The following is a 41,574-nucleotide window of genomic DNA, read 5'->3' on the forward strand; positions in this document are numbered from 1 at the left end:
GCTGTATCCCTGTTCCTGCAATTCGATCAGCCGCACCACGCCCGACGGCACCACGACGGCTTCGCTCATCACCTCGACATCCTTGCCCATCTTTTTGCTCATGTTGCGCAGGGTATTGGCGCAGGCAGAGAATTTGAGGTGCTCGTGTTCCAACGACATTGCCGATATCCGATCCGCGACCGGGCTTCTGCCATCAAGAAACATCACCAAGCCGGGGCCATAGGCGACCACTTCGATTTCAACCGTATCCCCCTGAGTTTCATAGTATTTCGCAACGTTCTGAACGTTGTTTAGCGCCATGTTCAAAACCCGGGGGTCGCCGTCATCGACATGCACGGCCACTTTGTGAACCACACCTTCTGCCCAGACCCCCAACGGGGCACAGGCCAATGCGGCTGCGAGAACCAGTTTTTTCATGTGTTTCCTCCCTACATGAAGCTTCACTATACCCGAATATCTGCACAAATCATGATATTTTGTTTTGTTATCCACCCTGCCGGACCGGCGTTCAGGCGCAAACTGGGCGCTGGAACACCATCCGAGCTTGCGTTAAAGGGATCGTGAAACGCAGGAAGGGCATCGGTAAATGGCACGGCATCTGATCACCTCGGCAATCCCATATATCAACGGGATCAAGCATCTGGGCAATCTTGTGGGCAGCCAGCTGCCGGCGGATCTGTTTGCCCGCTACCAGCGCGCCCGCGGCAACGAAGTCATGTTCATCTGTGCCACTGACGAACATGGCACCCCGGCCGAACTGGCCGCCACCAAGGCCGGTCAGCCGGTGGCGGATTATTGCGCCGAAATGCATCTGGTACAGGCGCAGATCGCCGAAGGCTTCGGGTTGAGCTTCGATCATTTCGGCCGTTCGTCAAGCGAAGCGAACAAGATGCTGACCCAGCATTTCGCTGTAAAGCTTTACGAAAACGGCCTGATCGAAGAGCGCTCTGAGACCCAGATGTATTCGCCCACCGACGGGCGTTTTCTGCCTGATCGCTATATCGAAGGCACCTGTCCCAATTGCGGTTTTGAAAGTGCGCGGGGCGATCAATGCGATAACTGCACCAAGCAACTTGATCCCGTCGACCTGATCAAGCCGCATTCCACCATTTCCGGCGCCACCGACCTGGAAATGCGAGAAACCAAACACCTCTACCTACTGCAATCCAAGATGAAGGATCAGCTTGAGGACTGGATCGACACCCGCGAAGGATGGCCGATCCTGACCACCTCGATCGCCAAGAAATGGCTGACCGACGGCGACGGGTTGCAGGATCGCGGCATCACCCGCGATCTGAGCTGGGGCGTCCCGGCGCAATTCGACGGCGCACCATGGAACGGCATGGACGGCAAGGTCTTCTATGTCTGGTTCGACGCGCCGATCGAATATATCGCCTGCGCACAGGAATGGGTCGATGCGGACAAGGGCAACGATTGGGAACGCTGGTGGCGCACCGACAAGGGTGCCGAGGACGTGACCTATACCCAGTTCATGGGCAAGGATAACGTGCCGTTCCACACCCTGTCCTTCCCGGCCACCATTCTGGGTTCGAATGAGCCGTGGAAGCTGGTCGATTATATCAAGTCGTTCAATTATCTGAATTACGACGGCGGCCAGTTCTCTACTTCGCGCGGACGCGGCGTGTTCATGGATCAGGCCTTGGATATCCTGCCGGCGGATTACTGGCGCTGGTGGCTGCTTAGCCACGCGCCGGAAAGTTCGGACGCCGAATTCACCTGGGAAAATTTTCAGGTGTCGGTGAACAAGGATCTGGCCGACGTGCTGGGCAATTTCGTCAGCCGGATCACCAAGTTCTGCCGCTCGAAATTCGGCGAAGAAGTGCCGAAAGGCGGGGCTACTGCTGCGGAATCAGCAAAATCAACTGATTCACATGGCCATTGGCTGGTCTTTAGTATCGCCAAACTCCTCGCAGAGTATGAAGATCAAATGCAGCATATGGAGGTCAGGAAAGCGGCTCATACCCTTCGCACGATTTGGGCTACGGGAAATGAATACCTGCAACAATTTGCACCTTGGTCAGTATATAAAGAAGACCCTGCGGCAGCGGCAGAGATCATTAGGTTTTCTTTGAATTTGGCCCGTCTTTTCGCCGTGCTGTCGAAGCCTTTCATTCCAAGCACTTCAGAAAAAATACTTCGGGATTTGAACTGTCCCGACGCGGGCTGGCCCCGAGAGAACAACTCAGAAGAAAAATTGCGAGCGAATGCTGTAATTGAAGCTCTGTCCGCGCTGCCTGCCGGTCACAGCTTCACCGTGCCCGACGTGCTGTTTGCCAAGATCACCGACGAACAGCGCGAAGAGTGGCAGCAAAGGTTCGCCGGGGTGCGGGACTAGGTTCATCGCCTTGATCGCCTGACGCGGACGGAGGGTCGCGCCCTCCCTCGGGCGGGCGCATCAAACCTTTGTGGTCTGTAGTTTATCTTGAAGCCCCGAACGCCGCCTGAACGGTACGCCACATCGCCAATGCGCCCTCCCAAGGGGGAGGGAGGGCGCCGCCCGGCGGCGCATAGCGCCTTGTTCCGGGCCAAAACGGCAAAGACGGCACGTCATGCATCCCGCTTCAACAGAAACCGCTCTGGTGCCCTTGGCCCTGACGCGGAAACATGCAAACTCCCCCGGAAACGAGAGGGAGTTTTTTTCATGAACGGCGCAGAAAGCCTTGTCCAATCCTTGCTGGCGGCTGGAATCGATACCTGTTTTGCCAATCCCGGCACCAGCGAGATGCATTTCGTGTCCGCCCTGGATCGCCATCCCGGCATGCGCTGCGTGCTGGGCCTGTTCGAGGGCGTGGTGACCGGCGCCGCCGACGGCTATGGCCGGATGATGGACAAACCCGCCGTTACCCTGATGCATTGCGGGCCGGGTCTAAGCAACGGCATGGCCAACCTGCACAACGCGCGCCGCGCCAACACGCCGGTGCTGAACCTGATCGGGGATCAGGCGACCTCGATTGTGCATCTCGATCCGCCGTTGGCCGCCGACACCACCGCCTTGGCCAGCAGCCTGTCGGTCTGGACCCGCCGGTCGGTCGATCCTGCCCGCGTCGCCGCCGACGCGATGGAAGGTGTGCGCGCCAGCATGGAAGCCCCCGGCGTGGCCAGCCTGATCCTGCCTTCGGACACCGCCTGGACCGAAGGCGGCCAAATCGCCGCCTACCTGCCCCCCGCTCCCCCCACCGGCCCGACCGGGTTGGCGGTGGACCGCGCTGCGCAGATGCTGACGAATGGCAAAAAAACCGTGCTGTTGCTATCCAACCGGGCGCTGCGCGAAGCGCCTTTGAAAATTGCCGGGCGCATCGCGCACAAGACCGGCGCACGGCTGATGACCCTGTCGCAGATCCCCCGCCTGCAGGCCGGGCTGGGCCGGGTGCCGATTGAACGCATTCCCTATAACGTCGACCTGTCGATCAAGGCGCTGGAAGGCGTGGAACAGATCATCCAGATCGGCGCACGCGAACCGGTCAATTTCTTCGCCTATCCGGACAAGCCCAACGTGCCGATGTCCGAGGGCTGCACCTGCCACATGGTCACCCGCCCCGATCAGGATCACATGGCGGCGCTCGACGCGATTGCCGACGCCGTGAAGGCGACCGAAGAGGCCCCGCTGCCCGCCGCCCCCGATCACGGTCGGCTGAGCGGTGCGATCACCCCCGAATCCCTTGGGGCCGCGATCAACCAGAACCTGCCGGACAATGCGATCATCGTGGATGAAAGCGTCAGCTTCGGGCGGGCGCTGCTGCCATCCTTCACCACCGCGAAACCGCATGATTACCTGCACCTGAACGGCGGCGCGATCGGGCTGGGCATCCCAATGGCGACGGGGGCGGCCGTGGCCGCACCGGGCCGGCGCGTGGTGGCATTGCAGGCCGACGGATCGGCGCTTTATACCTTGCAGGGGTTGTGGACGCAGGCGCGCGAAGGGCTGGATGTGACCACCGTGATCCTGTCGAACCGGCGTTATGCGATCCTGCAAGGCGAAATGACTGCCGTGGGCGCCAATCTGGGCCCGGCAGCGCAGGAGCTGTTCAACCTCGACCGTCCCGCCACCGATTGGCAGGCCATCGCCAAAGGCTTCGGCATTCCGGCGACACAAGCGGCGGATATGGAAAGCTTCGTCACCCAGCTCAACCGCGCCAATGCGGGCGACGGACCTCGACTGATCGAATTGATGATCTGACAAAAGAAAACCCGCCGGACCGGCGGGTTTTTTTGTTTCGCTCTAAGCGGCTTGATCAGCTTTTCTTCACGAACTGGGTCAGGATCACGATGCGCTGACCTTCGACCCGGCCTTCGATATGACCCTCGTTATCGGCAACAAGGGAAATATTGCGCACCGGGGTGCCACGCTTGGCGGTAAAACCGGCACCCTTGACCGGCAGGTCCTTGATCAGGACCACGCTGTCGCCCTGCGAAAGCACCGCGCCGTTGCTGTCACGGTGGATGATTTCGGGTTCGGTGGAAAGACCGGCTTCGGCCCATTCCATCACTTCGGGTTCCAGATAGGCGATGTCCAGCAGATCGCGCGCCCAAGCGGCATCCAGATTGTGCAGCATCCGCCAAGCCAGAACCTGAACCGCAGGTTCGGTCGACCAGATCGCGTCATTCAGGCATTTCCAATGCGGCGCATCTTCGGCCCCGTTTTGCACCCCGTCGGCGCAAGTGGCGCAGAGCATCACGCTATCGTCACGCGGGGCAACCTGAACAGGTTGCGTTTCGGCAGCACCACAGAATGCGCATGCATCAGTCATCGGAATTTCCTTTCATTTGGGTTGCCTGCTTATCCGCCTTGATCCCGGTCTTGTCTAGATGCCCGCATCAGGCGGAAGGAACGCCGATTGTCGCGGCAACCGCGGCCTGCCAACGCGCATAACGCCGATCGCGTTCGGACGGTTTCATCTGCGGTTCGAACTGGTCGGCCCGCGCCCATGTCGCGGCAAAGCCGTCCTGATCGGGATAAATCCCGGCCCGCATCCCCGCCAACCACGCCGCACCCAGCGCGGTGGTTTCCAACACGCCCGGTCGATCGACCGGCGCACCCAGAATGTCGGCCAGAAATTGCATCGTCCAATCCGACGCCGCCATGCCGCCATCGACCCTGAGCGTGGTCTGGCCGGTTCCGCGCGCGGCAACCGGCCAATCGGCCTGCATCGCCTGCAACAAATCGCGGGTCTGGAAACCGACGCTTTCCAGCGCTGCACGGGCGAATTCGGCCGGGCCCGATCCGCGGGTCAGACCGAACACCGCCCCCCGGCAATCGGGTTGCCAATAGGGCGCACCAAGGCCGGTAAAGGCAGGCACGATCACCAAATCCTGCGCCGGATCGGCGGCTTCGGCCAGCGCCTGCGTCTGCGCCGCCTTGTCGATGATCCCCAAACCGTCACGCAGCCACTGCACCACCGCGCCCGCGATGAAGATTGACCCTTCCAGCGCATAGGTGGGTTTGCCGTCCAGTTGATAGGCAATCGTGGTCAACAGCCGGTTTTGCGACGGCACCGGCATATCGCCGGTATTGAGCAACGCAAAACAGCCGGTGCCATAGGTTGATTTCATCATCCCCGGCTGAAAACAGGCCTGACCGATGGTTGCGGCCTGCTGATCGCCGGCCACGCCCAGAATAGGAACCTCGGGGCCCAGAATATCGGTCACGCCGAAATCGGCGGCGCAATCGTGGACCTTTGGCAGCATCGACATCGGGATGTCGAGCAAGCCGCAAATCTCGACGCTCCAGTCGCCTTTGTGAATGTCGTAAAGCATCGTGCGGGCGGCGTTGGTGGCATCAGTCGCATGGATGCGGCCTTGGGTCAGGTTCCAGATCAGGAAACTGTCCACCGTGCCAAAGCGCAGCTTGCCTGCCTGCGCCCGGTCGCGGGCACCGTCGCAGTGATCCAATATCCATTTCACCTTGGTGGCAGAAAAATACGGGTCCAGCAGCAGGCCAGTGGTGGCGCGAACCAAGTCTTCATGCCCGCCATCGCGCAAAGCGGCACAGGTATCGGCGGTGCGGCGATCCTGCCAAACGATGGCATTATAAAGTGGCACACCGGTTTCCGCGTCCCAGACCAGCGTGGTTTCCCGCTGATTGGTGATACCGATCGCGGCTAAGTGTGCGGCATCGATCCCGGTCTGCGCCAACACTTCGCGGGCGGTCTGCACCGTGGTCGCCCACAGGTCCGCCGGATCATGTTCAACCCAGCCCGAAGCCGGAAAATGCTGGGGAAATTCCTGTTGCGCCACCTGCACCACGCGCAGATCCTGGTCGAACAGGATCGCGCGGCTTGACGTGGTGCCCTGATCAATCGCCAGAACATAGTTCATTTCATCCCTCCCCCTTTGGCCACAGAGTGACCAATCCGCGCATCAGTTGCCAGCCCTCACAACTGCGCTTCGATCCAATCCTCGACCGCTGCCACCTGCCGGTCGTCCAGCCGCAGCCCCAGTTTCGAACGCCGCCACAGGACATCCGCCGCCCCTTGCGCGAATTCGCGGGTCAGCATCCAGCGCAGTTCGGCTTCGGTCAGGGTGGCACCGAAATCGTGGCCCAGATCGGCGGCGCTTCGGGCATCGCCCAATATCTGCGCCGCTTCGGTGCCATAGGCGCGGAACAACCGTTCGGCCCATTTTTCGGTTAGGAACGGATAGCGGCGGATCAGCGCCGCCTTGTGTTCTGCCACCTGTGTCACCGGCAGGTCGCCCCCCGGCAGCGCCACGCCCGCGGTCCATCCCGTCTGCGACGCGCCCAGAACCGGGGCCAGTTTTTCCAGCGCATGTTCGGCTAGTTTGCGATAAGTGGTGATTTTGCCGCCAAAAACCGACAATAGCGGCGCGCCATCACGGTTCAGTTTCAGCACATAATCGCGCGTCGCCGATTGCGCCGTTCCGGCCCCATCATCGTAAAGCGGCCGCACCCCGGAATAGGTCCAGACGATATCGTCCGCCGTCAATTGCGTTTTGAGATAGCCATTGGCGAAATCCAGCAGGTACTCGGTTTCCGTTTCGCTGATCCGGGCCGGATCATCGGGATCGGCATGGTCGGCGTCGGTGGTGCCGATCAGGGTGAAATCCTGTTCATAGGGAATGGCAAAGATGATCCGCCCATCGTTGCCTTGCAAAAAATAGCATTTGTCATGATCAAACAGCCGGCGGGTGACGATATGACTGCCCCTAACCAGCCGGATCGTGGCCTGACTGTCGACATGGGCGATATCAGACAGGGTTTCGCTGACCCACGGCCCTGCGGCATTGACCAGCGCCCGCGCCGTCACCTCTTGCGGCCCGGTTTCGGTTTGCAGGCTGATCCGCCACAGATCGTTGTCGCGCCGGGCCGCGACGACCTTGGTCCGGGTCATGACCTGCGCCCCGCGTGCGACGGCATCGCGGGCATTCAGCACCACCAACCGCGCATCATCGACCCAGCAATCGGAATATTCATAAGCCTTGGTGAACCGGTCCTGAAGCCCCTGCCCGACCGGATCGGTTGTCAAGTCCACCGCGCTGGTGCCCGGCAATATCTTGCGCCCGCCAAGATGATCATACAGCAACAGCCCGAACCGGATCATCCAGTTCGGCCGCCGCCCCTTCATCCACGGCATGATAAGCGACAGCAACCGCGACGCCGGGGTTTCGCCGTCAAACCGCATGTCTTTGTGCAACGGCAACACGAAGCGCATCGGCCAACTGATATGCGGCATCGCCTGCAACAGCACTTCGCGTTCGATCAACGCTTCGCGGACCAGCCGCAATTCGAAATATTCCAGATAGCGCAGCCCGCCATGAAACAGCTTGGTCGAGGACGACGACGTCGCCTGTGCCAGATCGCCCATTTCCGCCAACCCAACCGACAACCCACGCCCCGCAGCGTCGCGGGCAATGCCACAGCCATTGATGCCGCCACCGATAATGAAAAGGTCAAAGGGTTCTGTTCCGGACATGTCCGCGACTCGCCTTGGTTCCGTCTTATCTGTCTTGGGTTTCGAAAATGTTCGCGTCAAGTCGAAAACATTCGCTTATGCGCGATATATGACGTTTTCGCCGATTTTCCTTGCGCATACCGTGCAAAAAGGAAAAATAACGAAAAACGGACCGAACAGATGACCCAGAATTTCCGCCATCCCGAAATCCTTGATCTGGCGCGCCGCCGGGGCAAGGTCAGCGTTGACGATCTGGCCGGTCATTTCGGTGTCACCGTGCAAACCATCCGCCGGGATCTGACCGAACTGGCCGATGCCGGCCAACTGGAGCGTGTGCATGGCGGTGCGATGCTGCCTTCGGGGGTGCAGAATATCGGCTATGACGACCGTCGCGGCCTGAACGCGGCAGCCAAGGCCAAGATCGCAGAGGCCTGTGCGGCACAGATCCCCGAAGGCGCTTCGCTGTTTCTCAATATCGGCACCACCACCGAAGCGGTCGCGCGGGCGCTGCTGCGCCACCGCAATCTGATGGTCGTGACCAACAATCTGAACATCGCCAATATCCTGGCACAGAATCCCGATTGCGACGTGATCGTCGCTGGCGGCAGTCTGCGCCGGTCGGATGGCGGACTGACCGGCAGCCTGACCATGCGGATGATCGAACAGTTCCGCACCGATATCGCGGTGATCGGCTGTTCGGCGCTGGACGAAAGCGGGGATCTGCTGGATTTTGACGTGGCCGAAGTTGGCGTCAGCCAGACGATCCTCGCCCATGCGCGGCAGCGTTTCGTGGTGGCCGATCATTCGAAATGGGCCCGTTCGGCCCCGGCACGGATTACCAATCTGGCCGATATCGACATGTTTTTCACCGACCAGTCGCCACCGCAGGATGTGCAGACGCTTTGCGATCAACGGGACACCAAGGTTGTAAAAACCTCAACTTTGATAAATGATTAAAAAATAGTCTCTCTGCTCAGGAAATGTCACAGAACGATCGCAATTCCTTACGCCGCTCATTGCATCCCGGTCGCTTTCCTTTTCTGCTCAGAGAACGAAACACTTTTACGATCGCGGGAACATGGATACGCAATCAAAATTCTTCGACGAAATGTTCGGCGGTGCCGATACCCCTCGCAGCCCCTATTCACGCTATTTCGACTGGTTCGAAAGCGAAGATCCCAAGGAACTGCGGAAAAAATCGCTGGAAGCCGAGGCATTTTTCCGCCGCATCGGGATCACCTTCAATGTCTATGGTCAAAAGGGGGCCGATGAACGTCTGATCCCGTTCGACATTGTCCCGCGGATCATTTCAGCGCGCGAATGGCAACGTCTTGAAAAGGGAATCGAACAACGGGTACGGGCGATCAACGCTTTCTTGCATGACATTTATCATCGGCAGGAAATCGTCCGGGCCGGGCGTCTGCCGCAGGCCCTGATTGCCCGCAATGTCGCGTTTGAACCCAAGATGATCGGGGTAAACCCGCCCGGCGGTGTTTACACCCATATCGTCGGTACCGATCTGGTGCGTACGGGCGAAGATGAATTCTACGTGCTCGAAGACAATGCGCGCACCCCATCCGGCGTATCCTATATGCTGGAAAACCGGGAAACCATGCTACAGATGTTCCCCGAACTGTTTACCAAACTGAAGGTGCGCCCGGTCAGTTCCTACCCACAAAGCCTGCGCCGGTCGCTGTCCGACTGCGCCCCGCCCGCCTTTGACGGCGACAAACCAGTGATCGCGGTACTGACCCCCGGCATTCACAATTCGGCCTATTTCGAACACGCATTCCTGGCCGATCAGATGGGCGCCGAATTGGTCGAAGCCCACGATCTGCGGATCATTGACGGTCGCGTTGCAATGCGGACCACGCGCGGTTTCACCCCGATTGATGTGATCTATCGCCGGATCGATGACGAATATCTTGATCCGCTGAATTTCAAACCCGACAGTATGCTGGGGGTTCCGGGCATCCTCGATGTCTATAAATCCGGCGGTATCACCATCGCCAACGCGCCCGGCACCGGCATTGCCGACGACAAGGCGCTGTATTCCTACATGCCCGATATCGTCGAATTCTACACCGGCGAAAAGGCGATCTTGCAGAATGTACCGACCTGGCGCTGTTCGGAACCCGACAGCCTGAAATACGTGTTGGACAACCTTGCCGATCTGGTGGTCAAGGAAGTCCACGGATCAGGTGGCTATGGCATGCTGGTCGGCCCGGCCGCCAGCAAACGCGAACTGGCGCGGTTCGAAAAGAAACTGCGCGCCCGGCCGGGGGCCTATATCGCCCAGCCGACGCTGGCCCTGTCCACGGTGCCGATCATGACCAAGAAAGGTCTGGCCCCGCGCCATGTCGATCTGCGCCCCTTCGTACTGGTGTCCCCACAAAAGGTGCGGATCACCCCCGGTGGGTTGACCCGCGTGGCGCTGAAAGAAGGATCACTGGTGGTCAATTCAAGCCAGGGCGGTGGCACCAAAGACACTTGGGTATTGGGGGACTGAACGGATGCTGGGAAAAACCGCTGGCGGATTGTTCTGGATGTTTCGTTACCTGGAACGCTGCGAAAACACCGCGCGACTGATCGATGCCGGGTGGCGCATCGCCCTGACCCGGCTGGGCGATGGTGACAATGAATGGGAATCGATCATAAACACCGCCGGAATCCGGGACCTCTACGAACAGAAATACGATAATTTCGACGCCGCGCATGCGATCAATTTCCTGCTGCGCGACACCGACAACCCGTCTTCGGTCCTGTCGTCGATCGGGGTGGCACGGTCCAATGCGCGGCTGGTGCGCACCGCCCTGTCGGCCGAAGTCTGGGAAGCCGTCAACGAATACTGGATGACGATGAAGGCGGCCCTGGCCCGCCCGGTCAGCGATCGCAACCTGCCCAAAGTCCTCCATGAAATCCGCAGCCAGACGGCGGTGGTGCGCGGCACCTTGGCCGGAACCATGCTGCGCAACGACATCTATAATTTCTGCCGTCTGGGCACGTTTCTGGAACGCGCTGACAATACCGCGCGCATCCTTGACGTGAAATATTACGTCCTGTTGCCGTCGGCGTCTTTCGTGGGATCTTCGATGGACAATACCCAGTGGGAAAACATCCTGCGCTCGGTCTCTGCCGAACGCGCCTTTGGCTGGCTGCATGGCGGCGACATTTCAGCCCCGGCAGTGGCGGATTTCCTGATCCTCGACAAACGAATGCCGCGTTCATTGGCGTTCTGCAATGAAAAGATCCGCGGCAATCTGGAACATCTGCAACAGGATTACGGTCCCCGCCAACCGTGTCAGGATTTCGCCGATGCGATCTGCGCGAAATTCACCGGTCGCCATGTCGATGACGTTTTCGAAGACGGGCTGCACGAATTTCTCGAAGCCTCGATCCGGGACAACACGATGCTGGCCAGCCATATCGAAAACGATTTCCGGTTTAACGGGTGAACACAATGCGCCTGAAAATAACACATGTAACGACATACAGTTACGATCATCCAGACGCCTATGCGCTGCAACAGTTGCGGCTGATTCCGCGCACCGGTCACGGTCAGCATGTTCTCGACTGGCAAACCACCATTACCGGCGCTACGCGGCAACTGGGCTATGACGATGAATTCGGCAATCACGTCGAATTGCTGCTGATCGAACCCGACACCACCCGGGTTGAAATCGTCAGCGAAGGTCTGGTCGAGATCGAAGACCGGGCCGGCGTGGTCGGGCAGCAGAAAAACTGTGCGCCGCTGTGGTTGTTCGAAGCCGCGACACCGTTCACCGCGCCGGGCAAGGCGCTGCGGCAACTGGCGGGCAAGTTAAAGCCGAAACCGGATGAAACTGGTCTGGAACGGGCCCACCGGCTGTGTGCGAAAGTGGCCAAGCTGATGACATTCACCCCCGGCCACACTGCCAGCCACACCACCGCCGAAGAGGCGCTGAAGGATGGCAAAGGCGTCTGTCAGGACTACGCCCATATCATGATCGCGGTGGCGCGGATGATCGGATGGCCTGCCCGCTATGTGTCGGGTTATCTGTATATGGAAGATGTCGAAGATCAGGATGCCAGCCACGCGTGGTGCGAAATCTGGATCGAAGGGCTAGGCTGGATCGGATTTGACGCGGCGAATGAAATCTGCCCCGATGACCGCTATGTCCGGGTCGCGATCGGGCGCGATTATCGTGACGCAGCGCCAATTCACGGTATTCGGCACGGATCGGGACGCGAAGATCTGCATGTGGCGTTGAAAGTTCAGGCGCAGACTGATCAATAGGGTCAGCACGCCGCGAATCAACAAATCGGGCTCTTGTCATGACATATTGCGTTGGCCTTACCTTGGACTGCGGCATGGTCTTCATGTCCGACACCCGCACCAATGCGGGCGTCGATAACATTTCGACCTTCCGCAAGATGCGAATCTGGGAACAACCCGGGCAACGGTCGATCACCTTGATGAGCGCCGGCAACCTGGCCACCACCCAGGCCGTGGTCAGCCTGCTGGAAGAACGCGCCAAGGAAGTCGCCGAACGCGATCCCGGTATTCTGAACTGTGAAAGCATGTTTCAGGTCGCTACCATGGTGGGCGAAACCCTGCGCGAAGTGATCCAGAATAACAGCCAGAACGGCCAGCGCGCCGAAAGCACCTTCCACGCGACGCTGTTGGTGGGCGGACAGGTCGGCGACGGCCAGATGCGATTGTTCCTGATCTATCCCGAAGGCAATTTCATCGAAGCCAGCGACGACACCCCGTTTTTCCAGATCGGCGAAACCAAGTATGGCCGCCCGATCATCCTGCGCGCCTATGATCCGGCGATGAGCTTCGAAGATGCCATCAAGCTGCTGCTGGTATCATTCGATTCCACCATCAAGGCCAACCTGTCGGTCAGCCCGCCGCTGGATGTGCATGTCTATGAAAAAGACAGCCGGAAAACCGGAAAAGTGTTCAGGATCGACACCGAAAACGCTTATTTCCGAGAAATATCAGAAGGCTGGGGCGTGGCGCTGCGTGAAGCCTTCGCCAGCCTGCCGAATTTCGATTTCGAAAAATCCCTGACCAGACCCGAGGCGAGCTTCCGGCACAAAGATTCCGAAAGCTGATTGCCGGGTTTCGGCGCATCTGGTCGCGCCAAAGCCCCCCCCGACGGGCGGCGGTGCCACTATCCCTGCTTTTTCAGGAATCCTTCGAACGCCGCCAAGGTGCGTTTCGATACGTGGTGTTCGATCCCTTCCGCGTCCATTTCGGCAACATCTTCGGGAACGCCGACAGCGATCAGCAATTCCACCACCATGCGGTGACGGGCGCGGACCCGGTCGGCAAGCGCGCTGCCCTCTTCGGTCAGGAAAACCCCACGATAAGGCCGCGCCGTGGCAAGCCCTTCGCGCTTGAGCCTTGCAATCGCCTTGGTCGCGGTCGGTTGCGCCACGCCCATGCGTTCGGCAATATCGGCAACCCGCGCTTCACCCAGTTCGGCAAGCAGGTCGCCAATCATTTCGACGTAATCTTCCAGCAAGGCAACCGATTGCATCTGCCGGGCACGGGAAAACCGGTCGGCCTGTTGCTGCGGCTCTATAGGGGTGTCGGGCATGGTCGTATCCCCAATTCTTCATGAGTCAGGAAGCATGTATAGCCAAGGGATAGCATCACTGCCAGCCCCTTCGACAACAAGTTCTGGCAATTCAAATTTTATCATTGCACAGAATATAGCATTGGCTATAAACGCAGGCGCAAACAGATCACGAGACCTTTCATGCAAAACATGACCCATAGAACGCGCAGCGGAATCACCGCCGTTCTGACCGGTGAACGCCATGGCTGGCGCAGCAAGCTGTTGTTCGCCGGTCCCGCGATCATCGCTTCGGTCGCCTATATGGACCCGGGCAATTACGCCACGAATATTCAGGCCGGCGCGGGTTATGGCTATACCCTGCTTTGGGTGGTTTTGCTGGCGAACCTGATCGCGATGCTGTTCCAGTCATTGTCGGCGCGGCTGGGCATCGTGACGGGCAAGAACCTTGCCGAATTGTCGCGCGATCATTTTCCCAAACCGTTGGTCTGGGTGATGTGGGCGATCAGTGAAGTTGCCGCCATGGCCACCGATCTGGCCGAATTCCTGGGCGGGGCAATCGGGCTGTCGCTGCTGTTCAACCTGCCGCTGATCGTCGGCATGGTGATCACCGCGATCGTGACCTATGCGATATTGCTGTTCGAAGGGCGGGGTTTCCGCCCAATGGAGCTGATCATCGGCGCCTTGGTGGCGGTGATCGGGCTGTGTTATCTGGCCGAGTTGTTGATCGCTACGGTCGATTGGCCTGCGGCGGCATTGGGCATGATGCAACCGGCCTTGCCCGACAGTGCGGCCTTGACCATTGCGGTCGGGATCATCGGCGCCACCGTCATGCCGCACGCGATCTATCTGCATTCCGGCCTGACCCAATCGCGCGCGGATGTCCGCAATGATACCGACCGGCGCAAAGTTCTGAAATTTTCCAATATCGAGGTGGTTCTGGCGCTGGCCGTGGCGGGGATGGTCAACATGGCGATGGTGATGATGGCCGCAAGCGCCTTTCATCAGGGCCATTCGGACGTGGCCGAAATCGAAACCGCCTATCACACGCTGACACCGCTGCTGGGGGCGGCGGCGGCGGGGATATTCCTGACCTCGCTGATCGCATCGGGAATTTCCAGTTCGGTGGTGGGTACCATGGCCGGGCAGATGATCATGCAAGGCTTCTTGCATATCCGCGTTCCGATCTGGCTGCGCCGTCTGGTGACGATGCTGCCCGCCTTTGTCGTGGTAGCAATGGGGGTGAACGCAACGCAGGCTTTGGTGGTAAGCCAGGTCATCCTGTCCATCGCCTTGCCGGTGCCGATGATCGCGCTGATCGTCTTCTCCGCCCGTCGGGACATCATGGGGGATTTCAGCGTCGGACCGGTGCTGCGCACCCTAGCGGTGGTGGGGGCGACGGCGGTATTGGCGCTGAACTTCATCCTGCTGGCGGACACGTTCGGGGTTCCGATGCCGTTTCTGGTTGGGTAACCTCCCCCGAAACGGAAATTTGACCTTGGGCCTCAGGCTTCGATTCCGCGCCTCATACAAGCGGGACCGGCGGCGGAGTGAATAGCCCCTAGATTTGTAGACGCCTTGCTTGGTAATTTTGCTCCATAATGCCGCTATAACGCAGTGACGCGCGCTCCCGAAAACGGCCCTTCGCGCGGGGCTGCATCATTGGATGCAACGCGCAAGGCCCGAACGTCGATCTCCGCATTATAGGCAATCAGAATGCAATAGATCGTCCATTTGTAGCTGACCGGACGGCCGCTACCACCGCCTCGGCGTTTATCCCGAAGTGCTGATACAGCTGCCCGATGTTGCCGGTCTGACCAAAGTGTTCCACCCCCAGAGGAAGCGTCTGATGTCCGGCCACCGCACCCAGCCAAGAAAGCGTTGCCGGATGCCCGTCAACCACGGTCACGATCCGGCAATACCGCGGCAGCGCTGCGAACAGTCCCTCGATATGGGCGATCGCGTCGATGACGCCTCGGGCGCGGGCACGTTGTGCCGCCATCCAGCCCGCATTCAGCCGGTCAGCCGAGGTCACCGCCAGTACGCCGACATCGCGCCGGGCTTCTCCGATCATGCCTGCGGCGCGGATCGCTTCGGGTGCCACCGCCCCCTGATAAGCGATCACGACCTCGCAATTGGGCCCCGGTTTGCGCAGCCAGTAGGCCCCGTCGATCGCGCCCTGGCGGAACGTATCGTCGACACGCCGCCCGGGCTGTTCGATCGGGTTGGTCGTCAGCCGTAGATAGACCGACCCACCCGTTTCATCACGCAGCCACGTGCGTTCGTCCGGGTCGCCTTCGCCGTCGCGCTGCAGGTAATCGAACGCCCATTCCATGATCACCGCCAGTTCATCCGCGAAAGCGGGTTCGAAGGCCGCAAGCCCATCCTGGCTCATGCCGATGAGCGGCGTACCGACGGATTGATGCGCCCCACCCTCCGGCGCCAGCGTCACGCCCGAGGGCGTGCCGACCAGCAGGAAACGCGCATCCTGGTAGCAGGCGTAGTTCAGCGCATCGAGACCACGGGCCACGAACGGGTCATAGACCGTACCGACCGGGATCAGCCGCTTTCCGAACAGCGAATGCGAAAGCCCCGCCGCCCCCAACAGCAGCATCAGGTTCATCTCGGCGATGCCCAGTTCGATATGCTGGCCTTCGGGCGTGAATTCCCATTTCGCGGTCGAAGGGATACGATGCTCTATGAAGGCATCGGCCATCGCGGCGCGGGCGAAAAGCTTGCGCCGGTTGACCCAGGGTCCAAGACTGGTGGTGCCGGTCACATCCGGCGACATAGTCACGATCCGGCCCGCTAGGTCGCTGTCGCCCTTGGACAGATCATCGAGGATTTTACCAAAGGCGGTCTGGGTCGAAATCATCCGATTCGTGGCGACCTCGATGGCGGGGACAGGCAGACGCGCGTCGGAATAACGCCGCGGCCCCTTCGCAAAGAACGGCACGCTATCGAGGAAGGCGCGCAGGGCATCGGGGTCCGCGACCGTCGCAAAGGGATCCCATTCCCGCCCTTCGGCCACTCCCATATGGAGCTGCCAGTCGGCGAACTGCGTCTTGTTCATCAGACCGCCGTGATTGTCCTTGTGCCCGGCGATCGGCGTGCCCCAGCCCTTGACAGTATAGGCCAGAAAACAGGTGGGCCTGTCGTGATCGATGGCGGCAAAGGTTTCGGCCATCGTCTCTACGCAGTTGCCGCCAAGGTTTTCCATCAGCGCCGCCAGCTCGGCATCGCTGCGCCGCTCGATCAGCGACGTGACCTCGCCCTGATCGCCCAGATCATCCAGCAGGCGCTTGCGCCACACCGCGCCGCCCATGAAGGTCAGCGCCGAATATTCCTGGTTGGGGCAGCTGTCGATCCAGTCGCGCAGGCGGTCGCCACCCGGTTCGGCAAAGGCGGCGCGCTGCAGGGCCCCGTGCTTGATGCGCACCACATCCCAGCCGAAGGTGTCGAATATCTTTTCGACCCGCGCAAACAACCCTTCGCGCACGATCCCGTCCAGCGATTGGCGGTTATAGTCGATCACCCACCAGGTGTTGCGCAGATCGTTTTTCCAACCTTCCTGCAGGCACTCATAGACATTGCCTTCGTCCAGTTCCGCATCGCCCACCAAGGCCACCATCCGGCCCATGACCTGATCCGCGCCCCAGTCCTTGGCCTGGATGTAATCCTGCACCAGCGAGGCGAAAGACGTGATCGCGACCCCCAGTCCCACCGACCCGGTCGAGAAATCCACATCATCGATATCCTTGGTCCGGCTGGGATAGGACTGCACCCCGCCATAGCCACGGAAGTTTTCCATTTTCTCGCGGGTCTGGTTGCCCATCAGGTACTGCATGGCGTGGAAGATCGGGCTGGCATGGGGTTTCACCGCCACCCGGTCCTCGGGGCGCAGCGCGGAAAAATACAGCGCCGTCATGATCGACACCATCGAGGCACAACTGGCCTGATGCCCGCCAACCTTGATCCCGTACTCGTTGGACCGGATGTGGTTGGCGTTGTGGATCATCCAATGCGACAGCCACAACAGCCGTTGTTCGATGGTCTTGAGGTGTTGGGTGCTCATGCTGGTCATCCTGTATACTGGTGGTGTCGGGCGCTGCGGCGTTACCGGACTGCATCCAGCGCCTGCGCCAGGTCGGCCTGCAGGTCTTCCAGATCTTCCAGTCCGGTCGAGATTCGGATCAGCCCTTCCGATATACCATGGGCGGCGCGTTCCTCGGGCGTATAGGTGGCGTGGGTCATTGAGGCCGGATGCTGGATCAGGGTTTCGGCATCGCCTAGGCTGACCGCGCGATGGATCAGGGTCAGATCGTTCATCACCCGTTTGCCGGCTTCCAGTCCGCCCTTGACCTCGAACGCTATCATGCCACCGGGGGCCGCCATCTGGCACTGTGCCAAATCGCGTTGCGCGAAGGAAGCCAGGCCGGGATACCAAACCTTATCGACGGCAGCGTGGTGCTCCAGCATTTCGGCAAGGGCCTGCGCGTTTTCGCAATGGCGCTGCATCCGCAAATGCAAGGTTTTCAGACCACGCAAAATCAACATGGCGTTAAAGGGGGACAGCACGGCACCCGTCATGTCCTTCGTGCCCACGGTACGGATTTGCGTGATCTCTTCCAGTCGCCCCACCACGAGCCCGGCCAGCAGATCGCCATGCCCGCCCAGATACTTGGTCGCGGAATGGACGACGAAATCGGCGCCCAACTCGATCGGGCGGGTCAGGACGGGCGTGGCATAGGTATTGTCCACGATCACCTGCGCGCCATGGGCATGGGCGATGTCACAGGTCGCAGCGATATCCACCAGTCGCATGTTGGGATTGGCCGGGGTTTCGAAATATACGAACCGGGTCTTCGGGCCGATGGCCGCGGCCAGATTTGCCGGGTCGGTCATGTCGATATGGGTGATCTTGATGCCGAACCGCGCCAGCCCATGCTGGAACAGCGCGAAGGTGCAGCCATAAAGCGTGAGGTCCGTAATGATCTCGTCGCCGGGCTGCAAAAAGGTCCACATCAGGGACGTGATCGCCCCCATTCCCGACGCATTGGCCAAGGCGGCCTCGGCCCCTTCAAGACTGGCGATCCGGCGCTCCAGCAGGTCGTTGGTGGGGTTGGAAACCCGCGAATAAATATAGCCGGAACGTTCGCCCGCAAAGATTTCGCCTCCTGCCTCTGCGGTTTCGAACGTGTAGGTCGACGTCAGGTGCAGCGGCGGGGTCAGTGCGCCATGCTCTTGCATCGGATCATAACCGAAGTGGATGGCGCGGGTAGCGAAACCTGTGGTCGGGGTATTGGGCGATTGGGACATTTCCAGCTCCTGATTTTTTCGGCAGGATGCGTTAATTTTCACGGCAGGTGCTTGCTAATTATGCCCTTATTATGGATATATTTGGCATAATATGCCATAACGAGACATGTAATGGACGCAAAAGACCTACAAATCCTGCGTGAATTGCAGAATGACGGGCGACTCAGCAATGCCGAGCTGGCCGAACGTGTGGCCCTGTCGCCTTCGCCTTGCCTGCGACGGGTCCGGCTGTTGGAAGAACGCGGCGTGATCGAGGGCTATACGGCAATTGTGAACCAAAAGGCCTATGGCCTGCCCGTCACGGTGTTCATCCAGATCCGCTTGGATCATCATTCCACCGAAGCCGCGCAAATCTTCGAGCACGCGATCCAGACCATCGACGAGATCATGGATTGCCATTTGATGACCGGAGAAACGGATTACATGTTGCGGGTCGTGGTCAGCAGCCTGGAAGAATATGAACAGTTCGTCCGGAATCGGTTGCATCCAATTCCCAACGTCGCCTCGATCAACACCAGTTTCGCCTATGGGGTCGTCAAGAAAAACCGTGCTTTGCCAAGGTGAGCACCCGGAGGGAGATGGATTTCGATTAAATTGATGATGGTCAGCCCCATCTGAGTGGTCCAGCTTAATTGTTAGTGCATGACTGTCAATCGGCATTCAAATCTGCCCCCCTAACCACCGACCGACTTTCAGCATGACTGCGCACTGAAGCTGACGCGCTCGAGCTAGGCGAACGCGAGGTCTCAGCACTCACAAGAGAAGGCAACGATGTCGGGGCTTCCAAGTGATTGATCGAGCGCTGCAGAGCTATGTTGCGCGCCTTAAGAGTTCGATGCGGGTTCCTTCTTTCGAACGCCACTGGCATCGAAGTGCTTAGCTGTAGTCCCAGAAAATGTATTCAATTGCAGCTGCCTACAAGCTATTCACCGAATCGGCGCAGTCATGAGGTCCGGAGAGTAACGGCCCTGAGAGACCGCTTCCGGACCACCTGGCGCTGCGGCCAGTGTTCAGCCCATCCCACAAGCCCCTTTGAAAACACGGACAAATTCGGCGGCAGCCGAACGGGGAGAATGATTTCGCGGGGGCAAGTGGCTGAGGCTACGGGATTCGAACCGTCGGAATAAAAAACTCCGGCTATGAACTTGTCTGCTAGTGTAACTCCGATATCGGACACCAGCCGGTCACCCTGTCAATGAGCGTTCAAAACTGACCCGGTTTCAGCGTTTGATTTTGACCCGTCGTTCAGAGGACAAAGCCCCCAGACGGGCCGCCTTCATATAGCGAGTCCGTCTGGGGGCTTTGCTTGCGGTGCGCTTATTTTTCTCTGCGGTTTTTGCTCTGCGCGAAGCGGTATGACGTGTTACCGGTCTCGATGAAGGCACAGTGGTGCGTGACGCGATCCAGCAGCGCGGTTGTCATCTTGGCGTCCATTGCCCGGCAGTCGAAACGAAGTTTCGATGAGAGGGGCCGAAGACCGCGACCCATTCTCCGAACTCCAGGTTGGTGGTGATGATGACGCTGGTTTTCTCGTAGAGCTTGCTGATCAGGTGGAACAGCAGTGCGCCACCGGATTTCGGGAACGGGATATATCATCGACTGGCTTTCCATCATCAAAGCTCCAGTATCTATCAATAGTCTCGGCGCGCGCATCGCTCATTGGCTTTGATCCGCCAAACCATACAGGCCCAGAAATGGCGTCGCCCTGCATAAATAGTTCCTGCCCATCGGCCCATTCGAAAAGAAACGTGTTGGCACCTATCACAAGCTCCTGAGGGGCAGTCCCGAAGGCGGCAATGGTTCTGATAATGTCGAGATCAAACATCAAATTTGGGAGCGCGTTGTCACCGAATGCAAACTCAAGGATCAGGCTATTGGTCACGACGTAGAGCTTGCCGTTGATCAAATGAACCCACTTCTCAACCTGATCGCCAGAACGCTTAATGAACGGCGCAAGAAAGACCAGTCCGTCAAACAACTTGGTTGGCAGCGCAACCCGCTCACCCTCATTTGGGATGCTGTATAGCGGTTGGGCATAGGGGCGCGTATTTGTCAGCGTCTGCAACATAGGTGCGTTTGGTAAGCCTCTGTTCGGGGACGGTTAAACGAAAAACTTTCCCAAAAGTTAACCAAACGAGGTTACCAAAGCGTTAACAGAATCAATGCGTGGTGAAACCCACGCGCGTTTGAAAAACGTTTGAAAATCACAGCACGCTAAGATTACCGCACTTCGATTTATCGTTCAATTTCAATGACTTAAATGGTGCCCCCACACGTCTTCACATTAAAGTATTATTAAATTGTTATCATTGAATAAAAAAATACATACAGCGCATCATACCCCCAATCGTACCCCCACATACTTGATCAAAGGGATCCTATCCCGTCGTCAAACGTCGAAATCAGCCGCTGTAATTTGCGAGTAACTCGTTCGACGATCCCTTTTCGCTCGAGGATTTTTGGCTTTTCGGTCAACGCGTCCACAATAGCACCTTGCAAAGGTTTTTTCCCAGTGAAGTGATACTGTTCGATCATCTGCTTAAATGCACTCGGCTCAATGTTCTCCGCTGCACAAATCTGGGCGATTGCGTTGGACTTCTCTTCATCCCAGAAACCGTTAAAAACCTCCGCAACAGATTGATCCGGTGTCATGACCGACATGTGCTGCTCAATGAATTTTTCGATAAGTTCTCGCTTGCTTCGCAAATGCCGTTCCGAACCAAGCAGATCGTAGACCATTTTCTTTTTGGCCTTGGACGCATCACGCGTTTTGGGATCAAGGCTGTCTTGTTCTGAAAATGCCTCAGACAACAGCCCCAGTATATAAGCGACATTGATTTCATCGCGTTGGATGAGCTCTAGCTCGAAATCTACTTCGTCGATGATGGACGCTGGGTCATCAGGTTTATCGACCTTAGTCTTGTCGTGAATATCCAGATATTTGCTCTTGTAGTCCTCAAAGGCTTGCGGCTCTAAGTTTAGATCATCTGCATTATATTCTGTAAAACTGGTCAAGACGTTGCGCAGGCGGATCAAATCCCTGAACGCTTGCACAAAGGTGAGTTGATCGTCTTCGGAATTCAGTTCATTTACGCTGTCGGGATCAGGCGCTATGCCCCTCAACACCTCGACCGCCTCATTAAACCGCGAAAGATAGTCACCATAAGGTGCCATTAAGATCGTTTCAATTGCGTCTTTGTTAGAAAACAGCGTGATCGCCTGATCGGTATTCGGCTTGAGGTTTCGGAAACAGACAATATTCCCCTGTGATTTCACCTGACCCAAAATGCGGTTTGTGCGCGAAAACGCTTGAATCAAGCCGTGATATTTCAGGTTTTTGTCTACATAAAGCGTGTTCAGTTTCTTGGCATCGAACCCGGTAAGGAACATGTTGACCACCAGCAGGATATCAAGGCGATCTTTGTCCAGCGCATCTTTGCGGTCACGGTTTTTCAACCGCTGACTTAGGTGATTGTAATAGGTGTAAAACCCCACGCTGTCTTTGACTGTTTCCTTGGTCTGATACATCGCGTTGTAATCCGCCACGAAACTTTCCAGCCGGTCGCGTTTTCGAACATCAACCGGCAAATCTGTGACGTTCAAATCAGGGTCGCCAATCAACCCGTCTGCATCGGGGTCCGCTTCGTTCGGGCCATAGGTAAAGATCGTGGCAACCCGCAGGTGGTGTTCGCCTGCCTCTTTCTTGCGCCGGAAGGCCTCGTAATAGGCAATCAACGCATCCACCGAACTGACGCATAACATGGCACTGAATTGCTTGTTATGGGTCTTGCGGTCGTGGTTCTGGATGATCCAATCGACCACGCCGTCGATCCTATCGGGATTGTCAAAGAACTCTTTCACGTTGATCGCCGGAACCTCTTCGTCCATCAGGCTACCGTCTTTACGTTTCAGACGCCCCCAATATTCGACCGAGAACCGCAACACGTTTTCGTCGGCAATCGCGTCGGTGATCACGTATTTATGCAGGCATTCGGCGAACAGATCCTTGGTGGTGCGCTTCCCCACCGCGTTATCGGCAAAGATCGGCGTGCCGGTGAAACCGAACATCTGCGCCTTGCTGAAAAACCGCACAATCCGCTTGTGGGTGTCGCCGAATTGCGAACGGTGGCATTCGTCGAAAATGAACACCACCCGCTGATCCTTCACAGCCTGCAATGCGCCTTCATACCGATCCCTCGAAATCGCGGTGTTCAGCTTCTGAATCGTGGTGACGATCAGCTTGGTATCGCCGCCCAACTGCCCCACCAGCGCGCGTGTGTTGTCCGTGCCATCCACCGACCCGTCCGAGAAGTGGTTGAACTCTTTCGTCGTCTGATAATCCAGATCGGCGCGGTCCACGACGAACACCACCTTATCCACCTTGGGGTTTTCGATCAGCACCTGCGCGGCCTTGAACGACGTCAGCGTCTTGCCCGATCCGGTCGTGTGCCAGATATAGCCGTTCTTGCGCCCTGCCTTGACCCGCGCGTCAATCGCCTCGACCGCGTAGTATTGATAGGGGCGCAGCACCATCAGGATCTTGTCGCTTTCATGCAGCACGATGTATTTGCTGATCATCTTGCTGACGTGGCACTTTTCCAGAAACACATCGGCAAAGGCATCCAGCTGCGTGACCAGCGTGTTGTCTTCCTCGGCCCAGAAAAACGTCTGCTTGAAATCCTGATTGCGGTTGTTGGCGTAGTATTTGGTATTCACGCCGTTGCTGATCACAAACAGCTGCACATACTGGAACAGCGCCGACTCCGCCCAATAGCTGTGGCGCTGATAGCGGTTGATCTGGTTGAACGCCTCTTTCAGCTCGACCCCGCGCCGTTTCAATTCGATCTGCACCAAGGGCAGACCGTTGATCAGCAAGGTCACGTCAAAGCGGTTTTTGTGGTGGCCTGTCACTGTCACCTGCGTCGTGACCTGATATTGGTTCTGGCACCATTCTTGCGTGTTGAGGAATTGCAGGTAAAGCGGCGTGCCATCGTCGCGGGTCAGCTGCATCCGGCCCCGCAGGGTCTTGGCCTTCTCGAACACATTGCCCTTGTCGAGGTGGTTGAGAACCTTGGCAAATTCCGCATCCGACAGCGTCACGCCGTTGTGCCTGCCCAACTGCGCGCGCAGGTTGGCCTGCATCGCGGCCATATCGGGGAGCGTGACAGGGGCATAGCCCAAGCCCGTCAGACGTGTGACCAGATCGGCCTCAAGCTGTGCTTCGGATTGATAATCGGCCATCGTCTACACCCGCACTGGTTACACAAACATCTGCTGCAACAGGCCTTTTTTGAAGGCCTCCATTTTGGTGATCTGATCGCCCACCGCCGCGATTTTGGCGTCCATGGCTGAGAGGGCCTCGGCGATTTTGGCTTGTTCGTCTGGGTGGGGGAATTCAAACTCTGACTCGGCGACTGTTTTCCAGTCCGACCTTGGCATCTTGGAACCCGCTGAAATATTGGCGAGTTGGTTGAACTGAGAACCCTGAACAAGATAGAAAAGAAAGGCGTTTGAGAGCAACTTACCGCGCAAGACCCAAATCTCGGACGAACAAACACCGTCAAAATCGGGACGTGCAAACTTTCTTAGATACGGACGAAGCTTTCCAAAGAGAACTTCGCCGGCCCTAAAGCGTGTCTTTTGGCTGAGCTGACCCACCAAGTCACTCAGGCCCACGATAGACCCCAAATTACTTTCAAGATTCTCCAGCTCGATAAGCGGTGGTTTTTCAGAGGACGTCGTCGGATTTAGTCTGTCTTTCGACAAACCAGCAAGCTCGGAAAATGGTTTGCTGTCCCAATCGGGGAAGGCAGAGCCGTCGGGTTTGGTGAAGCGGAGGGTTTGGCTGAACAGCGCCTGCATCAGCCCGCGTTTATAGCGCTCCAACCCCGCCACCCGCGCCCGCAGCGCCGCGATCTTGGCATCCACCACCCCCAAAAACGCCGCGATTTTCTTTTGTTCCAGAAGGGAGGGATGAAAAATTTTGAGTTTCTTAAATAGTGGGAGGCCAATAGTGAGTATTGTCGAGCCAACAGCCTGCCGCTCGAAAAACCCTTTTCTGATCTGGAGCCAATTATAGAGAAACCAGTTATTGAGATGGTCAGGATCATCACAAATCCAAGCGATGAAGTGCTGGCTAACGGCCATTTCTTCAGCAAGAATTGCGCTTTTTCCAACACCTGCGTCCCTAGACATGACGACAGTATCTTTAGGTAACAAAACCGCAGATGAATGCTTAACACCTAGGGCGGAGATTTCTTTGTCTGTATCATAAATGTACCCCGCATCTAATTTACTGCTATCTGCAAGCGACACCCACTTTATGCCACCATCCCAATATCCGCTTTGCTTCTTGTCAGGGGTATGACCGCTTCGTCGTTTGGTGACGCTGTCAAGAAGAGACAGACCCCACTCCCCTTCAAACTCAGGAAACCTCAACGCAGGAACATTCATACCGGAGCCTCAATCCCAAGCTCCGCACAGAACCCCGCAATCTGAGCGTCTAGATCGGCCATGCCTGTTGCGTTTGCCTTCAACTCCGCCGCGACAGCGGCCAGATCAATCGGCTCTTCCGCCTCGAACGTGTCCACATAGCGGGGGATGTTCAGGTTATAGTCATTCTCGGCCACCTCGGTCAGCGGGGCACGGTGCGAGAACCGCTCTTCCACCGCCCTGCCCCTGTAGGTGTCCACGATCTTGGCGATATCCTCGGGCCGCAAATAGTTCTGGTTCTTGGCCTTCTCAAAACAGGTCGAGGCATCGACGAACAGGATATCTTCGGGGTATTCGCGGCATTTCTTGAACACCAGAATGCAGGTCGGGATCGAGGTGCCGTAAAAGATGTTCGCAGGCAGGCCAATCACCGCGTCCAGCCAGTTGCGTTCCTTGATGATATATTCGCGAATATGCCCCTCAGCCGCGCCACGAAACAGCACGCCATGGGGCAGGATCACCGCCATCGTGCCGTTGTCGTCCAGTTGGTGCAGCATGTGCTGGACAAAGGCAAAATCGGCCTTGGACGCCGGGGCCAGCCGCCCGTATTGGCTATAGCGGTCATCGTTCAAGAGCAGCGGATTGGACGACCACTTGGCCGAAAACGGAGGATTGGCCACCACAGCCTCGAACCGTTTGTCGACGTGCTGCGGGTGTTCAAGCGTGTCTTCTTGGCGCAGGTCAAAGTTACGGTAATGCACCCCGTGCAAAATCATGTTCATCCGCGCGAGGTTATAGGTCGTGCGGTTCATTTCCTGCCCGTTGAAATCGCCCACATCAACCTCTTTGGCGACGCGCAGCAACAACGAGCCAGAGCCGCAGGTGGGGTCATAGACATTGCGCACCCGCGTTTTGCCGGTGGTGACAATGCGGGCCAGAATGGTGCTGACCTCTTGCGGGGTATAAAATTCGCCCGCCTTCTTGCCCGCGCCGCTGGCGAATTGCCCGATCAGGTATTCATAGGCATCGCCCAGCACGTCGCTGTCGGCCTTTTCCAATTCAAAGTCGATTTCATCCAGATGTGTCAGGACTTTGGCGATCAGGGTATTCTTGGCCTCTTCGGTGCGGCCCAGCTTGTTAGACGTCAGGTCCATGTCAGAGAACAGATCGTCAAAGTCATCCTCTGACTCCGTGCCCATGGTAGAGCGTTCGATGTTGTTCAGGATGCGCGCAAGGTCTTCAAGGATGAAGTTGCCCGGCTTGCTGCCGCGTTTGGCGACGGCGCTGAACAGTTCGGACGGCTTAAGGAAATACCCAAGCTCATCAATCGCTGCCTCGCCCACGGCGTCAAGGATTGCTTGGCCCTCGTCGGTCTTTTCGTCAATCTCGGCAAAGTCGATGCCATCCGCCGTCAGGATCGAGTTGGCGTAGATATAAAGCCGCTCTGACAGATATTTGTAGAATATGAACCCAAGAATATAGTCGCGGAATTCGTCGGCGTTCATCTTGCCACGAAGCGTGTTGGCAATGTCCCATAGCTTTTGTTCAAGCTTCTTTTTCTGCTCTTCGGTCATATTGCCCCCTATCGAATGCCCAGAGTTCCATTGATGGTTTATCTTTGCGCTGCGGAAAAGGCTTAAAGCGGTTTCTTAGGCCTCTTCACCAGTTCCGCCTGACGTTCATTCGAGACAGGGCAATAGGCACTGATCGTTGTGACGACGCTGGTATGGCCGATGTTTTGCGAAAACGCTTTAAAGGCCTCGCGGGTTGGATAGGCGGTGTCGGCCCATTTGACTAGGGTCTTGCGGAATGCGTGGGGCGTGAACGGGTGCAGATCGGCACGGGTGAATGCCTGTTTTGTGACTTGGCGGATCGCGTTGGCGTTCTGGTAGATATCGCGCTTTAGGCCGACAATTTGGAAACCGCCCTCAACCACGGCCATTTTCGGCGGCGGAAACAGTGGGTCATCCGGGCCGAACAATGCCTCTGACTTTAGATACACCACCCAAGCATCGAAACAGGCTTGATACTCGAGGTCAACTGGCAAGAAATAGGTGGTGATTGTCTTGGAGTTCTTGGTCTTCACTTCGCGCGCGTCCTGGTAAACGCAGCCGTCGATCATGTTGATGTGTTTCAATCGCAATGAAGCAACAGCTCCATCTCGCGCCCCGGTCAGCATCAGAAAAGCGAACATGGCTTTGTTGCGTCGCTCAATCACAGAAGTATCGGGCATGTAGTTGAAAGCGTGGCGCGCTTGTTCCATCGACGGATAAGGCGTTTCACGTACTGTATGGGCGATGCGCGCGCCCTTGGAGTCCATATTGAAATAGTCGGCATCAGAATGCCGGATACGGCTTTTGTACCCCGCCTGATCGGCCAGCCAAAATATGAACCCCTTGTTCGCGGCCAGAACGCTAGAAATCGTGGATTTCGACAGAGGCTTTCCGGTTGTCTTGCTGACTTCTGAATTAATGCGGTCATGGAACTTGATCGCGTGTTCGAGGCGAAACCGTTTGAAGCTGTCATAGTTGGTACTGGCCTCGAACCGCAGTATACCTTCAGCCGCCTTATGGACTGTGCTTTGGTCTTTGCGCTTCGCTACCTTGAGATATTGCAGATAGCGGCGCTTGATCCGTTCGTTTTCTTCGTTGATTTTCCGCATGGGGCGGCTCCTGAATGTAAGTGTAAGTTTTCGAGAGGTGTGCTGGTATCAGTTAGGCGTCGCTGTCTGGCCCTTCTCTGATCACGAATGCCCTCTCGAAATCAGAGAGCCGCGCCGTCGAGATCATCCGCGTATTGGTGCCGCCGCAGTGCTCACAAATGCCCTTCAGAAGCGACGTTGGCACCGTCAAGGCTTGGATGGTTACGAGGCTGTTCAAGGGCCGACGACCACAGCCGCAGGACGGGCAAAACAGTTGATCGGCATCTAACGGGCGTTTTGCCGATTTGTATTTGGCGCGCAGGTATTCGCGGATCGCGGCCCCGGAGATCAGATAAGGTTTGCGCGACGACATCACTGGAAGGCCATCCTTGATCCAGTTTCGGATTGTCGCTGGTGTTTTGCCCAGTGCCAATGCGGCCTCACCAATCTCATACGACATGGCGGCCTTTACCGACATCGGGTTGGCGCGCTTACTCATTTTCGCCCCCCTCAAACAAGGCGCGGATATCGTCGACCTTCCAAACCGTCGTGCGCGGTCCAAGTTTTAGAGGTTTCGGAAACCGTCCGTCTTTTACGCCCTGCCACCAAGTCGATTTCGACACGGGGATTGGGCCATTGGGGGCTAGGACTTGGGATAAGCGGACAAGCCCAGTTCGGGGGAATGGGTGTTTGTTCATTTTCGTTTTGCCTGGTCTGTTTAAATCCAGCCAAGATTTACGCGGTCAGAACCCTTTTGTATCGGATCGGGCTAACTTGCAGTCGATGAAATATAGTGATCTGATAATAAAGGGCTTTAGTGGTTTTGATCGTTAAGAGATCAAGTTTTATCCCTGCGCCAATCGTCTGAAATAAAGGATGCGCCGACGCGAAGGTATTTCAAAACCGTCTCGTCAGTGATCTGGATTCCCATACTCGCGGCAAGGTCAACAATCTCCTTGGGAACTGGGCTACGTTTTTCAGCAGGGGCGTACCCAAAATATTCAATGGCCATGGCTGTGAACAATTGGGATATCGTGTCGACTTCTCGTCTATGAGTTTTTTTTGGTACCTCTGTGCCTGCAACGTCCGGACCATCGCTTGCACTGTTACAGTAGTGCGAAGTGAATTCTGGATGCACAGGCAGGTCGACTAATCTGAACCAGTCGAACAGTTCAAGCGGCATAATTCTCCCTTTTCTGAGCGCGTATGGGAATTGCCGTACAAACTGGTCACGACGCCTGATCAGATATTGGATTGGTTGCCAAAGCGATGTGCCTTTTTCGTACGCCTCTTTGAGCGCTGATAATTCGTCATCCCCGAAGTGCTTTGGCTCCACCCCAAATGACAACAACAAGGCCTCGTTGACCGTGAAATAATTGACCTTCGCCCAATAATCAAAATCTGCACGAAAATTGGGGTGGCCAAAGCCACCAGCGACATCCGGCGGTCGAACTCTGTGCAACTTTTTGATTTCTTCCCGCAGAAAACCCAACCAAGTAGCAGTTTGCTGCATTTCACGCATTGGGTTTGGATCATATAGGAAACCCGTTAGCCACACTTCGTCTTGAGCGTTCAGGAAAGCCTCAAGTTCGGCTTTCAGCTCAAACACTCGACTTTCAAATTCGTCGAATAATTTGCTTCCATCAGGGCCAATGCAAATACCAAACTTTGGCTTTTCCCAACGCGCGAGTTCTCCTAATTTTCCTGCAAGGGCTCTAGTAAGAATTGCTTCCCATTGATCGGCAGTAAGTGAACTCATAATGCATCCTATCGAACTCAATAGGATCAATTTGCCCTTACATCATCCAAATATCCAGCCCACCAACCCGCAAGCCTTATACGTTCGTCCCAATGCTCGCCCCGCGCATAGGCTCGGCGGACTTCGTTTTTCTCGACATGGGCCAGCGCGCGTTCGATTGCGTCCGGGTTCCACAGCCCACTTTCATTGGCCAAGGTTGAGAATGAAGCGCGAAACCCATGCGCGGTCATTTCTTCGCCGGAATACCCCATTCGACGCAAAGCTGCATTCAAGGTGTTTTCGCTCATTGGACGATGCCAAGACCGTAGCGACGGGAATAAATATTCGCCCTCGCCCGTGATCGGACGCAATTCGTCGAGCAGGGCCAAAGCCTGATCCGGCAACGGCACAGAATGGTCGCGGCGCATTTTCATTTTGCCCGCAGGGATCGCCCAGACCTTTTCTTCAATATCAAACTCTGACCATTTCGCATGGCGGATTTCGCCGGGGCGTTGAGCGAGCAACGCCAACATCTGCAATCCGATGCGCGTGGTCGCTTGCCCATCGAACAACTCAATCTCGCGCAGCAACTGGCCTAACGCCTTGGGGTCGGTGATCGCCGCGCGATGGACGCGGGTTGGGCGGATCAAGGCATCGCGCAAGGCATAGGTTGGGTCAGTATCTGCAATGCCGCTGGCGACCGCATACCGGAACACCGATCCTATCCGCGCGCGTAGGCGGTGCGCGGTTTCATAATTCCCCTTCGCCTCGACCTTTCGCAGTGTTTTTAGGATCATCGGTGCGGTAATCTCAGAAATCGGTTTACGTCCAAAATCCTTGTTTGCCAGTCGCAAGTGATACTCTGTCTTATCCAAGGTCGCCTTGGTCTTCCCTTCTTTGCGTTGCTTGTCCAGAAACGCGACACCGATCTTGGCAAAGGTCTGGCCCTTGGCCTCCAATCGAACCCGCTTTTCCTCTTGCTTGAATTCGTTCGGGTCAATCCCTTCGGCAAGCTGCGCCTTCGCGCTATCCCGAGTTTTTCGCGCTAGAGCGAGGCTGATCGCGGGGTAGTCCCCAATCACAAGGAGTTTCTCTTTTCCATCGATCCGATATTTAAATCGCCACGACTTCGCACCACTGACCTTAATAAGAAGAAAGAGGCCCTCAAAATCGCTGACTTTGTAGGCTTTCTCTTTCGATTTCAGATTCCGAATCTGTATGTCGCTTAAAGGCATTCTGGGGGTACGCTCGTTTTTCGATTTTCATCGTACCCCCAAGTATACCCCTTTTCTGGGGGTACGTAGCTGGATGACAAAAAACAGCATTGGACAAACGATCTCGACACAGCCCTTATAAACAAGGCTTAATCGGATGTCACTGGACTTTAAAATATGGTGAAATGGTGCCCCCACACGGACTCGAACCGCGGACCTACTGATTACAAATCAGTTGCTCTACCAGCTGAGCTATAGGGGCGTACCGCGCGAGGTAGCACTGCCTTAAATAAATCTCAAGCAAGCAATTGAAAAAAAATCGTCTTCGGGCTGGCTCGGGGAACGGCTGTCGGTCCTGCAAATCGCTGACCGGGTCAAACCACGGCACTGCGCAAAACATCACCCGGTTGGAACAGTGGAAAATTGGAGCGGGCGAGGCGATTCGAACGCCCGACCCTAACCTTGGCAAGGTTATGCTCTACCCCTGAGCTACGCCCGCTCGGCGTGTTGCCTGTAACGTCGACATCTTACGTTTCCCGTGGGGTGTCCGATCTTGCGACCGGTGGGAAAATTGGAGCGGGCGAGGCGATTCGAACGCCCGACCCTAACCTTGGCAAGGTTATGCTCTACCCCTGAGCTACGCCCGCTTCCTTGGGTGAGGCGTCAGATATAAACTCTGGCCGTAAGCTGCAAGAGGAAAATGACCTCTGGCGGCAAAAATCTACTCTGCGCAGCGGGAGGGTCAGATCAGCGCATGACCCAGATTGCCAAGGGCTGCCAGCACGATCATGGCCATGGTCAGAACAATGCCCAATTGCCGCATCCACACGATCTGCGGCCGGTGACCGAAGCCATAAGCATGCAGGACGCGCGCCCCGAGCAATGCCCCCCCCAGAACATGCACCGCCCAGCCCGGTGCGCCCTGAATTTCGGAAATCCCCAGCAGGATCAGACCGATCGGCGCATATTCGGCGCAATTGGCCTGACTGCGGATCGCCTTGATCAACGCGGGATCGCCGCCATCGCCGACCGAAACCCGTGCCTTGAACCGACAGCGGATGACATTGGCGCTCAGCGTGATGAAAAGAAGGCCCATAAGGCTGGCATAGATGGCCGTGATGGCAAGCATGTTATCCTCCGCAAATCGTTCGCGCCCAAGGTGACGGTCTGTTGGAATAATGCAAGCCGCGCCCGGGGTGACGTTGGATCACATAGCGGCCAAAACCATGGGCAAATATTGACGCGTCTCGGACCATCTTAGCGGTCTGACGGGTGATTGATCCCATCGGCCCAAGGCACATCGCCCAGGTCGCGCGGGTTGACGCCTTCGATACAGGCCACGTTCACGCCGTATTCATTGGGGTTCGACCGGCGCTGATGATGGGTATAGATACCGCAGGTCTTGCAGAAATAATGTTTCGCGGCACCAGTGCCCCAAGTGTACAGCGTCAGGTTTTCCGCCCCTTTCACCACCTCGATCCCGTCCAAAGGTGCCGAAACCGCGATGGCACCGCGCCGCCGGCAGAAGGAACAATCACAGCGTCGGGCGGTGTTGAACCCGTCGCTCAACCGCACCGACAATTCTACCGCGCCGCAATGGCAGGTCAGTTTCAAGGGATCGGCGGTCATTTTCGTCTCCTCACGCGGGGGATCTGGGTCGGGGTCAGTTCATAGCGGGTCTCGGGATGGGGCGGACGTCCTTGGTTCTGGTTCCAATACCGGGCACCGCCCTGACGCAGCCAGATCGGCAAGGTCAGCACGAAACCGGCAATGAAGCCGCCCGCATGGGCCCAATAGGCCACCCCCCCTGCCATGGCATCAGCCCCGGTTCCAGATACCAGCTGAAGCAGGAACCAAAACCCCAGCATGACCCAGGCCGGAACCGAAAAGATCCGAATGAAGATGATGAAAATGAACAGGATATCGATCCGTGCCTTGGGGTATAGCAACAGATACCCCCCCATCACCCCGGCAATCGCCCCCGACGCGCCCACCGTGGGCACATCCGAATAGGGCGCGGCGATGACATGGGTCAGCGCCGCCGCCAATCCCGACGCAAGGTAGAACAGCAAATAGCCGATATGGCCCATCTCGTCTTCCAGGTTGTCACCGAAGATCCACAGGAACAGCATATTTCCCGCCAGATGCATGAAGCCGCCATGCATGAACATGGTGGTGAACAGCGTGATCATGTCCTGCCCCTGCGCCACCCGGGCGGGGATCAGCGCCCAAGTGTCGAAAAACGACGCCAGCGCACGCTGATCGGAAAACAGCCCGACATAGCTGAAAAAGACCAGCACATTCACCACGATCAAGGCGTAGGTGACGTAGGGTGTGCGTTCGGACGGGTTATGATCGCGGATTGGTAACATGGAGGGACGATTTCGGCTTTTACGGGCGGCGTCAACCACGCAAAGATCCCGGCGCAGGCTGACGTGACTTGATCAACAGCGGTTTTGCGCCATCCTTATTGGCATGAACCGTCTGATCGCCCTTGTTTTCCTGTTCTTTGCACCGATGGCGTCGGCCTGTCCCGATGCGCCGGACCATTCGGTGGCAGTGAACGATCTGTTGCAGCGCATTCAGGACGCACCGAACGAATATCAGGCGCGGTTAATCAGCAATCAACTGTGGGCGCTGTGGGCCGATGCCCCGGACGAAGCGGCACAAGCGGTGCTGGATCGCGGCATGGGCAAGCGGCGCGCCTTCGATCTGATCGGTGCGCTGGAAGATTTCGACCGGCTGATCGCGTATTGCCCCGATTATGCCGAAGGCTATAACCAGCGCGCCTTTGTTCGCTTCCTGCAACAAGATTACGACCGCGCCTTGATCGATCTCGATCGCGCGCTGGCCCTGTCGCCGACTCATGTGGCGGCGTTGACGGGCAAGGCGCTGACGCTGATCGGTCTGGGCCGGAACGAAGAAGGTCAGGCCGTGCTGCGGTTGGCGGTCAACCTTAATCCATGGCTACCGGAACGAAATCTTCTGCAAACCCCCAAGGGCAAGGAACTTTGATCATCGATCCACTTTACACCCCGCAAGCTTTCGCTATTGTCCCGGCACCAAACCGGCGCGGGCGTGATGGAATGGTAGACATACCAGACTTAAAATCTGTTGGGGCGTAGCCCCGTGTGGGTTCGAGTCCCACCGCCCGCACCACTTTTACACATTATCTCATTGTTTTTATTATCTTTTATAAATGATATATGCCCATAACCCCCCAGCCACCCCCCCAGGCAACATTCACTAGGGTATCAATCTGTTTCGGAAAACCAGACCGATACACTTTGACAAATCACGTCAGCATAAGCGCCAGCCACTTGCCAATAGCGTGACCGATTTCCTTGCCGAAGATCATGTCGATGATCGAAAGCGCCATCGAGACGGACCACGCGAGCCATACCGGAAACCAGCCGCCGAGGTTGAACAGCCAAGCGCTACACAACAATCCTAGCTTCGAGCCATTTTCGAAATTCAGTTTCTTGCATCTTAACTTTCAATATTCAGGCAGCGACTGCCGCATCGTTGACGCCTCTTACGATCCGAATGATTTCGGCCGCATGACCCTTCTCAAAGACACCAGCAATCCCGAGGTCATCGATGTCCGAAAAGGGGCTCTCATAGAAAGTCTTGGGTTCGGGGGCATTATCCACATCAGTGTAAGGGGGTCATTTTTGGACGCAGATCACCCCGCTACGGGGTCAAAATTGCATGCTTGTTCACAGTCGCTCGCGAAGTGCCAATGTTGCCCCTGCAAGTAGGGCGGGTTCCGGACCTTCGCTGCGCTTGGAGCCAAGGTCTGCTGAGCGGGACAAAATGAGCTTCGCTGCATCTGCGCTAAAGTCCGGTTAGCTGCTTCTCGGGCGACTGCGGTCTTAGTTCGTCAGGTTTGAAACCAATGATGCAGAGCCCCATCGATGCCGCTCTGCTGGCTCCCAGTGGCGGAATCTGTCGTCATAGCTGAATCATTTTCAACAAAGCCCGACGGAATGACGCATGGTGCGCGTATAAATATGATAACAATCGCATTGGACCCATCATGAAACCGACCTTCGCCATTTTTGCTCTGTGTTCGCTCTGCGCCACTGCGTCAGGCGCTGAGACCTTTTCATCCGACGTTTGGGCCGACAACTGGTTCGAGATGCGTATCGATGGCACGCAGGTCGCCCAGGACAGCGTACCAATCACGACAGAGCGGTCCTTTAATTCAGAAAGTTTCACGTTCAAGGCCGAGCGGCCTTTCGTGGTCGGAGTTGTGGCAAAAGACTTCAAAGAAAATGATACTGGTTTGGAATACATAGGAACGGGACGCCAGCAGATGGGCGATGGTGGGCTGATCCTTCAAATCCGGAATGCCGCAGGACAGACCGTGGCTGCCAGTTCCGCAGAGTGGACATGTAAGGTCATCCACACGGCCCCCTTGGACAAATCCTGCGAGGTGTCCACAAATCCTGTCGCTGGCGAAGGTGCTTGCACATTTGACGCGATAGAAGAACCGGATGGCTGGGACACGGCATCCTTTGATGCATCAGAATGGCCGCAAGCCAGCGTGTTTAGCACCCGCGAGGTCAGCCCCAAAGATGGCTACGACGACATCAACTGGGACCCAAAAGCTGAGCTGATCTGGGGACCCGATCTTGAACAAAGCAATACCGTCTTGTGCCGCATTACTGTCAAATAAACCGTAGAATAAGAATGCGAACTATGAACCGCACAATGAGCCTTCTGGCCTGTTCAATTTTCGTTGCCGTCGCCAATCCCGCACTGGCCCACGACGACCACTGCGATGCCGTGGCCGCCTCTGTTGCGGATGCGGGCTTCGCTGCCAGCGTCACCGTGACTTGCACCGAAACGCAAGCCATTCTGACATCCGACACCTATCCCGATCATGACATGATGACTGGCATCGTGGGCACCAACGAACAAGTGCCCGTTCCCGCCGAATATCCCGCACCTGTCGTCCTCAATCCTGTCTTTTCGGGCAAGCCACTGACACGCGATGCGGCGCTCGGCGTGGCGGTCAACGGCGTGCCTATTTACGACTACACTGGCGGCGGTGAAATGTCGGAAGCTGATCTGGCGCATCATCAGGCACAACACGACACGCTGCAAACTGGTCAGTTGGACGTGTGCGGCGGGCACGCAGGCCGTGGCGACGACTATCACTATCACGTCGCGCCGACTTGCATGATCGCGCAAATGGCCAATGCGGGACCAGAAGCAATCATCGGCTGGGCGTTTGACGGTTTTCCGATCTACGGCGACACAAACCCCGACGGCACCACCATCGAAGGTGGTGTTCTGGACGTTTGCAACGGGCAAACCGACGACACATTCGGCTATCGCTACCACACCTCCCAAGAAGCGCCCTATATCGTACAATGCCTGATGGGTGAGCTGCCGAACTTCAATGATTTGCCGCGTGTACGCCCCCTGTCAGCCGCAAGTGGCGGCGGCGCACAACCAGGTCGGCCGCCTCAAGGTGGCGTCCAAAATCTTGTGTTCACGCAAAGCACCGATGGCAGCCGCAGCATGGACTACAGTTATCAGGGCGAAGATTACTATATCCGCTACAGCCCCTCAGCTACGGAGAACTGCTACGACTACTCGACCAAAACCGTGACCAATGATGGGGACGTCATGGAAGGGGAATTCTGCCGATGACACGTGCACTTCGCCTGTCTGGACTTGCACCGATGCTGCTATGCTGCATCTGGACTGGTGCCGCTATCGCCCAAGAAACATTCACGCTGACAAGTCCGGCCATTGAAAGCGGCGGTGATCTGCCAAGCGATCTCAAATGCAGCCGCGATGGGGGCGATGGCCTCTCGCCCCCGCTCGCATGGTCAACCGTTCCCGAAGGGACGCAGAGTCTCGCAGTCATCATGCACCACTATCCGCGCGGCAAGTTCCCGGGCACCGACGTTCCCAGCCAATACTGGCTCTTGTGGAACATCCCTTCAGACACAACCACCATTCCGCGCGGGAACCCAACCTCCATCGGCGATGAAGGCGCGGACAAAGACGAGAGACGCACAGGGTATACGCCACCTTGCTCACCACCCGGAGCACGCCACGAATACACCATCACGCTCTACGCGCTGAATTCGGCCCCAGACACACTGCCAGCCAACGACAGCCCACAGGTATATTGGACCGAAATGACACAGGCCATCGAACCGCTCGTCATATCGTCCTCATCATTCACATTCTGGAACTAAATCGCGCCTACACCGGACGTTCGCGGCGATCCAGAAAATCTGTAAAGTGGGCTCGAACCGGCCTCTCGCTGAGAGATGCTCCAACGGCATCTTTGCGCAGAAAGCGGAGTTTGCAAGGTTTGAACGTTGTGCCAAAGCGGCCGTTGGGCAAGGATGCAGCTAACGACAGGTCTGAGCCCCGACTCGGCCATTGTGATTTAGTGCTGCGCGCGCACGCAGCACCAAAAATGCGGCGTGAGCGAAAACCGCCATGCCGTCGCGCGGCGAGAGAAAAGGCCATTGGCGCGGCTCGCAGCAAGGATCGGGCGTCAAATTCACAGTTCGCTTAGACGAAGTCGCCATTCGGCAAAGAGCCAGGTGAAGGCCTCCTCCGCGACGCTTTGCTGACCTTCAGAACTGCATGCACGCGAAATGCACGCCCCGGGCACCTAGAGTCCTGGACAAGCTAACGGATTGGTCCGGTCCTCCGATAGCTTCGCGATCTCGTGATTTCTGGTGCGAACCGAGACTTCAACCGAAAGATCACTTAGGGCGCCCCGACCTCCTGAAAAACTGCCAGAGACCGGCACGACCTGGTGAATGTCCCGGCCAACTGCAACTGGCACAAGGTTCTGCGAGCCGACGCTCCGGTTGGTTGGGTCGAAGGCGATCCACCCTGCGCCGGGCAGGTATATCTCAACCCAGGCATGGGTAGACCCGGTACCTGCGGACCCGATAAGGCTGTCTTCTTGATTGGACAGGTAGCCGGAGACGATGCGAGCCCCAAGTGCAAGCTTGCGGGCCGCCTCTGCAAGCAGCACCGCGAAATCGCGACACGAGCCCCATCCCCTTTCGAGAGTCTCGTTGGGCGACTGGGTACCTTCGTCATCTCGGCTCTGATAGGAAATCTGCGTGAACACGCCGTTGCTGATGTCCTTCAGCAGAGACAGCGTGTCGGTCGGGCGCGCCATGACAAAGCCCTCGATCCATCTGGCAAGGCGGCCATCGACGTCATCGTATTGCGGCACCGTCAACGCACCTAGGTCCGTCCATTCGTCGGCGGCGTAGACAAAGGGGTATTGGGCGGCCGAGGCCGCGATGGCAAAGACCGGCCAGACTGGCGCGGTCAGTTCCACGCTGGCGCGGCTTTCGATCACCAGATGATCTGTCGGACCGTCAAAGATGGCGGTGGCGATGGCGTTGCCGGCCACATCATGCGCCCAGGTAACAGCTGCCGTCGGCGTAATGGACAGATCGTGCGAGAAAAGACGCAACTCACGCGTTTCGCGTGGACGCAGCATTAGCCTGTGCGGTCCGAGAGAGACCGCCTGACGGTATCGGTAGGTTGTAGTGTGAATGATGTGGCGGCAGGCCAAAATTTGGGGGTCCAGTGTGTTTCGAGCAAGACTTCACGCAAGTCGATGCGGATCAGCGGCGGCGCGATGACCCGGAGCTATCGGGCACGGCGTTTCGCCAGGCGTTCAATCCCTTGCGGCGCCTGCAAATCCGCTCTCCGAACCCTTCGCTCCAGAACAGGGTTTCGCACCGCAGGCATTGGCGTTCCTGCGGAACGTCGCGCCGGGCCCTTACGGTTACGGTGTATGGCATCGCGCCTTCGGCCATGGCCCCGCCCGACATCAAATCTGTCCCGCTAAGTGGCGGCTGCGCGATCGCGACAGCGTTTCCGATCTTGAAGGCATTCCTTCGTTTTCGGCGGCCCGGATTGACGCATCGTCCCGCGTTCTTTGGGTGGTCGTCGCCGACGCCGGCCCATTCAGATCGGGATCAGGCGTCCCACGCTCAGAATAGAGATGTCGCAGATGTGCTTCGGAGACGCCATCGGCCTCCATCACGAGGCGCACCATCGGGTCAGCCAGCATTTCCTCGAGGAAGAAATTGGACATCGCCTTACCCGTCAGCTTGTCCCTCGCACGTGCGTGGTCCAGGTCGGCAAGTGAAACGGTCAGTGTCCGCACAAGTCCAGGATGCGATGTTCGGGGGTGAAGCTTTACAAGGACGGAGGCCTTCCAGGCTGCGGGATCCTCTTGATCCGGTGGCGAAACCAACTCCGTTTCGATCTCGTACTCTCCTGCCGGGAGCGTCTCGGCAAAGCCTGGAACGGTGAACGGCCGGACGAAAACCGCAACGGTCCTGCTTGTCAGATCTTCCATCGGCGTAATCCTCTCCCTTACTGTTTCTGTTGTTGGCGCGCTCCATGAGAATGGGGCGCGCATCCTGCGCAGGCCTCAAGATGTCTCTTGTTTCGCTGGCGCTTCCTTGCCGGCGGGCTTGGTCTCGTTCTCTTCGGAAGGGGTCTTTGCAGGCTTCAGCTTCAATGCGGCCGCAGCCCTAGCGGTCAGGTCCTTGAAGGACATGTCATCATTCCTTTGATTGGCCGACGCCAACGCCTCATCCATGACGGACCGGAAGGCTTGGGATCGGTTCTATATATGGGGACTGGCCACTCAATTTACGACGGCGCACTTCGAAGAAAATCAAAGTCAGTTAGGCCAATTCATCGGTCCAGACCTTGAATTCCGTCAAAATGTTGTCCCCGAATGTTTGGGTCAAAGGCACATCGGCGGCATCGCGGCCACGCGCGATCAGAATTCTCGCAAACCGTCACCATAGCTGGGCGCCTGAGCATCCTGCGGTATCAGCCCCGTGGCCGCCCCGGCAAAAGCGGTGCGATCTGGGCCGTGCTCGCGATCATCTTGGTGCTGTTTCAGATGTTTACCTCAACGATGACGACACCTGGCTGAGGATCTCCCACCAGCAAACCATGGTGGCCTGAGTGCCGCGGTGTCATTCGACCTGCCGGACGCGCTGGGACTAACCTGCGTCAGTGCGGAGGTGCGTTGATATCGGCTAGGTGAGATGTGCCCGCCGAATATTTGGTAAGGCATTTTTTTTCGAGTACCCGAGAAGCATGCGGGCGTGTCAGACCTCAAAAGGTCAGCATGTCGGCACGCTTCTTATTCTCGGAACGTCCATGAAAGGACATTCCCAATGACTCCCGAACAAACAAAAACCGCCGACAAGATGAAATCCGTCAAGGCCACGTGGGACAAGGCGCCCGCTGGTCCGAAGAAGGACGCCGCTCTGAAGCATTACCAGGCGGCCGATAAGGCGAACACGGCGAAGAATGATGTCGAGACCAACAAGGAACTCGATGCGGCGACCCACGCTCTCGCGTGACCGCGCGCGTCTGACGTGATCACCGGGGCCGCCTGCCAAACAAGGGAGGGCGGCCCTCTTATTTCAGGAGCGGTCCGGTCTGGTCCAGATATGCCGGATCGAACTCGGCAAGGTCCACCAGCCCGCCATAATCGTGAAACGTCACTTGTCCGTCCCGAAAGGTCACCAGTCCACTCTCGCGAAGCTGGCGCAGGACGCGGTTTACATGGACCGCGCTCAACCCCAGCGTATCGGCGAGATGATACTGCGTCAGCGGGCATTCGAACCCTTCCTTGCTGCCCATGCCGACCAGCGCAAGCCTCGATCCCAGCTCCAGCAGGAAGTGCGCCATGCGGGCGTCCGCATCACGCCGACCGATCCCGACGAGGTGCTCCACGACCATCGCCTCGTCCCTTGACGCCGCCCAGAGTATTGCGGTCGCCAAGCGAGGGGTCTGCGCGAACGCTTCCAATAGGTCGCTCGTCAGCACTTCGGCGGCCTCGATGTCCACGATGGGTTCGAAACTGTGGTCCGAGGTGCGCAAGAGAACGCTCCGCAACCCCAGAAAATCCCCCGGCACCTGGAAATCCACGATCTGCCGCGTCCCGTCGGCCTGCAGCTTGTAGGAACAAACCCAACCCGCGGACAGGATATAGGCGGCCTGAGCCGACTGGCCCTGATGCACCATATCGCGCCCCGCGACAAAGGTTCGACGACGCTGGTGCAGTCGTTCAAGCACGGCCAGCTCGACATCAGACAAAGCGACGAAGGCCGAGAGCTTGCGGGTCAGAGGGCTGTGTTCAACTGATGTCATGGGGCCTCCCGGCGTGTCGTGACCCAAGAGCGGAAATCGGCCCGGACACTGCTCTGGATCAGTCCAGCATAAGGCGATTCCTGCGAGAAGTACGGATGTATTTGAACCTCATCTTTCCCGGTTCACGATGCCAAGAAAGGAACCCCGGATGTCCACGGCGAGCGAACATGCAGGCCAGGCCGCCCTATCGATCTGCGAGGCGCTCCTGCTTGCCTTGGACCTGTCGCGGTTTGATGCCGCTCCTTTGATAGCATTTACTGCAACAAAGGAGACGAACTATGGGCACAGGAAGAACGGATGAATTCCGCAAAGACGCGGTGCGAATTGCGCTGACCAGCGGGCTGACACGGCGACAAGTTGCGGATGATCTGGGCGTTGGGCTTTCGACGCTGAACAAGTGGGTGAACGCGCACCGTGGCACGGATGTGGTATCTCCCGAGGATCGCGNGCTTGCGCTGGAGAACGAACGGCTTCGGCGCGAGAACCGCATCCTCAAGGAGGAGAGGGACATCCTAAAAAAAGCCACCCAGTTCTTCGCGAGCCA

39 protein-coding genes, 4 tRNA genes and 2 pseudogenes (1 of these 45 cut by a window edge) are annotated in these 41,574 nt (G+C 57.4%); 16 read left to right on the plus strand and 29 right to left on the minus strand.

Going from position 1 to position 41,574, the window contains the following annotated elements; translation table 11 throughout:
• Window positions 1-417, minus strand: partial view of a DsrE family protein gene (locus TG4357_RS10000; RefSeq protein WP_058262756.1) — the 5' portion only. The gene continues 15 nt to the left of window position 1, outside the view; the window shows 417 of its 432 coding nt (coding positions 1-417); its start codon is at window positions 415-417; the stop codon falls past the left edge of the window.
• Between the two features lie 169 nt (window positions 418-586).
• On the opposite strand from TG4357_RS10000, the gene metG reads away from it, so the two are divergent.
• Together metG and TG4357_RS10010 are read left to right on the plus strand one after the other, a co-directional pair.
• A complete protein-coding gene (metG, locus tag TG4357_RS10005) occupies window positions 587-2,356 on the plus strand; it encodes a methionine--tRNA ligase (protein ID WP_058262757.1) in 1,770 nt (589 codons plus the stop codon).
• 306 nt (window positions 2,357-2,662) lie between these two features.
• On the plus strand, window positions 2,663-4,198 hold the full coding sequence (locus tag TG4357_RS10010; RefSeq protein WP_058262758.1) for an acetolactate synthase large subunit: 1,536 nt from the start codon (window positions 2,663-2,665) through the stop codon (window positions 4,196-4,198).
• Window positions 4,199-4,253: 55 nt separating this feature from the next.
• Here the strand turns inward: TG4357_RS10010 and TG4357_RS10015 are convergent, their stop codons facing one another.
• The 3 genes from TG4357_RS10015 to glpD form a co-directional block, all read right to left on the minus strand.
• Entirely contained in the window at window positions 4,254-4,769 is a 516-nt protein-coding gene (locus TG4357_RS10015; protein ID WP_058262759.1) for an alkylphosphonate utilization protein, read from the minus strand.
• 67 nt (window positions 4,770-4,836) lie between these two features.
• The gene (gene glpK / locus TG4357_RS10020; RefSeq protein ID WP_058262760.1) at window positions 4,837-6,336 is read right to left on the minus strand and encodes a glycerol kinase GlpK; all 1,500 of its coding nucleotides are present in this window, start codon (window positions 6,334-6,336) and stop codon (window positions 4,837-4,839) included.
• A gap of 56 nt (window positions 6,337-6,392) precedes the next feature.
• The gene (gene glpD / locus TG4357_RS10025) at window positions 6,393-7,949 is read right to left on the minus strand and encodes a glycerol-3-phosphate dehydrogenase (RefSeq protein ID WP_058262761.1); all 1,557 of its coding nucleotides are present in this window, start codon (window positions 7,947-7,949) and stop codon (window positions 6,393-6,395) included.
• A 159-nt stretch (window positions 7,950-8,108) separates the two neighbouring features.
• Between glpD and TG4357_RS10030 the strand changes: the two genes are divergently transcribed.
• From TG4357_RS10030 to TG4357_RS10050, 5 genes are all read left to right on the plus strand, one after another.
• On the plus strand, window positions 8,109-8,885 hold the full coding sequence (locus tag TG4357_RS10030) for a DeoR/GlpR family DNA-binding transcription regulator (RefSeq protein WP_058262762.1): 777 nt from the start codon (window positions 8,109-8,111) through the stop codon (window positions 8,883-8,885).
• Between the two features lie 121 nt (window positions 8,886-9,006).
• Window positions 9,007-10,437 carry a circularly permuted type 2 ATP-grasp protein gene (locus TG4357_RS10035; RefSeq protein ID WP_058262763.1) on the plus strand — a complete coding sequence of 477 codons (1,431 nt, stop codon included), beginning with the start codon at window positions 9,007-9,009 and terminating at the stop codon, window positions 10,435-10,437.
• 4 nt (window positions 10,438-10,441) lie between these two features.
• Complete coding sequence (locus TG4357_RS10040) at window positions 10,442-11,383, plus strand: alpha-E domain-containing protein (RefSeq protein WP_058262764.1); 942 nt, start codon at window positions 10,442-10,444, stop codon at window positions 11,381-11,383.
• Window positions 11,384-11,388: 5 nt separating this feature from the next.
• Complete coding sequence (locus tag TG4357_RS10045) at window positions 11,389-12,204, plus strand: transglutaminase family protein (RefSeq protein ID WP_058262765.1); 816 nt, start codon at window positions 11,389-11,391, stop codon at window positions 12,202-12,204.
• A gap of 38 nt (window positions 12,205-12,242) precedes the next feature.
• Window positions 12,243-13,028 (plus strand): proteasome-type protease, encoded by a 786-nt coding sequence (locus TG4357_RS10050; RefSeq protein WP_058262766.1) that lies wholly within the window; start codon window positions 12,243-12,245, stop codon window positions 13,026-13,028.
• Window positions 13,029-13,087: 59 nt separating this feature from the next.
• On the opposite strand, the gene mntR is transcribed toward TG4357_RS10050, so the two are convergent.
• A complete protein-coding gene (gene mntR / locus TG4357_RS10055) occupies window positions 13,088-13,516 on the minus strand; it encodes a manganese-binding transcriptional regulator MntR (protein WP_058262767.1) in 429 nt (142 codons plus the stop codon).
• Between the two features lie 162 nt (window positions 13,517-13,678).
• Between mntR and TG4357_RS10060 the strand changes: the two genes are divergently transcribed.
• Window positions 13,679-14,968 (plus strand): Nramp family divalent metal transporter, encoded by a 1,290-nt coding sequence (locus tag TG4357_RS10060; RefSeq protein ID WP_058262768.1) that lies wholly within the window; start codon window positions 13,679-13,681, stop codon window positions 14,966-14,968.
• Window positions 14,969-15,206: 238 nt separating this feature from the next.
• Here the strand turns inward: TG4357_RS10060 and TG4357_RS10065 are convergent, their stop codons facing one another.
• Together TG4357_RS10065 and TG4357_RS10070 are read right to left on the minus strand one after the other, a co-directional pair.
• Window positions 15,207-17,570, minus strand: coding sequence for a thiamine pyrophosphate-binding protein (locus tag TG4357_RS10065; protein WP_139193675.1), 2,364 nt, complete (start codon window positions 17,568-17,570; stop codon window positions 15,207-15,209).
• Window positions 17,571-17,611: 41 nt separating this feature from the next.
• On the minus strand, window positions 17,612-18,814 hold the full coding sequence (locus tag TG4357_RS10070) for a methionine gamma-lyase (protein WP_058262770.1): 1,203 nt from the start codon (window positions 18,812-18,814) through the stop codon (window positions 17,612-17,614).
• Window positions 18,815-18,925: 111 nt separating this feature from the next.
• On the opposite strand from TG4357_RS10070, the gene TG4357_RS10075 reads away from it, so the two are divergent.
• Window positions 18,926-19,378 (plus strand): Lrp/AsnC family transcriptional regulator, encoded by a 453-nt coding sequence (locus TG4357_RS10075; RefSeq protein WP_058262771.1) that lies wholly within the window; start codon window positions 18,926-18,928, stop codon window positions 19,376-19,378.
• Window positions 19,379-20,131: 753 nt separating this feature from the next.
• Here the strand turns inward: TG4357_RS10075 and TG4357_RS19075 are convergent.
• The 16 genes and pseudogenes from TG4357_RS19075 to TG4357_RS10145 form a co-directional block, all read right to left on the minus strand.
• Window positions 20,132-20,406 (minus strand): annotated as a pseudogene (locus TG4357_RS19075) (ATP-binding protein); the annotation flags it as partial.
• Complete coding sequence (locus TG4357_RS19700; RefSeq protein WP_058262772.1) at window positions 20,361-20,882, minus strand: hypothetical protein; 522 nt, start codon at window positions 20,880-20,882, stop codon at window positions 20,361-20,363. The gene TG4357_RS19700 and the pseudogene TG4357_RS19075, both read right to left, overlap by 46 nt.
• A gap of 299 nt (window positions 20,883-21,181) precedes the next feature.
• Window positions 21,182-24,055, minus strand: a complete 2,874-nt coding sequence (locus TG4357_RS10085; protein WP_058262773.1) for a type I restriction endonuclease subunit R — start codon at window positions 24,053-24,055, stop codon at window positions 21,182-21,184.
• A gap of 18 nt (window positions 24,056-24,073) precedes the next feature.
• Window positions 24,074-25,267 carry a restriction endonuclease subunit S gene (locus TG4357_RS10090; protein WP_058262774.1) on the minus strand — a complete coding sequence of 398 codons (1,194 nt, stop codon included), beginning with the start codon at window positions 25,265-25,267 and terminating at the stop codon, window positions 24,074-24,076.
• On the minus strand, window positions 25,264-26,820 hold the full coding sequence (locus TG4357_RS10095; protein WP_058262775.1) for a type I restriction-modification system subunit M: 1,557 nt from the start codon (window positions 26,818-26,820) through the stop codon (window positions 25,264-25,266). Before TG4357_RS10095 ends, TG4357_RS10090 begins: the two co-directional genes overlap by 4 nt.
• 62 nt (window positions 26,821-26,882) lie before the next feature.
• Entirely contained in the window at window positions 26,883-27,908 is a 1,026-nt protein-coding gene (locus TG4357_RS10100) for a site-specific integrase (protein ID WP_058262776.1), read from the minus strand.
• Between the two features lie 52 nt (window positions 27,909-27,960).
• Window positions 27,961-28,386: a helix-turn-helix domain-containing protein gene (locus TG4357_RS10105; protein WP_058262777.1), complete on the minus strand. Its 426-nt coding sequence runs from the start codon at window positions 28,384-28,386 to the stop codon at window positions 27,961-27,963.
• Window positions 28,379-28,585, minus strand: a complete 207-nt coding sequence (locus TG4357_RS19080; protein ID WP_074647093.1) for a helix-turn-helix transcriptional regulator — start codon at window positions 28,583-28,585, stop codon at window positions 28,379-28,381. The genes TG4357_RS10105 and TG4357_RS19080 overlap by 8 nt, the downstream gene beginning before the upstream one ends.
• Before the next feature lie 140 nt (window positions 28,586-28,725).
• Window positions 28,726-29,646, minus strand: a complete 921-nt coding sequence (locus TG4357_RS10110; protein WP_058262778.1) for a hypothetical protein — start codon at window positions 29,644-29,646, stop codon at window positions 28,726-28,728.
• 26 nt (window positions 29,647-29,672) lie between these two features.
• Entirely contained in the window at window positions 29,673-30,860 is a 1,188-nt protein-coding gene (locus TG4357_RS10115; protein ID WP_058262779.1) for a tyrosine-type recombinase/integrase, read from the minus strand.
• Window positions 30,861-31,025: 165 nt separating this feature from the next.
• A tRNA-Thr gene (locus TG4357_RS10120) sits at window positions 31,026-31,101 on the minus strand.
• A 162-nt stretch (window positions 31,102-31,263) separates the two neighbouring features.
• Window positions 31,264-31,338 (minus strand) — tRNA-Gly (locus tag TG4357_RS10125).
• A 73-nt stretch (window positions 31,339-31,411) separates the two neighbouring features.
• A tRNA-Gly gene (locus TG4357_RS10130) sits at window positions 31,412-31,486 on the minus strand.
• Between the two features lie 95 nt (window positions 31,487-31,581).
• Window positions 31,582-31,968, minus strand: coding sequence for an MAPEG family protein (locus tag TG4357_RS10135; RefSeq protein ID WP_058262780.1), 387 nt, complete (start codon window positions 31,966-31,968; stop codon window positions 31,582-31,584).
• Window positions 31,969-32,096: 128 nt separating this feature from the next.
• A complete protein-coding gene (locus tag TG4357_RS10140; RefSeq protein WP_233487473.1) occupies window positions 32,097-32,468 on the minus strand; it encodes a GFA family protein in 372 nt (123 codons plus the stop codon).
• Window positions 32,465-33,211: a rhomboid family intramembrane serine protease gene (locus tag TG4357_RS10145; protein ID WP_058262781.1), complete on the minus strand. Its 747-nt coding sequence runs from the start codon at window positions 33,209-33,211 to the stop codon at window positions 32,465-32,467. Before TG4357_RS10145 ends, TG4357_RS10140 begins: the two co-directional genes overlap by 4 nt.
• Window positions 33,212-33,314: 103 nt before the next feature.
• Between TG4357_RS10145 and TG4357_RS10150 the strand changes: the two genes are divergently transcribed.
• Entirely contained in the window at window positions 33,315-33,854 is a 540-nt protein-coding gene (locus TG4357_RS10150) for a tetratricopeptide repeat protein (RefSeq protein WP_058262782.1), read from the plus strand.
• A 57-nt stretch (window positions 33,855-33,911) separates the two neighbouring features.
• A tRNA-Leu gene (locus TG4357_RS10155) sits at window positions 33,912-33,998 on the plus strand.
• Window positions 33,999-34,134: 136 nt separating this feature from the next.
• Here the strand turns inward: TG4357_RS10155 and TG4357_RS19495 are convergent.
• A complete protein-coding gene (locus TG4357_RS19495; protein ID WP_158509067.1) occupies window positions 34,135-34,284 on the minus strand; it encodes a hypothetical protein in 150 nt (49 codons plus the stop codon).
• Window positions 34,285-34,878: 594 nt separating this feature from the next.
• On the opposite strand from TG4357_RS19495, the gene TG4357_RS10160 reads away from it, so the two are divergent.
• From TG4357_RS10160 to TG4357_RS10170, 3 genes are read left to right on the plus strand one after another with little or no spacing between them, the layout of a single operon-like run.
• Complete coding sequence (locus TG4357_RS10160; RefSeq protein WP_058262783.1) at window positions 34,879-35,520, plus strand: hypothetical protein; 642 nt, start codon at window positions 34,879-34,881, stop codon at window positions 35,518-35,520.
• 35 nt (window positions 35,521-35,555) lie between these two features.
• Window positions 35,556-36,503 (plus strand): YHYH protein, encoded by a 948-nt coding sequence (locus tag TG4357_RS10165; protein ID WP_233487475.1) that lies wholly within the window; start codon window positions 35,556-35,558, stop codon window positions 36,501-36,503.
• On the plus strand, window positions 36,500-37,060 hold the full coding sequence (locus tag TG4357_RS10170; protein WP_074647089.1) for a YbhB/YbcL family Raf kinase inhibitor-like protein: 561 nt from the start codon (window positions 36,500-36,502) through the stop codon (window positions 37,058-37,060). Before TG4357_RS10165 ends, TG4357_RS10170 begins: the two co-directional genes overlap by 4 nt.
• A gap of 428 nt (window positions 37,061-37,488) precedes the next feature.
• Here the strand turns inward: TG4357_RS10170 and TG4357_RS10175 are convergent, their stop codons facing one another.
• The 4 genes from TG4357_RS10175 to TG4357_RS19930 all read right to left on the minus strand — a co-directional run bounded on the left by TG4357_RS10175 (window position 37,489) and on the right by TG4357_RS19930 (window position 39,414).
• A complete protein-coding gene (locus TG4357_RS10175; protein WP_058262786.1) occupies window positions 37,489-38,415 on the minus strand; it encodes a transglutaminase family protein in 927 nt (308 codons plus the stop codon).
• Window positions 38,416-38,467: 52 nt separating this feature from the next.
• On the minus strand, window positions 38,468-38,677 hold the full coding sequence (locus tag TG4357_RS10180) for a hypothetical protein (RefSeq protein ID WP_058262787.1): 210 nt from the start codon (window positions 38,675-38,677) through the stop codon (window positions 38,468-38,470).
• The gene (locus TG4357_RS10185) at window positions 38,677-39,210 is read right to left on the minus strand and encodes a hypothetical protein (RefSeq protein ID WP_058262788.1); all 534 of its coding nucleotides are present in this window, start codon (window positions 39,208-39,210) and stop codon (window positions 38,677-38,679) included. The genes TG4357_RS10180 and TG4357_RS10185 overlap by 1 nt, the downstream gene beginning before the upstream one ends.
• A 75-nt stretch (window positions 39,211-39,285) precedes the next feature.
• Window positions 39,286-39,414 carry a hypothetical protein gene (locus TG4357_RS19930; RefSeq protein WP_267886194.1) on the minus strand — a complete coding sequence of 43 codons (129 nt, stop codon included), beginning with the start codon at window positions 39,412-39,414 and terminating at the stop codon, window positions 39,286-39,288.
• Between the two features lie 634 nt (window positions 39,415-40,048).
• Here TG4357_RS19930 and TG4357_RS10195 point away from each other — a divergent pair.
• On the plus strand, window positions 40,049-40,237 hold the full coding sequence (locus TG4357_RS10195; protein WP_058262790.1) for a hypothetical protein: 189 nt from the start codon (window positions 40,049-40,051) through the stop codon (window positions 40,235-40,237).
• A gap of 58 nt (window positions 40,238-40,295) precedes the next feature.
• Here TG4357_RS10195 and TG4357_RS10200 read toward each other — a convergent pair whose 3' ends face one another.
• Window positions 40,296-41,030 (minus strand): Crp/Fnr family transcriptional regulator, encoded by a 735-nt coding sequence (locus TG4357_RS10200; protein WP_058262791.1) that lies wholly within the window; start codon window positions 41,028-41,030, stop codon window positions 40,296-40,298.
• A gap of 278 nt (window positions 41,031-41,308) precedes the next feature.
• On the opposite strand from TG4357_RS10200, the pseudogene TG4357_RS10205 reads away from it, so the two are divergent.
• Window positions 41,309-41,574, plus strand: a pseudogene (locus TG4357_RS10205) (transposase); the annotation flags it as partial.

This window comes from Thalassovita gelatinovora (assembly GCF_001458355.1).
Lineage (GTDB): Bacteria > Pseudomonadota > Alphaproteobacteria > Rhodobacterales > Rhodobacteraceae > Thalassobius > Thalassobius gelatinovorus.

Coding starts and splice junctions, on each gene's coding strand:
- TG4357_RS10105 (WP_058262777.1), bottom strand. CDS start 28,386: ATGAGTAAGCGCGCCAACCCGATGTCGGTAAAGGCCGCCATGTCGTAT.
- TG4357_RS10100 (WP_058262776.1), bottom strand. CDS start 27,908: ATGCGGAAAATCAACGAAGAAAACGAACGGATCAAGCGCCGCTATCTG.
- TG4357_RS10160 (WP_058262783.1), top strand. CDS start 34,879: ATGAAACCGACCTTCGCCATTTTTGCTCTGTGTTCGCTCTGCGCCACT.
- mntR (WP_058262767.1), bottom strand. CDS start 13,516: ATGCCCGACACCCCTATAGAGCCGCAGCAACAGGCCGACCGGTTTTCC.
- TG4357_RS10200 (WP_058262791.1), bottom strand. CDS start 41,030: ATGACATCAGTTGAACACAGCCCTCTGACCCGCAAGCTCTCGGCCTTC.
- TG4357_RS10170 (WP_074647089.1), top strand. CDS start 36,500: ATGACACGTGCACTTCGCCTGTCTGGACTTGCACCGATGCTGCTATGC.
- TG4357_RS19700 (WP_058262772.1), bottom strand. CDS start 20,882: ATGTTGCAGACGCTGACAAATACGCGCCCCTATGCCCAACCGCTATAC.
- TG4357_RS10165 (WP_233487475.1), top strand. CDS start 35,556: ATGAGCCTTCTGGCCTGTTCAATTTTCGTTGCCGTCGCCAATCCCGCA.
- TG4357_RS10085 (WP_058262773.1), bottom strand. CDS start 24,055: ATGGCCGATTATCAATCCGAAGCACAGCTTGAGGCCGATCTGGTCACA.
- TG4357_RS10010 (WP_058262758.1), top strand. CDS start 2,663: ATGAACGGCGCAGAAAGCCTTGTCCAATCCTTGCTGGCGGCTGGAATC.
- glpD (WP_058262761.1), bottom strand. CDS start 7,949: ATGTCCGGAACAGAACCCTTTGACCTTTTCATTATCGGTGGCGGCATC.
- TG4357_RS10180 (WP_058262787.1), bottom strand. CDS start 38,677: ATGTCGGGCGGGGCCATGGCCGAAGGCGCGATGCCATACACCGTAACC.
- TG4357_RS10095 (WP_058262775.1), bottom strand. CDS start 26,820: ATGACCGAAGAGCAGAAAAAGAAGCTTGAACAAAAGCTATGGGACATT.
- TG4357_RS10185 (WP_058262788.1), bottom strand. CDS start 39,210: ATGGAAGATCTGACAAGCAGGACCGTTGCGGTTTTCGTCCGGCCGTTC.
- TG4357_RS10115 (WP_058262779.1), bottom strand. CDS start 30,860: ATGCCTTTAAGCGACATACAGATTCGGAATCTGAAATCGAAAGAGAAA.
- TG4357_RS10035 (WP_058262763.1), top strand. CDS start 9,007: ATGGATACGCAATCAAAATTCTTCGACGAAATGTTCGGCGGTGCCGAT.
- TG4357_RS10110 (WP_058262778.1), bottom strand. CDS start 29,646: ATGAGTTCACTTACTGCCGATCAATGGGAAGCAATTCTTACTAGAGCC.
- TG4357_RS10040 (WP_058262764.1), top strand. CDS start 10,442: ATGCTGGGAAAAACCGCTGGCGGATTGTTCTGGATGTTTCGTTACCTG.
- TG4357_RS10135 (WP_058262780.1), bottom strand. CDS start 31,968: ATGCTTGCCATCACGGCCATCTATGCCAGCCTTATGGGCCTTCTTTTC.
- TG4357_RS10030 (WP_058262762.1), top strand. CDS start 8,109: ATGACCCAGAATTTCCGCCATCCCGAAATCCTTGATCTGGCGCGCCGC.
- TG4357_RS10045 (WP_058262765.1), top strand. CDS start 11,389: ATGCGCCTGAAAATAACACATGTAACGACATACAGTTACGATCATCCA.
- TG4357_RS10075 (WP_058262771.1), top strand. CDS start 18,926: ATGGACGCAAAAGACCTACAAATCCTGCGTGAATTGCAGAATGACGGG.
- TG4357_RS10015 (WP_058262759.1), bottom strand. CDS start 4,769: ATGACTGATGCATGCGCATTCTGTGGTGCTGCCGAAACGCAACCTGTT.
- TG4357_RS10195 (WP_058262790.1), top strand. CDS start 40,049: ATGACTCCCGAACAAACAAAAACCGCCGACAAGATGAAATCCGTCAAG.
- TG4357_RS10140 (WP_233487473.1), bottom strand. CDS start 32,468: ATGACCGCCGATCCCTTGAAACTGACCTGCCATTGCGGCGCGGTAGAA.
- TG4357_RS10060 (WP_058262768.1), top strand. CDS start 13,679: ATGCAAAACATGACCCATAGAACGCGCAGCGGAATCACCGCCGTTCTG.
- TG4357_RS10070 (WP_058262770.1), bottom strand. CDS start 18,814: ATGTCCCAATCGCCCAATACCCCGACCACAGGTTTCGCTACCCGCGCC.
- TG4357_RS19930 (WP_267886194.1), bottom strand. CDS start 39,414: ATGTCCTTCAAGGACCTGACCGCTAGGGCTGCGGCCGCATTGAAGCTG.
- TG4357_RS10145 (WP_058262781.1), bottom strand. CDS start 33,211: ATGTTACCAATCCGCGATCATAACCCGTCCGAACGCACACCCTACGTC.
- metG (WP_058262757.1), top strand. CDS start 587: ATGGCACGGCATCTGATCACCTCGGCAATCCCATATATCAACGGGATC.
- TG4357_RS10065 (WP_139193675.1), bottom strand. CDS start 17,570: ATGAGCACCCAACACCTCAAGACCATCGAACAACGGCTGTTGTGGCTG.
- TG4357_RS10090 (WP_058262774.1), bottom strand. CDS start 25,267: ATGAATGTTCCTGCGTTGAGGTTTCCTGAGTTTGAAGGGGAGTGGGGT.
- TG4357_RS10050 (WP_058262766.1), top strand. CDS start 12,243: ATGACATATTGCGTTGGCCTTACCTTGGACTGCGGCATGGTCTTCATG.
- glpK (WP_058262760.1), bottom strand. CDS start 6,336: ATGAACTATGTTCTGGCGATTGATCAGGGCACCACGTCAAGCCGCGCG.
- TG4357_RS19080 (WP_074647093.1), bottom strand. CDS start 28,585: ATGAACAAACACCCATTCCCCCGAACTGGGCTTGTCCGCTTATCCCAA.
- TG4357_RS10150 (WP_058262782.1), top strand. CDS start 33,315: ATGAACCGTCTGATCGCCCTTGTTTTCCTGTTCTTTGCACCGATGGCG.